Source organism: Armatimonadota bacterium (genome assembly GCA_031460175.1).
Classification (GTDB): Bacteria; Sysuimicrobiota; Sysuimicrobiia; order Sysuimicrobiales; family Sysuimicrobiaceae; genus Sysuimicrobium; species Sysuimicrobium tengchongense.
This window is the reverse complement of sequence record JAVKGW010000012.1, coordinates 1-46951: the sequence shown is the minus strand read 5'-3', so window position 1 is coordinate 46951 and position 46951 is coordinate 1. Positions and strand designations below refer to the sequence as shown.

The window sequence follows — 46951 nt, the reverse complement described above, 5'->3', positions numbered from 1 at the left end:
GGGGGACACGCAGCCGCTGTTGCGGTACCGGTCTGGGGACATCGGGCGGCTGGAGCCGGAGCCGGTGTGCAGGTGCGGGTCGAGTTGGCCGCGGATCGCGCGGGGGATTGAAGGGCGGGCGGACGAGATGATCTGGTACCGGGGGGTGAACGTGTATCCCGCGGCGGTGGAGCAGGTGGTACGGGGCTTCCGGGAGTTGTCGGACGAGTTCCAGGTGGTGCTGCGGGGAACCGTGGAGCGCCCGGAGCTCGTGATCCGGGTGGAGAAGGTCAGTCCTGTGATTCCGGATGGGTTTGAGCGGGCGGTGGCCTCTCGGTTGCGGGAGGCCCTGGGGGTGGGGGCTCAGGTGGAGCTGTTGGAACCCGGGACGCTTCCGAGGACGGAGTACAAGGCGCGGCGCGTGGTGGACCTGAGGGAGGGGAGGGAGCATGCGGGAAGCAGCCCGCGTTGAGCGGGAACCCACTGCCCTGACCTCCGCGGAGGCCGGGGAGGGGATCTCCGTGCGGGTTCGGGAGGTGCGCAAGCGCTTCGGGCCCCGCACGGGAGCGGGAGGAGTCGTGGCCCTGGACGGGGTTTCCCTTGAGGTGCACAGGGGGGAGTTCCTGGTGATGCTGGGGCCCAGCGGATGTGGGAAGACGACCCTGTTGCGGAGCCTCGCGGGCCTGGAGCGACCGGAGGGGGGAGAGATCGAGATCGAGGGGCAGACGGTGTTCTCCGCGGCGCGGGGGATCCATGAACCGCCGCACCGGCGGCCCGTGAGCATGATGTTCCAGTCGTACGCGCTGTGGCCGCACATGACGGTGTACGAGAACGTGGCGTTCCCCCTGCGGATGAAGCGGCGCGGGGGAGGTGAGGAGCGGACCCGGGTGCGGGAGGTTCTGGAGATGGTGGGATGCGGGGGGCTGGAGCGGCGGTATCCGGGGGAGTTGAGCGGGGGACAACAGCAGCGGGTGGCCCTGGCGCGGGCCATCGTGGCGGGGGACCGGGTGATCCTGTTTGACGAGCCGCTCTCGAACGTGGACGCGCGGGTGCGGGAGGAGTTGCGGGGCGAGATCGTGCAGATGCAGCGGCGGCTGGGCTTCACGGCCATCTACGTGACGCACGATCAGAAAGAGGCCATGGCCATCGCGGACCGGCTGGTGGTGATGGAGGGGGGCAGGATCCTGCAGGTGGGCAGCCCGCAGGAGGTGTATCTGCAGCCTCGGTCGGAGCGGGTGGCGTACATCGTGGGTCGGGGGAACCTCCTGTCCGGCCAGGTGGTGGGGCAGGAGGGAGGGCGTTACCTGGTAGAGACCCCCGCGGGGCGGCTGATGGGGACCGGGGAGGACCGGTTGAAGCCCGGGGAGCGGGTGCGGGTGTTCTTCCGGCCGGAGGTGTGCCGGGTGGTCCACGGTGCGGAGACGGGATGGACGGGGGCCGTGCGGGGCATCGTGCGCCAGAGGGCCTTCCTCGGCAACATCCAGGAGCTGCGGGTCCAGGTGGGTCAGGCGGAGATCCTGGTGGAGGTCCCGGAGGGGGTAGAGGTTCCGGGGGGAGAGGTGACCTTGGAGATTCCGGAGGATCGGGTGCGGGTGTTCCGAGAGACGGCACCAACCCATTCCTGAAAGGGGGGAGCGGCATGCGCGGGAAAAAGGTTTTCGGGATCCTGCTGGGCGTGTGGTTCGTTGCAGCGGTGTTGGGGCCGTACGGCCTGGCGGCGCCGCAGGCGTCCTTGCGGGAGCAGCTGTGCGAGCAGGCCAGACGGGAGGGGCAGCTCAACCTCCTCACCAACGTGGCCCTGGTGGCGGATCCGCTCGTGGAGCTCTTCCAGGAGCAGTTTCCGGGCCTGCGGGTCCGGGCGGTGACGGACGTGGCGGCGCCCACCCGGGCCATCACGGAGGCCCAGGCGGGCCGGCACGAGCACGACATCCTGGTGTGGACCATCCCGGGAGTCCTGCCCCTGTTTGAACGGAACCTCCTCGCGTCCTTCAAGCCCGAGGAGCTCGCCGCCTTCCGGATCCCCCCGGGGACGGCCATCCTGAACAACACGACCCTGAAGTTCTACAACTTCGTGCACACCCTGAGTTACGATTCGCGCCGCCTCCGACCAGAGGACGTTCCCCGGGACTGGAACGGGATCCTACAGCCCCGCTGGCGGGAGCGGTTCGTGGGCGACATCCCCACGGTAACGAACGGGATCGCGGCCCTGGGGCTCCTGCTGGGTGAAGCCTGGGCCACGAACTTCGCCCGGCGGCTGCGGGACGAGATCCGCATCACCATTGTCCCGAACCCCACCATCGGCCGGGAGATGGTCCTGCGGGGCGAGAAGGACCTCATGTGGGGCGGCATCGGGGAGACCATTGACCGGCGGGAGCGGTTCCGGGAGCCCCTGGCGTGGAACCCGGTAACCCCCACCTACGCCTCCCAGTTCGTGGTCGTGGCCTTCCAACGGGCGCCGCACCCCAACGCCGCCCGATGCGTGGCGTTGTGGGCGGCCACCCAGGAGGCGAAGCCCATCATGGAGCGCAAGGCATACTTCCTGGCGGATGCCACACCCGGTGCCAAGACCCAGCTGCGCCGGGAGATCGAGCGCCACCGCATGCGGATCTTCTTCGAGAACGTGGAGTCCGCCAAGCGGAGACTGGAGCTGTACGGACGGCTCGTCCCCATCCTGCAGGGGCAGGTGCCGTAGTTGGGCTCTCGCTGGGGGAGAGCATGCGAAGGAGGCGTTGGCAGTTGTTGTGGGTGAGCTTTCTCCTCACTGCCCTCCTGCCGATGGATGGGCGGGCAGGACCTTCACCGGGGGAGCGGATCTGTGAGGCAGCCCGGCAAGAGGGGACGGTCCACATCCTCACGCACGTGCGGGAGGTGGCGGAGCCCCTGGAAAAGGCCCTGAAGGAGAAGTTTCCATGGCTTCGGGTGCGCACTGTCCTAGACGTGGCCGCACCCACCCGGGCCGTGGTGGAGGCCCAAGCAGGCCGGCACGAACACGACGTATTCGCCTACAGCCTCCCTGGTGTTCTGCCCTTATACGAGCGCGGATTGCTGGCTTCCCTTTCGAATCCAGAGATCCAGGCATTCGGGATCCATCCGGGTGCCCGATTACTCGGTGGAGCTGCCCTAAGCGGTTGGACGTTCGTGCATACAATCGCATATGACGTACGGCGGGTGCGGACCGAGGAGATCCCTAAACGTTGGGAGGATCTGCTGAACCCCAGGTGGCGAGGACGGTTGGTGGGGAGCATTTCTGCGCTCACCAACGGGGTGGCAGCCGTGGGGCTACTCCTCGGAGAAGCGTGGGCCTTTGACTTCGTTCGGAAGCTGCGGGACGAAATCAAAGTTACCTTGACTCCCAGCCCCACGCTGGCTTTGCAGCTCCTTCTTCAGGGGGAGAAGGATCTCTTGTGGAGTGGGATCGAGACCACCCTCGAACGTAGGGAGAGGGCGAGGGAACCCATCAGTTGGGCCCCTGTATCTCCGACGTACGCCGCCCGCTTTGTCCTTACAGTATTCCGGAACGCTCCCCATCCCAACGCGGCCCGATGCGCGGCCCTCTGGCTGGTCTCCCGCGAGGGCAAGACGGCCTTGGAGGAAGCGAGCTACAGCACATCCGACGCATCCCCCGGAAGCCCCACCCGGGTGCGGAAGGAGGTGGAGCGGTATCGGATCCGGGTGTTCTTCGAGAACGTGGAGTCCGGCCGCCGGCGTCTGGAGCTCTACGGGCGCTTGCTGCCCGTACTCCAGGGATAGGTCCGCTGAGGAAGCGCTTGACACGGGGGCGATCGCGGACGTATTGGATAACGCGGTGAGCGGGGGAGATGGACAAGTGCGTCCCGACGTGTGACGAGGCCGTTGCGGACATCCCCGACGGGGCCACCATCATGATGGGGGGATTTGGCCCTCCGGGCTTTCCCGCGCAGCTCGTGGAGGCCCTCCGGCGCAGGCGTCTGCGGGATCTCGTGATCATCCAATGCGGAGGCGGCACGGAGGACTATGCCCTGGGAGGCCTCATCCTCGACGGGGCGGTGCGGAAGCTCATCACCTCCTACCCCACCCATCCGGGGGCATGGGCCCTTCGGGACCGGTATCTCCGCGGGGAGATCGAGCTGGAGGTCCTGCCCCAGGGCACGTTCGTGGAGCGAATCCGGGCGGCAGGAGCGGGATTGGGCGGGTTCTACACGCCCACCGGGGTAGGGACGGAGCTCGCGGAGGGAAAGGAGGTGCGGGTGATCAACGGCCGCCCCTATGTCTTCGAGCTTCCCCTCTCCGCGGACTTCGCTCTCATCAAGGCGCACCGGGCAGACCGTTGGGGGAATCTCACATACCGTCGGACCATGCGGAACTTCAACCCCATCATGGCCATGGCCGCGAAGGTCGTGATCGCGGAGGTGGACGAGATCGTGCCGGTGGGTGCGCTCTCCCCGGAAGAGGTCGAGACCCCCGGGATCTTCGTGGATCGGGTGGTGGCCACAGAGCGCCATCCCCGGCTCCTGCGCCGCAGCTAACCGGTCCCCGCCGGGGACCGCAGGGCACCACTCGTGGGCGAGGTGGTCCAGCATGGCCCTAACGCGGGAAGGTGTGGCATACCGGATCGCTCAGGATCTTCCGGACGGCAGCTACGTGAACCTGGGCGTGGGAATCCCCTCCTTGGTGTTGCAGTTCCTCCCGGAGGGAAGGGACGTCCTCATCCACAGCGAGAACGGGATCCTGGGGGTGGGGCCGAAAGCGGTGCCGGGGGAGGAGGACCCGGATCTGGTGAACGCCAACGGGGACTACGTGACCCTGCTTCCGGGCGCAAGCCTGTTCGACCACGCCCTCTCCTTCGCCATCATCCGCGGGGGACACCTCACCCACGCGATCCTGGGAGCCCTGCAGGTCTCCCGGAGGGGAGATCTCGCCAACTGGAAGGTTCCGGGACAACGGGTGCCCGGCGTGGGCGGGGCCATGGATCTGGCGGTGGGCGCCCAGCGGGTGTGGGTGGCCATGACGCACGTGACGGAGCGGGGGGAGCCGAAGATCGTGGAAGCGTGCACCTATCCCCTGACCGCTCCCCGGTGCGTGAAGCGGATCTACACGGACCTGGCCGTAATCCGGGTGGAGGGAGAGGAGCTGGTTCTGGAGGAGGTGGCGCCCGGGGTAAGCCCCCAGGAGGTGCAGGCGCGCACGGGAGCCCCTCTCCGCTTCACGGAGGACCTGCGGATCATGCCGGTCCCCCCGGAGGTCCGGGGAATTCCCCTCCGTGCGCCGTAGGGGAGGAAGGAGATGGTACGCGGGATTGACGTGCACGTGCACATCGCCACCGGGGACAAGGTCCGGTTGGGCCGGCGACCTATGTTCCCCACGGGGGTGGACCCCCGCTGGGACAATCCGGATGCCATCGCGGAACTGTACGCTTCCCTGGAACTGATGGCGGTGATCTTCGACGTGGACAACGAGACCCAGAGCGGCCTGCGGATCTCCAACCAGGAGGTGGCGCAGTGGGTCCAGAAGTACCCGGAGGTGTTCATCGGGTTCGGGAGCGTGGATCCGTGGAAGGGGAAGAGGGCGGTGGAGGAGGTGCGGCGGTGCGCGGAGCTGGGACTGCGGGGGATGAAGTTCCAGCAGATCGCCCAGGCCTTCCGACCGGACGATCCCCGCTTCTTTCCGATCTATGAGGCGTGTGTGGACCAGGGGTTGGCGGTGCTCTTCCACACGGGCACCACGGCCATCGGGGTGGGGAGACCGGGCGGCATGGGCCTTCGGCTGGACTACGGCCGGCCCATCTACGTGGACGAGGTGGCGGCCCGCTACCCGGAACTGCGCATCATCCTGGCGCACCCCGCGTGGCCCTGGCACGAGGAGCAGCTGGCCATCGTCCGGCACAAGGGCAACGTGTACATGGATCTGTCCGGCTGGGCTCCCAAGTACTTTCCCCCTTCCGTGGTGCACTATGCGAACACCCTGATCCAGGACAAGGTGTTCTTCGGATCGGACTATCCCATGATCACGCCCCAGCGGTGGCTGGAAGAGTTCGCCGACCTGCCCCTCAAGGAGGAGGTGCGGCGCAAGATCCTCCTCCTGAACGCCGCGCGGTTTTTCGGACTGCACCTTCCCGAAATCCAGGAGGCGGCCGCAGAGGCCGGAAAGGAGGCTTGAACGCATGGGAGAAGCGCAGACGGTCCTGGAGCGCATTGACCGGGCGCTCGACGAGGTTCGGGTGGGGCTTGCCGCGGACGGGTTCGAGCTCCGGGTCCAGCAGGTGACGGAAGACGGATGGGTGGACCTGGTCCTGGAGGCGACCCCGGAGGCCTGCCTGGAATGCCTGGTGGGGGATGAGGTGCTGCAGGCCATGCTCCAACAGTGCATCGCGCCCGTGTACCCCGCCCTGCGGGGCGTGCGGTTGGAAAAACGCATTCCGGAGGAGGGATGAGCCATGCCGGTGCTCGTGGATCCCACGGGAGAGGTCACGCAGGCCACGAAGCCCCTGGCCCCGCGGACGCGGCGGACGTTGCAGGGAGCCCGGGTGGGCCTTGTGGACAACGGGAAGCGGAACGCGGACGCCTTCCTGCGGGCCCTGGGGGAGCTGCTGCAGGCGCGATTCGGGGCGCAGGAGGTGCATCTGCGCCGCAAGCCCAACGCATCCCTTCCCGCCCCGCCGGAACTGGTGGAGGACCTATTGGCGCGGTGCGACGTGGTGATCGCGGGAGTAGGGGACTGAGGATCCTGCAGCGCGGCCAGTGTGGCCGACGGCATTCTGTTCGAGGAGCGGGGAGTGCCCGCAGCGGTGGTGATCACGGAGGCGTTCCTGCGGACGGCGGACGCCATGGCCCAGACCCGGGGGATGCCGGGCTACCCCTACGCGGTGATCCCGCATCCGCTCAGCAGCCTCGGCCCGGAGGAGGTGCGGGCGCGGGCGGAGCAGGCGCTGCCGGAGGTGGCGCGGCTGCTGGGAATCCAGGCCCCGTGAGGGAACTGGCCAGGAGGGGGAGGAGGGGACCATGAGGACCTGGCAGGAAGTGGAGCCCACCCGGGAGGCGGTTCGGGAAGCCCGCGCGGGGATCGAGTACTGCTACGAGCGGGGCTGGACGGACGGCTTACCCGTGGTTCCCCCGGCGGAGGAGTTCGTGGAGGAATTCCTGGCCCAGGTGGATCGGGATCCGGAGGAGGTGCTCATCGCTCAGCCGCACCTGGGCCGGAAGTGCACGGTGCGGTTGGCCGCGGCAAACGCGGTCATGGCGGGATGCCGGCCGGAGTACTTCCCCGTGGTCTTGGCGGCCCTGGAGGGTTTGGAGCGGACCGCGGGGAGCCGGGGCTTGCTGCAGAGCACCAGCGGGCAGGCGGTGCTGGTGGTGGTCAACGGGCCGGTTCGGCAGGAGCTGGGATTCAACGGTGCGGACAACGTCTTCAGTCCCGGGGACCGGGCCAACGCCACCGTGGGGCGTGCGATTCGCTTGGTGATCCTGAACGCTCTGGGGATCCGACCCCACGTCTTCGATCAGAGCACCCAGGGGACGCCGGCCAAGTACAGTTTCTGCATCGCGGAGAACGAGGAGGAGAGCCCCTGGGAGCCGCTGCACGTGGAGCGGGGGTTCGGCAGGGAGGAGAGCACGGTGACCGTGGTCCTGGCCCGAGGAACCATGCCCGTGGAGCAGCGGGACTCCAAGCAGCCCGAGCACATCCTCCTCAACATCGCGGACTCCATGTCCTACGCGGGGGCGTACTTCCCCTGGCCCCGGGGCCACGGATCCATCGTGGTGATGGGGCCGGAGCACGCGCAGATGATCGCCCAGGCGGGGTGGAGCAAGCATCAGGTGCGGGCGTTTTTGTGGGAGCACTTCGGGCGTCGGGCGGGGGAGTTGCGGCGGCTCGCGAAGGAGGGAGGCCTGGATCCCCAGCTGCCGGACGAGGCGTTCGTGCGGTTCGCGCCCACCCCGGAAGCCATCACCCTGGTGATTGCGGGAGCCCGGAACGCGGGGGTATCCACCGTCTGCCCCACCTTTGCCTGGCAGAGCGTCACGATCCCGATCCGGAGGCGAAGCTGAACCCTGGAGGGAGGGGATGGAAGAGGAACGGTGGCTGGTCGGGATGGTGGCCCTGGTGACGGGAGCTGGCCGGGGAGAGGACGGCGGAGGGGGGGCTGGCATCTCCCGGTACCTGGCCCACCAGGGCGCCAAAGTGGCCGTCAACGACCTCACGGAGGAGTTCACGGAGGCCACCGTGGACCAGATCCGTTCCCGAGGCGGAGAGGCATGGGGCATCGTGGGGGACGTCTCGGATCCCGCGGATGCGAACCGCATGGTGGACGCGGTGGTCCGCCACTTCGGCCGCATCGACATTCTGGTCAACAATGCAGCCATCGGTGGCCTCATCCCCGCGGTGGAACGGCTTCCGGATGAGATCTGGCATCGCCAGGTGGCGGTGGACCTGAGCGGCCCCTTCTACATGAGCCGGGCCGCCCTGCGGTACATGATCCCCCAGGGGTTTGGTCGCATCGTAAACATCGCTTCCCTCGCCGCGGTCCGCACGGGATTCGTGAGCGGCTCCACGTACACCACCGCGAAGACGGGGCTTTTGGGCCTGACCCGGCAGATGGCCTTCGAGGTTGCCCAATTCGGGATCACGGTGAATGCCCTGATGCCCACCGGCATCCGGAATCCCCGGATCCTGCGGATGAGACCGGAATGGTTGCAGGCGGAAGGGAGATTGGGCCCCCTGGATCCAGAGGAGGAGATCGGGAAGCTCGTGGCCTTTTTGTCCCGGCGCGACGTGACCTTCATCTCTGGAGCGGCCATCCCGCTGGATCGGGGGCTCGGAAGCGCACTGGGGGACTTCGAGGCCTATAAACAGCGGAGCGGAAAGGACGCGGGCTAGACGAGGAGGCAGGAGGGAAAGATGCAGACCACGCGGCTGTGTGACCTCAGCGGGATGGTGGCCCTGGTCACGGGTGCCGGGGGCGGCTCGAAGGGGGGAGTCGGACCGGTGATCGCCCGATCCCTGGCCCAGGCGGGAGCCCGGGTGGCGGTGAACGACAAGACCGCGGAGCGGGCGGAGGCCACGGTCCGGGAGATGCGGGATGCGGGGCTGGAGGCGGAGGCATTCCCCGCGGACGTGTCGGATGTCCGGCAGGCGGATGCGCTGGTGGAACGTGTGATCGAGCGGTTCGGGCAGCTGGATGTTCTCGTGAACAAGGCAGAGTACCACGCAAGCGGCCGACGGGCAGATGAGGTGTCGGACGAGGAGTGGGAGACGAGCCTCGCGGTGAACGTGCATGCCCCGTTTTACCTGAGCCGTGCCGCGGTGCGGCACATGCGGCCCCGGAAGTTCGGCCGGATCATCAACGTCTCGAACATCTCCGCCATCCGCACGAGCCTGCTGCACGGCGTGCCGTACGTGGCCACGAAGGAGGCGCTGTACGGACTCACCCGGCACCTGGCCATCGAGGTGGCTCAGCACGGCATCACGGTGAACGCCATCCTGCCGGGGTTCATCCTCACGCCGAGGCTGGTGGAGGACTGGGCGGAGGAGCGGCGGAACGCGGCAGCGGCCACCGTTCCCGCCCTGCGGGCCGGCACCCCGGAGGAGGTGGCGGCCCTGGTGGTGTTCCTGGCGAGCCGGGAGGCGGGGTACATCACGGGGGCGGCCATCCCCATCGACGGGGCGGTATCCGTGGTGCCCGGTGGGGGGCGCCGGGAGAACGCGTTCGTGTAGGAGCATGCCCATGGGTCGGCTCGTCGGGATGGTGGCCCTGGTCACGGGCGCTGGTGGGGGAGCCATGGGCGGAGGCGGGGCGGGCATCGCGCGGACTGTCGCGGAGGAAGGCGCGCGGGTGGCCGTGAACGACCTCCAGGAGGAGTACGCACAGGCCACGGTGGATCAGATCCGCAGCGGAGGCGGAGAGGCGTGGCCGGTCGTGGGGGATGTCTCGGACCCTCTCCAGGCCCGGCGGATGGTGGAATCCGTGGTGGACCGCTGCGGGAGGCTGGACATCCTGGTGAACAACGCGGCGCGCCTGGGACGTTCACCCGCGGTGGAGCGGATGCCGGACGAGGAGTGGTGGAGCTACCTCCGGGTGAACCTGTCGGGTCCCTTCTACATGAGCCGGGCCGCCCTCCCCCACATGGTGCGTCAGGGATTCGGCCGCATCATCAATCTCTCCTCCCTGGCGGCCCTCCGGGCGAGCCTGAACGGAGGGGCCTGTTACACTTCCTCCAAGCGGGGCCTCCTGGGCCTCACCCGGCAGCTGGCGGCGGAGTTCTACCCGTACGGGATCACGGTGAACGCGGTCCTCCCCGCCGGGATCCTCACGGGTCGCATGCGGGCCCAGATGCGGGAGGAGGAGGTCCAGGCCCGGGTGGCGTCCCGGCGGATTGCCCTCCCCGAGGACATCGGGGCCCTGGTGGCTTTCCTCGCGAGCCGGGAAGCAGGCCTCCTCACCGCCAGCGTCATCGTGATCCCCGGAGTCGCCGTCTGTCCAGTGGGGGACTACGCCCAGTACCGGGCCATGGCCCAGGCCATCGGGAAGGACGTCGGAGCATGAGCAGCATGGATCGAGCAGGAGGTGAAGGGCGGATGCGGGGCATGGCGTGGGTGCTCGTGACGGTGGTGGGAATCGGCCTGGGATTGAGGGCGCAGGCGGACCTGCCCTTCGCGGAGGCGGCCCCCATTCCCAAGCGGGGCGGGATCCTGCGGGTGGTGGATGAAGCTCCTGGAAGTCCCTTCGGCATCCCGTGGGAGATCGTGGGCGTCTCCGTCTGTGCGGCCATCCCCGCCTTCGAGAGCCTTCTCTGGGTGGATCGGCAGGGTCGGATTCTCCCGAGGCTCGCGGAGCGGTGGGAGGTGGCCCCGGACCGCCGGTCCATCACCCTCACCCTGCGGCGGGGGATCCGCTTCCACGATGGGACGCCCCTCAACGCTGAAGCGGTGGTCTACAACCTCCAGCGTCAGATCGAGGCCCGCCGGGTCCCCTTCCGGTCCGTGGAAGCAGCGGATGAGCGCCGGGTGCGGATCCGCCTCCAGGAGTGGGACAACCGGGTCTGGTTAAACCTCATGGGCACTTCCGCCCTCATGGCGTCTCCCTCCTTCCTGGAGCGGCAGGGGGTGGACCGGGCCCGGTGGGAGCCGGTCGGGACAGGACCCTTCCGGTTCGTCCGCTACCAGCGGGACGCCGCGGTGACCTACCGAAGGTTTGCGAACTACTGGCAGCCGGGCAAGCCCTACCTGGACGGGGTGGAGATGCGGTTCATCCGCGATCCTCAGACGCTGCGGGCCGCGTTCCTAGCGGGGCAGGTGGACGTGGCAGGGCTCGGCCCTTATCCGGTCGCTGCGGAGCTGATCCGAGAGGGTTATCCGGCGGAATCCTTCTTCGGCGGGGTGGTGGTCCTGGTCCCGGACAGCGCGAACCCCGATTCCCCCTTGGCGGACCGGCGGGTGCGGGAGGCCATCGGGTACGCCGTGGACCGCGAGGCGTTGGCGCAGGCCACCCTCTTCGGCCTCTCCCAGGGGTGGACGCAGCTCACGGTTCCGGAATCCAGGGCGTACCTCCAGGACTATCGGGGTCCCACGTACAACCCGGCTCGGGCCCGGGAGCTCCTGGCGCAGGCGGGATACCCGAACGGGTTCGAGACCACCCTGATCCCGGCCCCGTACCTGGACCGCAACATCGCGGTCGCCCTCCAGCAGTACCTGAACGCGGTGGGGATCCGCGCCCAGCTGGAGCTCCCCGAGATCGGCCGCTACACGGAGTATCAGCGACGGGGCTGGCGGGGAATGCTCATCCACGTGTTCGGGTACTTCCCGAACTTCAACTCCCATGTGGCCTTCTACTACACCCAGGCGCCCGAAGGGTATGCGAGCATGAGACGTCCGGCTCAGCTGGAGGCCCTGTTCCGGGACTCCGTGCGGACCCTGCGGGAGGAGCGGCACAAGGTCCAGGCCCTCCACCGCTTGCTGCTCAGCGACCTGACGGTGATCCCTCTCATGCGCTACGGGAGGATCTACGTGATGCAGAAGTACGTGCGGGACACCAAGCACCTGCGATGGGCCACTTGGCCCTTCTGGGCTCCGGAGGACGCGTGGCTCGATCGGTGAACCACAACCCTCAGAAGGGGAGGTGAGAAGCATGGGGACCGGCGGCACGACGTGGGGACGACGACTCACCATCGGGATCGTACTCCTCCTTCTCCTGGCCTCGGTGGGAGGCGCGACCGCAGGGCCCTCCATCGTTCGGGACGGGGTCCTGCGGGTGGTGGATGAAGCGCCTGGAAGTCCCTTCGGCATCCCGTGGGAGATCGTGGGCGTCTCCATCTGTGCGGCCGTGCCGGCCCTGGAGCCTTTGTTGTGGATGGACCGGGCGGGTCGGGTGATGCCGAAGCTGGCGGAGCGATGGGAGATCAGCCAGGACCGGCGGATCATCACCTTACACCTGCGGCGGGGGGTGAAGTTCCACGACGGGACCGACCTCACCGCGCAGGCGGTGCAGTTCAACCTGCAGAAGCAGATGGAACGGGGCCTCATTCCCTACTTCGAGGCGGTAGAGGCGGTGGACCGGAACACGGTGCGGATCCGCCTCAAGGGGTGGGACAACCGGGTGCTGGTGACCCTGGCGGGAACCCCGGCCACGGTCATCTCACCCGCGGCCCTGGAGCGGTTGGGGGTGGAGCGGGCCCGGTGGCATCCCGTGGGGACAGGCCCGTTCCAGCTGGAGCGATACGAGCGGGACGCGTACGTGCGGTATCGGCGGTTCGGTCAGTACTGGGACCGGGGGAAGCCGTATCTGGACGGCGTGGAGATCCGGTTCATCCGGGATCCCCAGACCCTGAAGGCGGCCCTGCTGGCGGGGCAGATCGACGTGGCCGGGCTGCAGGACCTGGCGCTGATCGCGGAGCTGCGGGGAGCAGGGTTTGAACTCATGGCGGCGGACAATGCGATCCTGACCCTGATTCCGGACAGCGCGAACGCGGATTCGCCGTTTGCCGACCGCCGGGTCCGGGAGGCCTTAAGCTACGCCATCGACCGGGAGGCCATCGTTCGGGGGTTGGGATTTGGGCTCCTGCAGCCCACCAACCAGCTGGCGTTCCCGGAGCAGTCCGCGTACCTGCGGGACTATCGGGGTCCCACGTACAACCCGGCTCGGGCCCGGGAGCTCCTGGCGCAGGCGGGATACCCGAACGGGTTCAGCACCCGCCTCATCCCCGCGCCCTTCATCCCCCGGGACCATGTGGTGGCCATCCAGCGGTACCTGCGGGAGGTCGGGATCCACGCGGAGCTGGAGTTCCCCGAAGCCCCCCGATACCGGGAGTACTCCACCCGGGGCTGGCGGGGGATCCTGGTCCACTTCCTTGGGTTCTTCGCGAACTACAACAGCTTCGTGGGCTTCTACTTCGTGAACCCGCCGGAGGTGTGGGCGAGCATGGCGCGGCCCGCGGCCCTGAATCAGGTGTTTGCGGAATCCGTCTCCACCCTGCGGCCGGAAGGGTACAAGACGCAGCAGCTGCATCGGATCCTGTTGCAGGAGTCCTTGCACGTGACGGTGTGGCGCTCGCCGCGGGCGTACGCGAAACGTCCTCAGGTCCAGGGAACCAACCACATGAAGTGGGTCACTTGGCCGTGGTGGACCCCCGGGGAGGCCTGGATCCGACGGTAGGGAGGTGATCGGCATGCAGAACGGGCGATGGGAGATCGTGGACCCCACGGGAGGGAGGCTGTGGGGGAAGGGAGATCAGACGGCCGCTCCCCTTCCCCAGACGCGGCTGGAACCGGAGCGGCTGCGGGGGCTCCGGTGTGGAATGCTGGACAACTCCAAGCCAGGCTCGGAACGCCTGCTGAAGGAGCTCGCTGGACAGCTCGCGGACCGGTACGGAATCTCCGTGGGACCCTTCGTGGTGAAGGGATTCCCCTCCGTTCCCGCCACGGAGGAGGAGCTGCGGCGGGTGACGGAGGGGGTGGACTTGGTCCTCACGGGTGTTGGGGACTGAGGGTCCTGCAGCGCGTGCAGTGTGCACGACGCCATCACCTTGGTTGAGCGGGGAATCCCGGCGGTGGCCGTGATCACGGAGCCCTTCGTGCCCACGGTGCGGGCCATCCAGGCCACCCGGAAGGCGCAGGAGCCGTGGTTCGTGGTGATGCCCCATCCTCTCGCGAATCTGACCCCGCAGGAGGTCAGGGAGCGGGCCACACGGCTCGTAGAGCCCGTGGTGGCGCGCCTGCTTCGGGCCATGGATCAGATCCGGGCGGTGCCTGGCGGGTAAGGAGGGGAGATGCGGGGGGCGCCGGAGTTCGTGGAACTGGTGGAGTACTTGATGGATCAGGGATGCACGGACGGGCTGCCCGTCCTTCCGCCCCTGCGGTCGCTCGTGGACCGGATGGTGGAGGCCTCAGGGCGACGGGCGGACGAGGTCCTCGGAATCGTGCCGCCCCGGAACACGCCCGCTACCGTGGAGCTCGTGGCCGCAAACGCGGTCATGGCGGGATGCCGGCCGGAGTACATGCCCGTGGTGCTGGCGGCGGTGGAGGCGATCCTGGACCCCGCGTTCAACCTGCAGGCGGTGGCCTGCACCACCGCGGGCCCCGGCCTGCTCGTCATCGTGAACGGCCCAGTCCGGAAGTGGATCGGGATCAACTGCCGGGAGCGGCTGTTCGGTCCCGGGAATCGGGCCAATGCCACCATCGGACGGGTGCTGCGACTCCTGCTCATCAACTTGGGCGGTTCCCTGGAGACGGACCGGTCCACCTTCGGGCACCCCGGGCAGTACACGTACTGCATCGGGGAGGACGAAGAAGGCAGCCCCTGGGCCCCCTTCCACGTGGATCAGGGGTACGCGGCCCAGGACAGCGTGGTCACCGTGATGGCCTGCCGGGGTCCCAGCACCGTGGGATACTTCGACCCGGACGGGAACGGAGAACGGCTCCTGCGGGCCATCGCGGACGCCATGTCCCCCGTCCCCGCCTTCGGCCCCGTGGGCTACACGGAGTACCTGCTTCTCATCGGGCCCGAGCACCGGGCCCTCCTCGCCCGGGAGGGCTGGACGAAGGCGGAGATCCGGAGATTCCTGCGGGAGCACGCCCGGCGCCGGGCCGGGGATTTCCGGACCATCGGGGACAACCGCAAGGGCGGGTACGTGTTGGGGGAGCCCCGGCGGTGGGTGGAGGAAGGAGATCCGGACGATCGCTGGGTACACCTGATCCGGGATCCCTCGGATGTGCACGTCCTCAGCGCGGGCGGTGCCGCCGGTGCCTTTTCCGTGCTGATCGGGGTCATGCCCCGGCGGCTCAGCACCTGGCAGAGCCGCCGGGTGCGGGAAGCAGGGATTGCCGTCCCGGGGACGAATACTGCCAGGGAGACCATGAGGGAGACGGGAGCATGACGGGAGAATGGACGTGGCTGGGGCGCCAGGTACGCCGCATTGAGGATCCCAAGCTTCTGCAGGGAAAGGGAGCCTACCTCGACGACCTCAACCCCAGCGGGGTCCTCCACGTGGCCCTGGTCCGCAGCCCCCACGCGCACGCGCGGATCGTGGAGGTGGACCCTTCCGAGGCCCTCCGCCAGCCCGGGGTCGTACAGGTCCTCCTGGCCCAGGATCTCGAGATCCAGGATGTCCCGGTGATGGGGCCTCCCGGGACCCAACCCGTACCGCATCCCGTGCTGGCCCGGGAGGTGGTGCGGTACGTGGGACAGCCCGTGGCCGCGGTGCTCGCGGAGAGCCCGGCGGCCGCGGAGGACGGGGCCGCGATGGTGCGGGTCACCTACGAGCCCCTCGAGGCGGTGGCGGATCCCCTGGAGGCCCTCGAGGGACGCCGGCTGGTCCACGAGCACCTGGGGAACAACGTGGGCCTTCGGCTGAACATCCGACAGGGAGAGGTGGAGGAGGCGTTCCGGAGTGCCGCGCGCGTGATCCGCCAGCGGATGTGGAACCAGCGGCTCGCGGCAGCCCCCATGGAACCCCGGGGGGTACTCGCGGAGTGGGACGGGGTTCGGGAGCAGCTCACCGTGTGGGCCTCCACGCAGCTCCCTCACAGCCTGCGGGACACCCTGGCGCGGGCCTTGAAGCTCGATGCGAACCAGGTCCGGGTCATCACCCCCGACGTGGGCGGCGGCTTCGGCCTCAAGCTCAACGCCTTCCCGGAAGACGTCCTGGTCGCGTACCTCGCGCAGCGGCGGGGGCGTCCGGTGAAGTGGGTGGAGCGCCGCAGCGAGAGCATGGTGGCGAGCGCCCACGGTCGGAGCCAACTGTGCGACCTGGAGCTGGCGTGCGACGGGCGGGCCCGGGTGATCGGGCTACGGGCCCGCATTGTGGGAGATCTCGGAGCCTACGCGGTCACCACCACCCTGGTCATCGCGGGCATGACGGCCCGGATGCTCACGGGTCCCTACCGCATCCCCGCGGTGGACATCGAGGTGGTGGGGGTGTACACGAACAAAACCCCTTCCGGTGCGTACCGGGGCGCAGGCCGTCCGGAGGCCACCTACTATCTGGAGCGGGGGATGGATCTCGTGGCCCGGGAATTCGGGCTGGATCCCGCGGAGGTGCGGCGCCGCAACCTCCTCCCCAGGGGGGCGTTCCCGTACCGCACGCCCACGGGATTGCGGTACGACAGCGGTGACTACCACCGGGCCCTCCGGGTCCTCCTCGAGAAGGCGGACTATCCGAAGCTGCGGAAGGAACAGGAGCAGGCCCGAAAGGAAGGGCGGCTGGTGGGGATCGGCCTCTCCACGTACGTGGAGATCTGCGCCTTCGGGTGGGAGTGGGCGAAGGTCCGGATGAACGCGGACGGGACCGCGGTGGTGTTCACGGGGACTTCTCCCCATGGTCAGGGGGACGCGACGGGGTTCGCCCAGATCGCGGCCGAGAAGCTGGGGATCGATCCTTACAAGGTGCGGGTGGTCCACGGGGACACCTTGGCCATCCCCATGGGCGGGGGGACGGGGGGGAGCCGCACCCTGGTGGTGGGAGGCTCCGCCATCCTGCGGGCCGCGGAGAAGGTGCGGCGCAAGCTCCTCCGAATCGCCGCGCATCTCCTGGAGGCCCCCGTGGCGGATCTGGAGCTGCGGGAAGGGCGGGTATCCGTGCGGGGCGTGCCGGATCGATCCTTATCGGTGGCGGAGGTCGCGGCCGCCGCGTATCAGCCCATGCGCCTCCCGAAAGGGATGGAACCCGGACTGGAGGAGTCTGCCACCTTCGCCATCCCCTCCAACACCTTCCCCTTCGGAGCCCACCTCTGCCTGGTGGAGGTGGATCGGGAGACGGGGGAGGTGTCCGTCCTCCGGTACGTAGCGGTGGACGACGTGGGCGTGATGGTCAACCCCCTGCTGGTGGCCGGTCAGATCCAGGGAGGGATCGTGCAGGCCCTCGGCCAGGCCCTCCTGGAAGAGGTGGCGTACGGCCAGGACGGGCAACCCCTCGTCTCAAGCCTGGCGGACTACTCCATCCCCCGGGCCACGCACGTCCCTCCGCTTGAGCTGTACCACACCGTTACCCCTTCGCCCACGAATCCCCTGGGGGCGAAGGGCGTCGGGGAGTCGGGGACCATCGGGGGGACACCGGCCTTCGTGAACGCGGTGGTGGACGCCCTCGCTCCGCTCGGGGTGCGACATCTGGACATGCCCCTGAGGGCGGAGAAGGTGTGGCGGATCCTCCGGCAGGCTCCTCTGGAGGGCCGGGTTCCGGCCTCCGTGGGCTCTCCGGAGGGAAGGTGAACCGAGGGGGGAGCGGCGATCCGGAGATGGGAGGTGGGGAACGTGGATGCCCGTGGACGGACCCTGGGGATCTCCCTCGCTCTGGTGGCGGCTCTTGTAGTCACGCTGGGAGGAGGCGAGTTCGGCCTTGCAGGACCCGCGGAGCAGAAACCGCGGGGTGGCGTGCTGCGGATCGCGGAGGGGGCTTCGCCCGGAGGGCCATTTGGCGTGCCCTGGGTCATGCCGGTGTTCGGGATCCTTCCTGCGGTTCCGGTGTACGAGACGTTGGTCTGGGTGGACGCGTACGGCCGAGTATTCCCCAAACTGGCGGAGCGGTGGGAGATCGCCCCGGACCGGAAAGCGCTGACCTTCCGGTTGCGCCGGGGCGTCCTGTTCCACGATGGGACAGAGCTCAGTGCGGAGGCAGTGAAATTCAGCTTGGAGAACTTCCTCCGGGTGGGACGACTCCCGAAGTACATCCGTTCCGTGGACGTCCTGGACCGGTACGTGGTGCGGGTGAACCTGGAGAAGTGGGACAACGGCGTGTTCCTCTCCCTCGGGGGGAGCGCCGCCCTGATCGCGTCTCCCAGCACCATACAGAGGCTCGGGCAGGAGCGGGCCCAGTGGCAGCCGGTGGGCACCGGACCCTTCCGGATCACCCGCTATGACCCAAGCGCGTACGCACACTACGTGCGGTTCGACCGGTACTGGGATCGGCCCAAGCCCTACCTGGATCGCATCGAGCTGCGCTTCTTCCCTCAGGCGGAGCCCCTCACCATTCAGGCGGCCCTCCTCGCGGGCGAGGTGGACATGGCCCGGTTCGCGGACCCTCAGATCATCAATCAGCTTCGGGCCACGGGCCGGTTCCAGGTGATCACCGGTCCTCCCTCGCGGGGCATCCTGATGCTGATTCCCGATAGCGCTCTTCCGGACTCCCCCTTTGCGGATCGCCGGGTGCGGGAAGCCCTGGGCTATGCCTTGGACCGGGTCTCCTTGGCCCGGGTTCTGGGGGCAGGGCTGGGAGAACCCTGGTCTCAGATCGCGCCGCCGGAAAGCCCCGCGGTCTTACCGGACTACCGGGGCCCGACGTATAACCCTGAGCGGGCAAGAGAGCTCCTCGCCCAGGCCGGGTACCCGAACGGCTTCGGTACGCGCTTGATCCCTGCCTTCTACCTGCAAAGGGACGTGGGGGTTGCCCTCCAGGGGGCTCTGCAGGCGGTGGGGATCCGGGCGGATTTGGAGATCCCCCCCGTGGGCCGCTACTATGAGTATCAGCAGAAGGGATGGCGGGGACTTCTGGCGCACATCTACGGGTACTTCCCGAATTTTAACACGTACATCCAGTTCTACCTCGGCCCTACGGCCCGGGAGGTCTGGGCGAGCCTGAAACGCCCGGAGGGTCTAGAGAAGGTGCTGGAGGAGTCCACGGGCACCCTGACCCCGCAACGTCACAAGCTCCAGCAGCTCCACCGGATGCTGCTGCAGGACCACACCGTGATCCCCGTGTACACCTCTCCCGGAGCCGCGGTGGTGGCCCGGAGGGAGGTGCGGGATACCGGTCACCTCCAGGGTCAGACGTGGCCTTGGTGGAAACCCGCAGAGGCGTGGTGGGCGAGACGATGAACGGACAAAATCCCCAGGAGGCGAACCGATGAAGGCGGCGGTACTCCAGGAGGCCAAAAAGCCCCTGGTGATCCAGGAGGTGGAGATCGACGAGCCCGGTCCCCGGGAGGTGGTGGTGCGCACCGTGGCCGCGGGGGTGTGCCACAGCGACCTGCACATCGCGGACGGCGATCTGCCCGCCCCCCTTCCCATGGTGCTCGGACACGAGGCGGCGGGCGTGGTGGAGAAGGTGGGGGGCCTCGTGACCCGGGTCAGGCCGGGGGACCACGTGGTGGTGTGCGTGACCGCCTTCTGCGGGCAGTGCGACAAGTGCCTCACGGGCCACCTGAACCTCTGCCGCAGCCCGTACACGCGACGGGATCCCTCCGAACCCCCGCGCCTACGGCGGAACGGGCAGCCCGTGAACCAGTTCGCGAACGTGGGGGCCTTTGCGGAGAAGATGCTGATCCACGAGAACGCGGTGGTGAAGATTCCGGAGGATGTGCCGCTCGAGGCCGCCGCGTTGTTGAGCTGCGGAGTCCTTACGGGAGTGGGCGCGGTGTTCAACACCGCCAAGGTGCAGCCGGGGAGCACCGTAGCGGTGTTCGGATTGGGGGGAGTGGGGATCTCCGTGGTGCAGGGAGCCTATCTCGCGGGGGCACGCCGGATCATCGCGGTGGACATCCTGCCGCAGAAGCTCGAGATCGCGAAACGGTTTGGAGCCACGGACGTGGTGAACGCCTCGGAGGTGGACCCGGTGGAGGCCATCCTGCGGTTGACCGGTGAAGGGGTGGACTACTCCTTTGCCGTCGTCGGGTCTCCCAAGGTGTACCGGCAGTGCGTGGACTGCCTGGCCCCCCTGGGAACCGCCACCATCATCGGGGTGCCCTCCGTCACGGACACCCTGGAGCTGGAGCCGCGGCAGATCCTGCGGGAACGGCGCCTGCAGGGATCCGTCATGGGGTCCAACCGGTTCCCCGTGGACATCCCGCGGTACCTGGACCTGTACCGGCAGGGGCGGTTGAAGCTGGACGAGATGGTGAGCCGGAAGGCGGGGCTGGAGCACGTGAACGAGAGCTTCGAGTGGATGCGCAAGGGGGAGGTGATCCGCACCGTCCTCACCTTCCCGTAAGCTCGCGGGATCGAGACGGAGGTGGTGAACCAGGTGAGCACTTACATTCTGCGGAGGTTCCTGCAGTCCCTGTTGGTCGTTTGGCTGCTGAGCGTGGTGGTGTTCCTGCTCATGCGGCTCCTTCCGGGGGATCCCGTGCTCATGTTGATCACCGCGGAGGAGTTCGAGGCGGCCTCGGAGGAACGCCTCGCTCTCCTCCGGAAGGAATTCGGCCTGGACCAGCCCCTCCCCGTCCAGTACGTGCGGTGGTTGTGGGGCCTGGTGACCCGGGGAGATCTGGGAATCTCCATCATCCAGCGGGTGGACGTGCGGTCGGAGATCGCCAAGAGGCTCCCCATCTCCCTCCACATCGGGGTCACCGCCCTGGTGGTGGGGGGAGTGGTGGGGGTGTTCCTAGGGATCGTCAGCGCCCTGCGCCGGGGGACGTGGCTGGATACCCTGGTCACCTTCATCGCGAACATCGGCATCACCGCCCCCAGCTTCTGGCTGGCGATCCTGTTCATCTACATCTTCGGGTTGCGCCTGCGGTGGCTGCCCATTTTCGGGTACACGAGTCCGTTCGAGGACTTCTGGATGAGCTTTCGGCAGAGCGTAATGCCCGTGATCGTGCTGGCCACCCTCCCCATGGCCGCCCTGGCCCGGCAGGCCCGGTCCAGCATGCTGGAGGTCCTGCGGCAGGACTACATCCGTACCGCACGGGCCAAGGGCGTGGTTGAGCGGCAGGTGATCTCCAAGCACGCCCTGAAGAACGCCCTCATCCCCGTGGTCACCATCGCGGGATTGCTGTTGAATTTCGTCATCGGTGGAACCGTGGTGATCGAGACGGTGTTCAACATCCCGGGGTTGGGGCGGCTGGCGGTGGACAGCGTGGTGGCCAAGGACTATCCCGTGGTCCAGGGCTTTGCCCTGCTCACGGGGATCACCACGACCATGATCACGCTGATGGTAGATTTGATGTACGGATTCCTGGACCCGAGGATTCGATATGGCTAGGGTGGCGGAGTGGACGGCGGTCGCACGGCCGGCGCGGGGGGTGGTCAGTGCCAGGGTCCGGCGGGTCCTCTTCTCGCGCCCTCTGGTGGTGTTCGGACTCGTGGTGGTCGGGATGTTCCTCATTTCGGCCCTCTTCGCTCCCCTGCTGGCCCCCTACGATCCGTATGCGCAGGACCTCCGGAACGTCCTCCAGAGGCCCAGCGCGGAGCACTGGCTGGGCACGGACGCCCTGGGACGGGACGTCCTGAGCCGCCTCATCTACGGGGCCAGGACCTCCCTGATCGTGGCCGTGGGGGCGGTCCTCATGGGAGGGGCGACGGGCGTGATCCTGGGGCTCATCGCGGGGTTCGTGGGAGGAAGAGTCGGGGTGTTCATCATGCGGTGCATGGACGCCCTCATGGCCATGCCCCCTCTGGTGTTCACCCTGGTCATCACCTCCCTCCTGGGAGCAGGGGTCCGGAACGTGATGGTGGCGCTCGCGGTGGCCTTCATCCCCGGGTACACCCGGCTGACCTTCGGTCAGACCCTCTCCGTGAAGGAGAACGAGTACGTGATCGCGGCCCAGGCCCTAGGGGCCAGCACGAGCCGCATCATGTTCCGCCACATCCTCCCCAACTGCCTCTCGCCCCTCATCGTGCAGGCAAGCCTGAGCCTGGGCGGGGCCATGCTCATCGAGGGGAGCCTGAGCTTCCTGGGGGTCGGCATCAAGCCGCCTACCCCCGCCTGGGGATCCATGGTGCTGGAGGGATATCGGTTCCTCACCAGCTTCCCCATCCTGTCCCTCGCGCCGGGCCTGGCGTTGATGATCGTGGTGTTCGCCTTCAACATGGTGGGGGACGGCATCCGGGACGCCCTGGATCCGAGACTCCGCGGGGTCGTGTGAGGAGGATGCGGATGCGGGCGGTGGTGATCCGAGAGCACGGGGGACCGGAGGTGCTGCGGCTGGAGGAGGTTCCGGTCCCCGAAGTTCCTCCTGGGCATGTTCGGGTGCGGATCCGGGCCGCGGCCATGAACCACCTCGACCTGTGGGTGCGCCGCGGGCCCGCGGGTCGGTGGCCCCTTCCCCTCATCCTCGGCTCCGACGGCGCGGGCGTGGTGGAGGCGGTGGGGGAGGGGGTGACCGGGGTGCGGGTGGGAGACGAGGTGGCCCTGAGCCCCGGGATCTCCTGCGGGCAGTGTCCCGCGTGCATCCGGGGGACCGACAACCTCTGCCCCCAGTACGGGCTCCTGGGGGCCAGACGGAACGGGACCAACGCGGAGTTCGTGGTGGTCCCCGCGGTGAACGTGCTCCCCAAGCCCGCAAACCTCACCTTCGAGGAAGCCGCGGCCTTCCCCCTCGTGTTCCTCACCGCATGGAACATGCTGGTGACCCAGGCCCGCGTGCGTCCGGGAGAGGATGTGGTGATCTGGGGCGCAGGGAGCGGGGTTGGGAGCGCGGGCATTCAGATCGCCAAGGCCCACCACGCCCGGGTGATCGCCATCGCGGGGGACGACTGGAAGCTGGAGCGGGCCCGAGCCCTGGGCGCGGACGAGGGGATCAACTACAAGCGGGAGGACGTGGCGGAGCGGGTGCGGGAGCTCACCGGCGGCAAGGGCGCGGACGTGGTCTTCGACCACGTAGGTGCGGCCACGTGGGAGGTGAGCCTCCGGAGCCTCCGGCGGGGCGGGCGGCTCGTGTTGTGCGGGGCCACCACGGGATCGGTGGTGCAGACGGACATCCGGTACATCTTCGGCAAGGCAGTGACCGTGTACGGGACGTACATGGGCGGGAAGTGGGAGCTGTGGGAGCTGTTGCCCCTCATCGAGCGGGGCGTTCTCAAGCCCGTGGTGGACCGGGTGTTCCCCCTGTCCGAGGTCCGGGAGGCGCATGCCTTCCTGGAGGCCGGGCAGCAGTTCGGGAAGGTCGTTCTGGTGCCGTGAGGCTTGTTGTGCGGCACAGGGAGGTGGGGTGGTGCGGGCGGCGGTGATGGTGGGGTTTCGGGAGCCGCTGGTGATCCAGGAGCTCCCGGATCCGGAACCGGGTCCCACGGACGCGGTGGTCCGGGTGCACGCGTGCGGGATCTGCCGCACGGACTGGCACGTCTGGCAGGGAGACTGGGGATGGCTGGGCAGGGCCCCGACCCTTCCCGTGGTGCCCGGACACGAGCTGGCGGGCGTGGTGGAGGCGGTGGGGGAAGGGGTGCGGTCCGTTCGGGTGGGGGACCGGGTAACGGTGCCCTTCCACGTGGCCTGCGGCAGGTGCGAGTACTGCTCCGCCGGCCGTTCCAACCTGTGTCTGACGGGGGGCGGGCTTGGCGTGCGCCGCAACGGGGGGTACGCGGAGAAGGTTCTGATCCCGGAGGCGGACGTGAATCTGCTGCGGCTCCCGGAGAACATCGGGTTCATCAGCGCCGCCGCCTTGGGCTGCCGGTATATGACCGCCTACCACGGAATCGTGGACCGGGCCCAGCTGCGGCCCGGGGAGTGGGTGGCGATCTTCGGGGTGGGCGGGGTGGGGCTCAGCGCGGTGCAGATCAGCAGCGCCCTCGGAGCACGGCCCATCGCGGTGGACATCCGGGAGGACAAGCTGGAGAAGGCACGGGCAGAAGGCGCGGTGGCCACGGTGAACGCCGCGCGCGGGGATCCCGTGGAGGCCATCCGGGCCCTCACGGGGGAAGGGGCGGACATCACCGTGGAGGCCCTGGGGAGCGAGGAGACCACGGTGCCCGCAGTCCTGGCCCTGCGACGAGGGGGACGGCACGTGCAGATCGGCCTCACCAGTCAGAAGGAGCAGGGAAGGGTCTCCATCCCCGTGGACTACCTGGTGCGACACGAGATCTCCTTTCTCGGAAGTTTCGGCTGCCCCGTGGCGAGCCACCGGGGTCTGTTGAACCTGGTGGCCATGGGCAAGGTGGATCCCGGACGGCTCGTGACCCAGACCGTGTCCTTGGAGGAGTCCACGGAGGTCCTGCAGGCCATGAGCGAGTTCGGCACCTTGGGGTTCCACGTGATCGTGCCCGGAGGGAATCCATGAAGCTGGAAGAGAAGGTCCGACCCCAACACACCGCGCTCCTGGTGATCGACATGCAGAACGACTTCTGCCATCCGGAAGGTGCTTGGGGGAAGCTCGGCATGCCCCTGGAGGCCACCCACCGGATGCTCCCCCGCCTGGAAGCCCTCCTCCGGCATGCCCGAACCGCAGGGGTGCAGGTGGTGTTCGTGGGGACGCACTACCTCCCGGAGGTGCTCACCCCGGTGTGGACGGAGCGCCGCGCGCACCGGCGGCGGGTCAGCATGCTGCGGCCCGGAACGTGGGGCGCGGAGTTCGTGCTCCCGCCTCAGCCGCAGGACCTCGTGCTCTACAAGCACCGGTACAGCGCGTTCTTCGGAACCTCCCTGGACCTCGTGCTGCGGGGCCGGGGGATCCGGACGGTGGTGCTCACGGGGACCGTGACCAACGTATGCGTGGAGACCACGGCCCGGGATGCCTGTCAGCGGGAGTACTACGTGGTGGTGGTGGAGGACTGCTGCTCCGCCCTCTCCGAGGAGGATCACCGGGCGTCCCTCCGGAACCTGGACCGCTACTTCGGGGAAGTGGTCTCCTCGGACGCCCTGCTCCGGGTGTGGAGCACGGTCGCCGTGGCTTCTCCGGGAGCGTGAACTTTCCCGTCCTGATCCGGCCCCGTTCCTCCGCCCGAGGGCGTTTCCGTGACCCGAGACGAGCCGTTGATCCGGATCCCGGGATTCGAGGGGACGGTCTCGGAGGCCGTGCGCCGGGCTCAGGTAGGGGAGCTGGACCTGAGGGAGGTCTCGGTCGCGGAGGCCATCCGCTCGGTCCTGGACGCCCTGCCGGAAGAGGACCTCGAGGCCCGGACCCACTTCCTCCAGCAGGCGGCGATGCTGGTGGCCCTCAAGAGCCTGCAGCTCCTCCCCGCCCGACCCGCCCCCGGGGTGAACGTGGAGGAAGCCGACGCGGAGGCGGAATCCCCCATGGAGGTGAACCTGGAAGCGTACCGGGCATTCCGGGACGTGGCAAGCGCCCTGGCGGCCTTGGAAGCCGTGCAGAGCCGGGTGTTCACCCGGCCTCCCGTGGAGGTGGATCCCTCGGAGCTTCCCCTGGTGGGGGTCTCCGTGGAAGACCTGCTCGCGGCGTTCCGTCGCGTGCTCGAGCGCAGCCGCGAGGTGGTGGAGGAGATTCCCGCCGCGGGCGTGAGCGTGGAGGAGCGGGCGGCCTTCATCCTGCGGACCCTGGCGGCCTCTCCCACGGGCGTGGTGTTCGAGGCCCTGTTCCAGCCGGAGGATTCGAGGCTCGTGGTGATCGTCACCTTCCTGGCCCTTCTAGAGCTCGTGCGGCAGGGCCGGATCCGGATCGAGCAGTCCCGGCCGTTCACGCCGATTCGCCTCCGGCTGGCAGAATCCCGTTCGGGTCCACGGTTGGAGGAGGCGGGTTGAGGGAGCGGGTTGAATTCGCCCCCGGGGATCGCCGCACGTTGCTGGGGGCTCTGGAATGCCTGCTCCTCGTGAGCGGCGGCCCCGTACCCCCCGAGCGGTTGGCGAGGGTGGTGGGGTGCTCCGTGGAGGAGATGCGGGCCCTGCTCCAGGAGCTCCAGCGGGCGTACGAGGGGCGAGGCCTCATGATCCAGGAGGTGGGGGGCGGGTATCAACTGTGCACGCGGCCCGAGTACGGGGAGTTCGTCCGGCGGTTTTTGGATCTGCAGCCAGAGCCCCTCTCCCGGGCTGTCCTGGAAACCCTGGCCATCGTGGCCTACCGCCAGCCCGTAACCCGGTCGGAGATCGAGGCCATCCGGGGAGCCCGCAGCGACGCCCACCTCCGACGCCTCCTCGATCGGGGCCTGATCCGGGAGGTGGGGCGTAGGCCCGGTCCCGGGCACCCCGTGGAGTACGGCACCACCGAGCTGTTCCTCCGGCGGTTCGGACTGCGGGACCTCTCGGACCTCCCCCCTCTGGGGGAGGTCCAGGTAAAGGACGCCCTCCGGGGAAGGGAGCGGTCATGAGGGCCCGGGCAGTAGGGTTGCTGCTGACCGTCGGGCTCCTGGCGTCCCCGGCCCGCGGAAGCGCGCCGCCGCAGGTGGAGGCGACGGCCTTCGTGCTCCTCGAGGAGCGTACGGGCCAGGTCCTCCTGGCCCGCAACCCGGACCTCCCGCGTCCGCCTGCCAGCACCACGAAGATCCTCACGGCCCTCCTGGTCCTGGAGAACCTCCCCTTGGACCGCGTGGTCAGGATCTCGGCCAGGGCTGCCGCGCAGCGTGAGGGATCCTCCGTGGGGCTCGAGGTGGGGGAGCGGCGGACCGTGCGGGAGCTGCTCTACGCGCTCCTCGTGAAGTCCGCAAACGACGCCGCGGTGGCCTTGGCGGAGGCGGTGGACGGGTCCGTGGAGGGGTTCGTCCGGCGGATGAACGCCCGGGCCTGGGCCCTGGGGGCCCGGAACACGCACTTCGTGAACCCGCACGGCCTCCATCAACCCGGCCACTACACCACCGCTTCCGATCTTGCCCGCCTCGCCCGGGCCGCGCTCCGGAATCCCGTCTTCCGGGAGATCGTCCGCACGCGGGAGTACGAGTATCCGGGTCTCCAAGGGCCTCTTCGCCTGCTCAACGGCAACCGGCTCCTGGGCCACTACCCGGGGGCAGACGGGGTCAAAACGGGATGGACGGCCGAGTCCGGACGGTGCCTGGTGGCCTCCGCCACCCGGAACGGTCGCCGTCTCCTCGTGGTGCTCCTGAACGCTCCCCAGGTGTTCCGAGACGCCGCCCGGCTGCTGGACTACGGCTTTGAGGAGTTCGAGCTCCGGGTCTTCGCGCAGCGGGGAGCGGTGGTGGGGTCGTTCCAGATCGCAGGAGGCCTGACCGTGCCGGTGGTGGCCGCCCGCGACCTCGTGGTCTCCCTCCCCCGGGGCACCCGGGCGGTCCTCCGGGTCTGGTCCCATCCGGACCTGCACCCCCCCATCGGGGCGGGGGAGGTCGTGGGAGGGGCGGAGGTGGTGGTGGCCGGCCGGGCGGTCGCCCGGGCCCCGCTCGTGGCCGGAGAGCCGGTTCGGGCGCCCTCCCGGCTTGGGGATCTGTGGCGCCGGCTGTTCCGACGATAAACCTTTGCCGTATACTGCCATGGGTCTGCGTGATGAGGACGCTCACAACCGCGGTGACCGGGTGGCGGTTCCTCGCGACTCTCCTCGCCGGGCTCCTCGCGGGGACGGCGTGGGGATCCGGACCCGTACGGGTACTGGATGCCCTAGGACAGACCCTGACGTTCTCCGCACCGCCCCGTCGCATCGTCTCCCTGGCCCCCAGCATGACGGAGATCCTCTACGCCATCGGCGCGCGGGATCTCGTGGTGGGGGTGTCCTCCGCGGACGACTACCCTCCGGAGGTACGGCGCAAGCCCCAGGTGGGTGGGGTCCACCTGGATTACGAGCGGCTCGCGGCCCTGCGGCCCGATCTCGTGGTGGGCCTTGTGAGCCTCCAGCGGGCGAACCTGGAACGGCTGCGCGGCCTCGGGTACCGGGTCCTGGCTCTGGATCCTCGATCCCTGCAGGACACCTATCGGGCCATCCTCCTCCTGGGCCAGGTGACGGGAAGGACGGAGGGGGCCCGCGGAGTCGTGGAGGGAATGCGGGAGCGGGTGAACAGGATCCGGACCCAGCTGCCCCGCTCCCGGCCGCGGCCCAGGGTCTTCGTGGAGGTCTGGGATCAGCCGTTTCTCACCGCCGCCCGGGGGACCTTCCTGCACGACCTCCTCGGGCTCGCGGGGGGCGAGAACGTCTTCCGGGAACTGGCGGGCTGGCCCCAGGTCTCCGAGGAGCAGATCCTCCGCCGGAACCCGGAGGTCATCCTGGTCCTCCACCCCGGCCGAGACCGGGTGATGCGGCGTCCCGCCTGGCGCCTCCTGGACGCGGTGCGGGCAGGGCGGGTTTACGCGCTCAATCCCTCCTGGGTGACGCGGCCGGGTCCCCGGCTCGTCCTAGGCCTCGAGCAGATCGCGCGCGTCCTCCATCCAGAAGTCACCTGGCAGGAGGAGCGGTAAACCGATGCGGCTTGTGGCGCGCTCGGTCCAGGCGGGGTACGGAGGCGTTCCGGTCCTCCGGGAGGTGACGGTGGAGGTGGGGCCAGGGGAGGTGGTGGCCCTGTGCGGTCCCAACGGTGCGGGCAAGACCACCCTCCTGCGCTGTCTTGCAGGCCTGCTGCGGCCCACCGCGGGCACCGTGCTCCTCGGGGACCGTCCGGTCTCGGACATCCCACCGCGGGAGCGGGCCCGCTGGATCGCGTACCTGCCCCAGGATCCCCTCTGTCCCCCGGGGTTTACGTGCGAGGAAGTGGTCCGCATGGGACGCTACGCGCACGGGGATCTGGAAGCCGACGAGCGGGCGGTACGGGAAGCCATGGACCGCACGAATACCCGACACCTGGCCCGCCGCCCCTTCGGGGCCACGAGCGGGGGGGAACGTCAGCGGGTGCTGCTCGCCCGGGCCCTGGCCCAGAAGGCGCGGGTATTCCTCCTGGATGAGCCCACCGCGCACCTGGACCTCGCGCACCAGGGGGAGACCCTGGAACTCCTGAGGGATCTAGGGGACTCCGGTGCCGCGGTGGTGTGCACCCTGCACGACCTGAACCTGGCCAGTTTGGTGTGTGACCGCATGGTCCTGCTGCGCGAGGGCCGGGTGTACGCCCAGGGCCTCCCGGAGGAGGTGCTCACCGCGGACTCCCTCCGGGCCGTGTACGGGGTGGAGCCCCTGGTGCTCCCGCACCCCCGCTCGGCCCGGCCCGTGATCTTGCCCCCGGCTCTGCGGGGAGGCGCATGCGCCGGCGTCCCGTGATCGCCATCGATGGCCCCATGGGCGCGGGGAAGGGAACGGTGGCGCGCCTGCTGGCGAAGAGGCTGGGATACCGGTACGTGGACACGGGTGCCATGTACCGGGCGGTAGCCTGGCGGGTTCTGCGGGAAGGAATTCCCCCGGAGGACGGGGGACGGGTGGCGGAGCTCGCGCGTGCCCTGGAGCTCCGGATCCAGCCCTCTCCGGAGGGTTTCCGGATCTGGTGCGATGGGGAGGACGTGACGGAGGCCATCCGATCCGTGGAGGTGAACGCGGTGGTGGCCCGGGTGGCTGCGCACCCGGAGGTGCGGGCCTTCCTCACCGCCCGGCAGCGGACGCTTGCGGAGGGGGGAGGAGTGGTGATGGAGGGCCGGGACATCGGCACCGTGGTGGTTCCGGAGGCGGAGCTGAAGATTTACCTGGACGCCTCCCTGGAGGAACGGGCCCGCCGGCGGTGGGCGGAGTTCCAGGCCGCGGGGCTGGAGATCCCATACGAGCGGGTTCTGGAGATCGTGCGCCGCGACGACGAGCTCGCACGGAACCGGGCCGTCGCACCCCTGCGCCGGGCGCCCGATGCCCGGGTGGTGGACACCACGGGCCGAACCCCGGAAGAGGTGGTGGAGGAGATCGCGGCCCTGGCCCGGGCCCTGGAGGGGGAACGGTGAACCATCTGGTGTACCAGGTGAGCAAGGTCTTCCTCCGCGCGGCGTTGCGGTCCCTGTTCCGGATGCGGGTTGTCGGACAGGAACACGAACCCCTCTGTGGCCCTCTCCTCGTGGTCTCCAACCACTGGAGCGCCTTGGATCCCCCGGTGCTGGGGTGCGCGCTCCGCCGGACCGTGCACTTCATGGCGAAGGAGGAGCTGTTCCGGATCCCTCTCCTGCGCGCGTGGATGCGGGCCGTGGGGACGTTCCCCGTGCGACGGGGAGAACCGGACCGGGCCGCCATCCGTACGGCCCTGGACCTCATCCGGCGAGGCGAGGCGGTGGTGATCTTCCCGGAGGGCACCCGAAACCCCCGGGGGTACCTGCTCCCCGCGGAGCCCGGGGCCGCGTTCCTGGCTCTGCGGGCCGGGGCCCCCATCCTCCCCGTGGGGATCCTGGGGACCCTGGAGGCCATGCCCAAGGGAGCCTGGATTCCCAGGCCCCGCAGGATCGAGGTCCGCATCGGACCTCCCTTTCGGCTGGACGGTCTTCCCGGCACCCGGGAGGGGCTGGAGGTGGCCAGCGACCGGATCATGGGGGCCATCGCGGAACTCCTGGGCGTGAAGCCCCCCGTCCGCTCCCGGGAGACCTCCGCGCCGCGGAGGTCGTGAGGGGCTCCCCCGTGGTATGCTGACGGGGGCAGGAGCGGAGGCAGAGGATGCGGGTCATCGTGGCTCGGCACATGGGGTTTTGCGGGGGTGTGCGACGGGCGGTGGAGATCGCCCTCCGCACCGCGGAAAAGCACGGCGCCACGTACACCTGGGGACCGCTCATCCACAACCCGCAGGAGGTGGCCCGCCTAGAAGGGGCGGGCGTGCGGGTGGCCCGGCGGTTGGAGGATCTGGACGGGGAGGCCTTCGTGGTCTCCGCGTACGGGGTGGAGGAGGCGGTCCTGGAGGCGGTCCGTCGCCGGGGGATGGAGATCGTGGACGCCACCTGTCCCGTGGTCACCCGGGCCCACCTCATCGCGGAGCAGCTCGCGGAGGAGGGGTACTTCGTGGTGGCGGTGGGCGATCACGGGCACCCGGAGATGGTCACCCTGAAGGAGAAGCTCGGGGATCGGGTAGCCGTGGTGCACACTCCGGAGGAGGCGGCCCGGCTGCCGCTGCGGGGCAAGGTGGCCGTCGTCTCGCAGACCACCCAGTCCGTGGAGAACTTCCGCCGCATCGTGGGAGACATCGTGCTTCGGGTGCGGGAGACCAAGGTGATCAACACCCTCTGTCCTGCCATCGCCATCCGACAGGAGGAGGCGGAGCGCCTGGTGGCGGAGGTGGATGTCCTCCTCGTACTCGGGGGCCGCCACAGCGCGAACACCACCCGCCTCGCGGAGATCGGGCGACGGCACGGCCGCCCCACCTACCACATTGAGACCCCGGAGGAACTGGATCCAGGCTGGTTCTGGTCGGGCTGCACCGTGGGCGTGATGTCGGGCGCCAGCACGCCCGACTGGATCATCCAGCAGGTGCTCCGCCGTCTCGAGGAGATCCGCGCAGCCCTGGGCGCCTGAACCGCTCCCGTCATGCATCGGGTTCCCGTGGTGGCCATCGTGGGCCGGCCCAACGTGGGGAAGTCCGCCCTCTTCAACCGCCTGGTGGGGAGACGCATCGCCATCGTGGAGGACATCCCGGGAGTCACCCGGGATCGCCTCTCCGCCCTCGTGGAGTGGGGGGGCCGGCGGTTTGAGGTGGTGGACACCGGAGGATGGGTGAGCGCTCCAGAGGACCGGATCGCGGAGCGGGTGCGCGCGGCCGCCCAGGCCGCGGCCCAGGAGGCGGATGTGGTGCTGTTCGTGGTGGACGGCCGGGCCGGGCTGGTCCCGGAGGATGCGCAGATCGCGCGATCCCTCCGCGGGGCCCAACGCCCCGTGATCCTCGTGGTGAACAAGGTGGATCAGCCCGACCGGGAAGATGTCCTCACCGCGGAGTTCCACGCCCTGGGATTCCCTGAGGTGGTGGGTGTTTCCGCCCTCCACGGGTACGGGATCGGGGAGCTCCTCGACCGGGTCGTGGCGCGCCTCCCGGAGGGCAGAGAGCACACACCCTTGGAGGAAGGGATTCCCGTGGCCTTCGTGGGGCGCCCCAACGTCGGCAAGTCCTCCCTGGTGAACGCCCTGGTGGGGATGGATCGGGTGCTGGTGGACGAAGCCCCCGGGACCACCCGGGACGCGGTGGACGTGGTGCTGCGGACGGACGGCCGCACCTTCGTGCTCGTGGACACCGCGGGCCTGCGCCGTCGGGCCCGCATCCGGGACGTTCTCGAGTTCTACGGCACCACCCGTACCCGTCGAGCCCTGGAGCGGGCGCACGTGGCGGTGCTGGTGCTGGACGCCACGGAAGGTCCTGTGGATCAGGACCAGCGGATCGCACAGGAGGTGGTGGAAGCGGGGCGGGCCCTGGTGGTGGCGGTGAACAAGTGGGATCTCGTTCCCCCGGAGAACGCCACGAACCTCGCGCGGCAGGTACACGAGGCCCTCCGACACGTGCATTTCGCGCCCGTGGTGTTCACCTCCGCGAAGACGGGGAGGAACGTGCGCCGGATCCTGGATCTGGTCGTCCGGGCGGATGCCAGCCACGCCCTCCGCATCCCCACGGGCCCTCTCAACCGGGCCATCGCGCGGGCGGTGCGGGAGGCCCACCCACCCACGGATGCCTCCGGCCGTCCCCTCAAGATCTACTACGCCACCCAAGTAGCGGTCCGGCCGCCCACCCTCGTCCTCTTCGTGAACGACCCCGGACTCGGCGATGAGCCCTACCTCCGATACCTGGAAGGCCGCCTGCGGGCTTCCTTTGACCTGGTGGGTACGCCTCTCCGGATCCACCTGCGTTCCCGCAGGTAAGCGGCCGCCCTCTGACGAATTCCCTCCACCGTCATGGGGATCCTGATGGTGGTGTTGAGCTACTTCCTGGGGGCGGTGCCCACGGGACTCCTCCTGGTTCGGTGGCTCGTGGGGGTGAATCTCCGGGAGTACGGGAGCGGGCAGCTCGGCCCCACGAACGTCTACCGGATCGCCGGGCCCTACGGGGGCGCGGTCGTCTTTCTCGCAGACCTCCTCAAGGGAGCCCTGCCGGTGATCGCCGCGCAGCGGCTGGGGCTTGCTCCCGGTTGGGCGGTGGCGGCGGGCCTGGCTGCCATGGCGGGCCACAGCTGGTCCGTCTTCCTGCGGTTCGGGGGCGGGCGGGGAGTCGTCACGAGCTTCGGGGTGCTCCTCGCCCTCTCGCCATGGGCCGCGGGGGTGGCCGGCATCGTGTGGGGCATCGTGGCGGCGCTTACCCGGATGGTCACCGTGGCCTCCGTGCTCGCCCTCCTTTCCGTCCCCTTCACCATGCTGGTCCTCCGGGAGCCCTGGGAGTACGTGGGGTTCGGGGTACTCGCCGCGGCCCTGGGGGTGTACCGGCACCGTCTGCCCCTCCGGCGGCTGTTGGAAGACGGCGGAGTCCAGACTCCGGGTCAGACCCGGTAGGAGGATAGGGATGGCGCGCCGCAGGGTTCCCGCAAACCGGCCCTGGGAGGCCGTGGTGGGATACTCCCGGGCGGTGCGGGTGGGCTCCCTCATCGAGGTGAGCGGCACCGCCCCTGCGGACGAGCGGGGCAACATCCTGGGCGGGGAGGACTACTACGCCCAGACCAGGGCCGCCCTGGAGATCATCGGGCAGGCCCTGCGGGCACTCGGGGCTTCCCTCGAGCACGTGGTACGCACCCGGATCTATCTCCGTGACCCCTCCCGGTGGGAGGAGGCCGGCCGGGCCCACGGGGAGGTGTTCGGGGAAATCCGGCCGGCCACCACCATCGTCGGAGCCAGCGGATTCGTGGATCCCCGCATCCTGGTGGAGATCGAGGCCACGGCGGTGGTGGAGGATCCGTAAACATGCATCTCGACGCCACGTCCGCGGGGTCGGGCGGGGAATCCGGATCCGGGTCGTGCCGTAACCTTGTCCCGGGACGCCCACGGTTGAGCGGGGGTGCGACCTCCGGGTAAGATGGCCTCGTGAAGATCCGGATTCGCCACCAGCGTCGGGAAGTGGAACTCCACGGGCCGCGGCGTGTCCGGGAGGTGCTGGATCAACTGGGCCTCAACCCGGAGACCGTGCTTGTGATCCGGAAAACCGAGCTGCTGACCCTGGATGCGCCCGTGGCGGAGGAGGACGAGCTGGAGATCCGGCCCGTGGTTTCCGGAGGCGGACGTGCGGTGCGTGAAGTGTAGAAGCACCGCCGCGGTGGAGGTGCGGCGGCACAACGCGGCTTACTGCGGCCCGCACTTTCTGGAGTGGTTCGAGCACCAGGTCCAGCGGGCCATTGACCGGGAGCGGATGTTCACCCGATCCGACCGGGTCCTCGTGGCGGTTTCCGGGGGGAAGGACAGCCTGGTCCTCTGGGACGTGTTGCTGCGCCTGGGGTACCGGGCGACGGGCCTGCACCTGAACCTGGGGATCGGGGAATACTCGCGGCTTTCCCAGGAGAAGTGCGAGAACTTCGCCCGGGAACGCGGGGCGGAGCTCCTGGTGGTGGATCTCCCCGCGACCTACGGGGCAGGGGTGGAGGACCTGGCCCGGCTCACGGGACGGGTGGCCTGCTCCGCCTGCGGCCTCAGCAAGCGGTATCTGTTCAACCAGGTGGCCCTGGAGCATGGGTTCGACGTGGTGGCCACCGCCCACAATCTGGACGACGAGGCCGCGGTTCTGCTCGGGAACCTCATCTCCGGCAACGTGGAGGCCCTGGTGCGCCAGACCCCGGTGCTGGAGCGCACCCATCCGGCCCTGGTGAGGAAGGTGAAGCCGCTCTATCGGATCGCGGAGCGCGAGACCGCGGCCTACGCGGTGCTGCGGGGAATCGACTACATCCTCGACGAGTGTCCCAACAGTGTGGGGGCCCGCACGCTCCTGCTCAAGGAAGCCCTCAACCTTCTGGAGCGCGGCGCACCCGGTACCAAGCAGAGCCTGTACTGGAACTTCCTCGAGAAGCTGCGGCCGTTGCTGCAGTCCCACCAGCCTCCCGCAGAGGTGCACAGCTGCCTGCGCTGCGGTCAGCCCACCACCACGGAGGTCTGCGCCTTCTGCCGGATGACGGAGCGGGCCGCGGCCCGGCTCCGGATCCGGACCTTGGACGCCCCGCGTCCCGTGGCCCCTTGATGCGCACGGGTCCGCTGGAGGCCGGGGAGCTCGTCCTCCTCATCGACCGCCACGGCCGTCGCTACCTCACCACCCTCCAGGCGGGCCGGGTCCAGGACCTCCGGGGCAAGATCGCCCACGACGAGCTCATCGGGCAGGAAGAGGGGGTGGTGGTGCGCAACAGCCGGGGAGAGGACTTCATGGCCGTGCGCCCCACCCTCGCGGACTACGTGCTCCTCATGCCCCGGGTCGCCACCCCCGTCTACCCCAAGGATCTCGGTCAGATCCTCATCGCCGCGGACATCTTTCCGGGGGCCCGGGTGGTGGAGGCGGGAACCGGAACGGGGGCCCTCACCATGGCCCTCCTGCGGGCGGTGGGTCCCGCGGGCCGGGTCTACACCTATGAGGTGCGGGAGGAGTTCCAGCGCCATGCCCTCCGCCGCATCGAGGCTTACCTGGGGCCTCAGGATCACCTGGTGGCCCGGGTGCACGACATCTATGAGGGCATTCCGGATGCCCCCGTGGATCGGGTGGTGCTGGACCTGCCGGAGCCCTGGCGGGTGGTACCGCACGCGGCGGAGGCCATGCCGCCAGGCGGCATCTTCCTCTCCTACGTCCCCACGGTCCTCCAGGCCCACCAGACCGAGGAAGCCCTGCGGGCCTCGGGTGCCTTCGCCCTCATCGAGACCACGGAGACCCTGGTGCGGCCGTGGAACCTCCGGGGACAGAGCGTGCGGCCCGCCCACCGCATGGTGGCCCATACAGGCTTTGTGACCGTGGCCCGTCGGGTGAGGGGAGGCCGGCGGACGCCGTTCCCCCCGGGTTGAGGAGGGGTTCCGGCGGACCTCTCAGAGGGAGGTTGCCGTCCGGGCGTACTCCACGTATCGCCCGCTCGTGTGACGGCCGACGTAGTTCTCCGCCAGGAACCGGAGCAGGTGCGGGCTCTCCAGGACGTGGCGGAGGTAAGCCACCCGCAGCCCTTCATCGAAGGGGTTTGAGGAGCGGTGGAGGAGGGTGGTCATCCAGTAGGAGAAAAACTCCCCCTGCCACACGTGGCGGAGACAGGTGTCCGTGTACCGCGCGAGGCCGGTTTCGTCCTTCTCCCGGTAGTACCGAAGGAATCCCTGATAGAGCACCATCACGTCCGCCACGGCCAGGTTCATGCCCTTCGCCCCCGTGGGCGGGACCACGTGGGCGGCGTCGCCCGCGAGGAAAAGGCGGCCGTACTGCATGGGCTCCACCACCAGGCTTCGATGCGGGGTGAGGCTCTTTTCCAGCAGGCGACCGGGCCGGAGAGGCCGCAGGCCGTCCAGCCGGCGCTCCATCTCCGCCCAGATCCGGTCCTCGGGCCAGGCCGCGAGATCCTCGTCCGGCCGGACCTGGAGGTAGTTCCGGGACAGGGTGGGACTGCGCATGCTGAAGAGGGCGAACCCCCGGGGATGGCTGACATAGATCAGCTCCTCCGCGGCGGGTTCAGCCTCGGCCAGGATGCCCAGCCATCCGAAGGGGTACACCTTCTCGTGGACCTGCGCCCCCCGGATGTACGCACGGGCCATGCTGTGGGACCCATCCGCGCCCACCACGAACTCCGCGGCCAGCCGCCGGAGGTGTCCATCCGGGAGCCGGTACACCACCTCCGGCCTCTCCTCCACGTGCTCGAGGCCCACCGCCTCGGCCTCGAAGAGGATCCGACCCCCCGCCCGGAGGTGCGTGGCGATCATGTCCCGCACCTCGTACTGCTGGCCGTACACCCAGATCCGCCATCCGCCCGCGAGTTCCGGGAAGTCCACCCGGTGCAGCTTGCCCTCGAAGGCGATGTAGATCCCCCGGTGCTCAAGCCCTTCCCGGAGGAGTCGATCCCCCAGGCCCACCCCCACCAGGATCTCCTTCGTCCCCCACTCCAGCACCCCGGCCCGGATGCGGTGGGGACTCGTCTCCAGGTACTCCCGGCTCTTCGCCTCGAGCACCACCGTCTCGATCTCCGCCCTGTGGAGGAGGTGCGCGAGCAGCAGCCCTGCGGGGCCCGCGCCGATGATGGCCACCTGGGTTCGCTCCATCCGGGTCACCTCTCCATGTACCCCATCGGGCCCATTGTACCGCGGGCGCTCCCGGCGGTCTCCGGGAAATGCGGGCAGGAACCCCGCGGGAGGGGATCGAAGCATCCCGTGGACAGGCGGAAGGGCCACGCCTTGCTCCGATCGCGGGCGGGGTGGTACCTAAGGAAGGCGGTGGGAGATGCAGGAAACCCTGCGGGTACCCCGGCCGGAGGAGGGGTTGACTCCGGCACCTCCGAAGGTGGTGGTGCGGAACCTCCAGGTGACCTACCTGGCGGGACGCCGCCAGGTCACCGCCCTCCAGGACTTCTCCCTGGAGGTCCGGGCGGGGGAGTTCTGCTGCATCGTAGGACCCAGCGGGTGCGGGAAGTCCACCTTCCTGCGGGTCCTTGCGGGACTCGTGCCCTACCAGGCGGGGCAGGTGGAGATCCGGAGGGAGGACACGGCCCGTCCCCTCACGGCCATGGTCTTCCAGGAGCATGCCCTGCTGCCGTGGCGCACGGTCCTCGACAACGTGGCCTTCGGCCCGGAGAACCGGGGCATCCCCAGGGTGGAGCGGTACCGACACGCCCGGGAGATCCTCACCAAGATGGGACTCAGCGGGTTCGAGCATGCCTACCCGCACCAGCTCTCCGGGGGCATGAAGCAGCGGGTGGGGATCGCCCGGGCTCTGGCGAACGATCCCGAGGTCCTCCTCATGGACGAACCGTTCGCGGCCCTGGACGCCCAGACCCGGAACCTCATGCAGGAGGAGCTGCTCCGGGTGTGGGCCCAGTTCAGCAAGACCGTGATCTACGTGACCCATGCCATTGACGAGGCGGTGCTGCTCGGGGACCGGGTGGTGGTGATGACGGCCCGTCCCGGCCGCGTGAAGGCCGTGGTCCCCGTCCGCCTGGAACGGCCGAGGACGTTGGAGCAGAAGGGCTCGGCCCAGTTCGCGGAGCTTTACAACGAGATCTGGCACCTGCTGCGGGAGGAGGTGGATGCCGCTCTCCGGGAGGCCGCGTATGGCTGAACGGGGTGCGCGGCGGGGGCTGCGGGACGGGGGACTCCTGCTCTCCCTGCTCTCCGTGGTGGCTCTCCTCGGCCTGTGGGAGGGAGCGGCCCGGGCGGGGTGGATCCACGAGGCGTTCTTCCCCCGGCCCACCGTGGTGGGGGCCCAGTTCACCGCCCTGGTTCGGGAGGGGGTCATCGGCCAGCACCTCTCCGTCACCTTGCGCCGGCTCTTCTGGAGCTTCCTGGTGGCGGCCCTCCCGGGCGTGGCCTTGGGCCTGGTGCTGGGGGTGTGGCGGACGGCCCGGGAGGTGGTGGATCCCCTCGTGGCCTTCGTCTATCCCATTCCCAGCGTGCTGTTCTTGCCGCTCGCGGCCATCGTGCTGGGGCGGGGAGAGGCCGCCCGGGTGGCCACGGCCGCGGTGACCTCCTTTCTGCTGGTGGTGATCAACACCACCGCGGGGGTACGGCAGCTGGATCGGAGTCTCCTGGAGGCCGCCACGCACTACGGTGCCGTGGGCTGGCGCCTGTTCATGAAGGTGCTCCTGCCGGGATCCCTTCCCTGGATCTTCACGGGGCTCCGGCTGGCGTTGGGACTCACCCTCATCGTGGTGATCGCGGTGGAGATGGTGGGGGCGGAGGCGGGCTTGGGAGCCTGGCTGTGGCTCAGCTGGCAGACCCTGCGGGTGCGGGATATGTACGCGGGGTTGCTGGTGATCGCGGCCCTGGGGCTGGCGGTGACCTACGGGCTCGAGGCAGTCCGGCAGAGGCTGGTGCCGTGGCAGCGGGGTCTGGAGAGAGGGCTGTGAGCGGATGGGCGGCCGCGGCCCGGGGAGGGCTGCTTCCCCGGGAACTGCGGGCCACGGTCGGGGTGGTGGCCGCGGCGCTGCTGTGGGAGGGGCTTTCCCGGGGCGGCCTGCTGAACCCCGCGTACTTTCCCCCCACCTCCCGGATCCTGCAGGTACTGTGGCAGGACTTCCGGGGCGGGGATCTTGCCCTCCATACCCTCGCCACCCTGGGGAGGCTGGGAAGTGCCTTCCTGCTGGCCTCGCTCCCGGGTCTGGGGATCGGGATCCTGATGGGCCTGTTCACCGCCGCGCGTCGGGCCCTGGATCCCTACGTGATGTTCCTCTATCCCCTTCCGAAGGTCGCCCTGCTTCCCCTCTTCCTCATCCTCCTCGGGGTGGGAGATCCCGCCTTCGTGGTGACGGCCTCCCTCACCGCCTTCTTCCAGATCGTGGTGAACACCATGGACGCGGTGCGGCACGTGGACCCCCTCCTGGTGGAGGTGGGGCGGAACTACGGGGCCCGGGGATTTGGCCTGTTCTGGAAGGTGATCCTGCCCGCGGCCCTCCCCGGGATCCTCACGGGGCTGCGGCTGGGCCTGGGATTAAGCCTGGTGACCCTGATCGCGGTGGAGTTCGCCATCGCGAAATCCGGGCTCGGCCACCTGGTGTGGCGGAGTTGGCAGATGCTGGCCACCCCGCAGATGTTCGCGGCCCTCGTGGTGGTGGGAGGGATCGGCATCCTGCTCACCCGGGGGCTCAGGCGGGTGCAGGATCGGCTTCTGCGCTGGCAACCCACGGTGGACGTTTGGGCTTAAAACACAAGAGAAGGGGGGAGAAAAATGGGTCGTCGCGGGTGGATCTTCGGAAGCCTCGTGGTGGTGCTGGCCCTCGCGGTGGGGCTGGCCGCCGCGCCTGCCCAGCGGACGCGGATCCGGATCGGTTACATCCCCACGGACTCCATGGCCGCGGTTTTCATCGCGGCGGAACGGTATCTCCCGCAGGAGGGGTTTGAGGTGGAGCTGGTGCGGTTGCCCAGTGGGGCGGAGATCCTCTCTCAGGTGGCCATCGGGCAGCTGCAGGTGGGCGGCGGAGCCCTTGGCGCGGCCGCCTTCAACGCCATCCACGAAGGCCTCCCGGTGAAGTTCGTGGCCTCCCTGCACAACGGTTTCCTGGAGGACTACTTCACCGTGCGGAGAGCGGTGTGGGGGAGCGAGATCAACCGCATCGCGCAGCTCAAAGGCAAACCCGTGGCCATCAACGCCCGGGGCGTGGTCACGGAGTACCTGATGGATCGGGCGCTGCGGCTGGATGGGATCTCCATCGAGGACGTGGACCTGAAAACCATGCCGTTCCCCGACATGGTCCCGGCCCTGGAGACCGGCGCCATCTGGGCGGGGATCATCTCGGAGCCTTTCCCCACCATCGCGGAGGAGCGAGGCGTGGGCATCCGGCCACTCCGAAAGCCCCCGGGGGCCAAGCCCATCCCCTTCACCTTCATCTTCTGGAACGCCACCTGGGCGGAGCGGAACCGCCAACTCGCGCAGCGGTTCATGGTGGCGTATCTCCGGGCCGGGCGGGACCTTGCACTCGACAACGGGTGGCGGCGCGAGGACAACATGCAGCTGATGGCCAAGTACACCGGGGCCTCCCTGGAGATCATCCGGAAGGCCCGGCCGCATCACCTGGACCCCAACCTGGCGGTGGACGTCCGACAGCTCGAGGACCAGCAGCGGTTCTATATGCGCCGGGGCCTGCTGCGGTACCGGGAGCCCATCCCCATCGAGCGGGTGTTTGACTTCACGTACCTGCGGCAGGCCATCCGGGAGCTGGGGAGGAAGTAGGGCATGGCCCGGTCCCTGGAGGAACTGCGCCTGGAGGACCGCTACACCCTGGAGGAAGGGGAGGTGTACCTCACGGGGATTCAGGCGCTGGTACGCCTGCCCCTGGACCAGGTCCGGCGAGATCGTCGGGCGGGGCTGCGCACGGGGGTGTTCATCAGCGGGTACCCGGGCTCGCCGCTCGGCGTTTACGATGTGGCCCTGCAGCGGGTCCGGAACCTCCTGGAGGCCCACCACGTGGTGCACCGGCCTGCCCCGAACGAGGAGTCCGCGGCCACGGCTCTCATGGGGACCCAGATGCTGGATTCCTATCCCCACTCCCGTTACGACGGGGTGGTGGGGATCTGGTATGGGAAGGGGCCCGGCGTGGACCGGAGCGGCGACGCCCTCAAGCACGGGAACTTCGCGGGCACGAGCCGGTACGGGGCCGTGGTGGTGCTGGCCGGGGAAGACCACGAGGGCAAGTCCAGCACCATGCCCTTCCAGGACGACTACGCCTTCCTCACCCACGGCATCCCCGTGATCTATCCCGCCTCCGTGGCGGAGTTTCTGGAACTGGGTCTCCACGCCATCGCCCTCTCCCGGTTCAGCGGGTGCTGGGTGGCCATGAAGCTGGTGGCGCCCCTGTGCGACGGGGGGGAGGTGGTCTGTGTCCACCCGGACCGGCCGGAGATCGTGATCCCGGAGCTGGAGATCGACGGCAAGCCCTTCCGGAAACGTACGGACTTCACGTTCTTTCCCGGCACCAACGTGGAGACGGAGCGCCACCTCTATCGGGAGCGCCACGCGGCGGTACGGGCCTACGCGGCCGTCAACGGGCTCAACCGGATCGTGATCGACCCTCCTCGGGCGCGGGTGGGCATCGTCACCGCGGGGAAGAGTTACACGGACGTGCGTCAGGCCCTCGCGGATCTGGGCCTGGATGAGGAGACCCTGCGGGGGCTGGGCATCCGGCTGCTGAAGCTTGGCCTCATCTACCCTTTGGAGCTCCGGGTCCTCCGGGAATTCGCCCGGGATCTGGAAGAGGTCATCGTGGTGGAGGAGAAGCGGGGGTTCGTTGAAGCACAGGTCAAGGAGGCCCTGCTGGACCTCGGACGTCCCATCAAGGTGGTGGGGAAGAACGACGAGCACGGAGCCCCCCTCTTTCCCCTTCAGGGAGCCATGGATGCGGACCTGGTGGCCGAGATTCTCGCCGAGCGTCTGAAGCCGTACCTGGGAGACCACCCGGGGGTCCGGGCGCGGACGGAGCGCCTCCGGGCCATCCGGGAGCGGCGGTACCCGCCCGCCCGATCGCGGATGCCCAACTACTGCTCCGGCTGTCCTCACAACACCTCCACCGTCCTGCTTCCGGGGCAGGTGGCGTGGGGAAGCCCCGGATGCCACTCCTTTGCCTCCATCATCGAGCAGCCGCACCGTCACATCGTGGCCATGACCCAGTACGGGGGGGAAGGGCTCCCGTGGTTGGGGTTGCAGCCGTTTGTGGACCAGCCCCACATGGTGCAAAACGTGGGGGACGGATCGCTATTTCACTCCAGCTATCCCAACATCCGGTTCAGTGCCAGCGTGGGTGCCAACATCACCTTCAAGATCCTCTACAACGGGTACATTGCGAATACGGGCGCGCAGCAGCCCGTGGGGCAGGTGGGGATCCCGGAGCTTACCCGGATGCTGGAGGCGGACGGGGTCCGGAGGATCGCGATTGTCACGAAGGACCCGAACCGCTACCGGAACGCGGGACTGGCCCGCAATGTGACGGTCTATCCCGCCCACGAACACGAGCGGGCCCTCCGGGATCTCCGGCAGGTTCAGGGCACCACCGTCTACATCTATGACGAGATGTGTGCGAACGAGCGCCGTCGGCAGCAGAAGCGGGGGAAACTCCCCCGGCCTGAGCGGTACGTGATGATCCACGAGCGGGTGTGCGAGGGATGCGGTGACTGTGGGCAGGTGAGCAACTGCATGTCCCTGCAGCGGGTGGAGACGGAGTTCGGGCCGAAGACCCAGGTCCACCTCTCCAGCTGCAACCAGGACTACTCCTGTCTACGGGGGGACTGCCCCTCCTTCGTGACCGTGGAAGCCCCGGGAGGGTTTGCCCGCCCCCACCCGCCCGTGCTGGGACCGGACGCGATCCCGGAGCCTCCGGGAAAGGTGCGCCCGGAGGGCCCCTACCACATCTACATGCCCGGAGTAGGCGGGACCGGGGTCCTCACCGTAAGCGCCATCCTGAGCTTCGCCGCGTGGCGGGATGGGCTGCGGGTACTCAGCTACGACCAGACGGGAGCCGCGCAGAAGTGGGGGGCGGTGATCAGCAGCCTCGTTCTTACACCCGGGGGGGGCCAGGCGTGGTCGAACAAGGTGGGTCTGGGGAAGGCGGACCTGTACCTGGTGTTGGACCTCATCGGCGGGGTGGCGCCTCAGAACCTGGACCGGTGCGACCCCCTGCGCTCCGTGGCCGTGGTGAACACCACGGTCCTCCCCACGGGCGAGATGATCCGGGACCCGTTCGCCACCGTGTCCCCCGAGGTGCTTGAGCGCACCATTGCCCAGTACACCCGGGCCTCGGAGAACGTGTACGTGGAGGGGCGGCGGGTGGCGGAGGCGTTGTTCGGCGACTACATGATGACGAATCTCCTCATGTTGGGCGTGGCGTACCAGGCGGGGCGGCTTCCCCTCCGGGCGGAGAGCATCGAGTGGGCCATCCGGCTCAACGGGGTGCAGGTGGAGGAGAACCTCCAGGCCTTCCGGTACGGCCGGCTCCTCGTGCACGCGCCCGAGCGCGTACGAGCGCTGGTGGAGCCTCCAAGCCTTCCGTACGAGGAGGAACAGATCCGGTTGGAACGGCGGCTGGGATGGACAGGGCGGAGGGCCTACCGGGCGCTCCTGGCACGGTGCCGGGATCTCGATGAGGAGTCGAGGCGGATGTTGGTCATCCGGGTGGGGGATCTCATGGAATACCAGGACGCCCGGTACGCCAGGCGGTACGTGGATTTCGTGCTCCGGGTGGCTGCCCGGGAGCGGCAGATCATGGGGCACACGGGCCCCCTCACCCACGCGGTGATCCGATCCCTCCACAAGCTCATGGCCTACAAGGACGAGTACGAGGTGGCCCGCCTGTACCTGCGGGAGGAGTTCTGGGAGCAGCTCCGCCGGGTCTTCCCGAGCGCCCGGAATATCCGGCTGCACCTGCACCCGCCCGTCCTTCGGGCCCTGGGCCTGAGGCGCAAGATCCAGGTGGGGACGTGGATCCTGCCCGTCTTCCGACTCCTTCGGGCCCTGCGGCGCCTGCGGGGGACGCCTCTCGACCCCTTCGGACACACCCGGGTGCGGCGGGAGGAACGGCGGCTCATCGGTTGGTACCGGGAAGTGGTCCAACGGGCGGTTCAGCACCTGCGGCCCGAGACGTACGCGCAGGTCCTGGAACTCCTGCAGCTCCCGGATCGGATCCGGGGGTACGAGCACGTGAAGCTGCGGAATGCGGAGGCGGTTCGCGCGCATGCCACAGAACTCCTCCGGCGGCTGGTGACGCCGGCAGAGAGGGTCCCCGTCTCTGCGGACAGGGAAGCGCGGGGCCTGTCCTAGCGGCGGGCGGCGGAGGGGTGCTCCCGGGCGAGGGGACTGATGGGCGCAGGAGCGACCGTGGCCCGGATCCGGACCTGCCGGTGGGGCTCCAGCCAGGGCCGGCTCTTTGCTCCCTCTTCAGGCTCCCCCCAGATCACGGTTACCCGCTTCCCGGGTTCCGCGAACTCGGCTGAGACCACGGCCAGGGAGAGGAGGGCCCGCTCGTTCCAGCTGTACGCCACATACGTGGAGATCCCCACCAGGCTCTCGTGCTCGTCGAGCACCGCGTCGTACTGCCAGACCGCGTACGTGGGGAGGGGAAGATCCAGATAGCGGGCGGGAAGTCCGGGTCGGAGGAAGCTGGTGAAGACCTCCGCCACGTCCTCTGCCTCCCACACGAGGGTGACCTTGCGGCGGCGGGGCTGAGAGGCCATGCGGGCCAAAGCTTCCCGGCCCACGAACTCGTGGTCCAGGTGGACGAGATGTCCGTAGCCGAGTTCCCAGGGGGTGAGATAGTAATCCTCGACGTTCGGAGAGTAGAAGCTTCCGCCCAGGGACCACGTGGCTTCCCCGCTGGTTACCGGGAGCCACTCCCGGAACGGCCGCAGCTCCTCGCCCGTGTAGATGGCGGGGAGCACGCGGGGGATCCATCCGAGGTCCACCCCCGTGGTGAAGTACGCGAGGGTCCCCACCTGTCGCAGGCCAAAGGCCTTTCCGGCTTCCAGGATGGCCTCCCGCACACTTGGCCCCTCCTCCCAGGGGCCGAAGAGCTCGAAGCCGGGGCCGCCGGCCATGGTGTGGCGCAGGGCCCAGACCGTGTGTCCCGCGATGCGGATGGGCGCGATCTGAAACGGCCGGAGATGGGGAAGCGGACCTCGGTTCAGATGCTCCATCAGCGCGGGCGCCCTGGGACCCTCCACCTGGTACCGGTAGACGGTGCGCCTGCCGGTGGGGTTCCGCGCGTAACTCTCATCCCGCTCCACCGTCACCTTCCAACTTCCCGTTTGCGCGTGGAACTCCACCCAGTGATGGGGCGCGGCTCCGCCCACGAGGACCACCTCCTCCGGACGGAGGCAGTACAGCACCCCATCCCCGATGACGTACCCACTCGGGGCGCAGGCCACGAAGTGGCGGGCCCGGCCGGGGCCGAAGGTGGTGAAGCGGTTCACGCCGAGAGCACAGAACAGGGGGATGGCATCCGGGCCCCGAACGTACGTCATGGTCATGTGGTAGGACTGGTCGTACAGGGCCACGGTCTCGCGCCAGGCCTGCTGCTCCTCCCTCCAATTGGTGAACTCCGGAGGGACGAGGTGCGGCGGGTGACGTCGGGCCAGCCATTGGCCTTTGGGATTGCTGTAGAGGTGGTCCACGATGCTCGGGACCGAATCCAAGAGTTCCTGAAGGGTCCGTGGGCCCCTCGCCTCCCCCATGTCGCAGGCCTCCCCGGGATGGTTGCGGTTCCTAGCATAACACGTGGCCCGGAAGAGTTCCAATTTGGTTGACACAAATGTTTACACCATGCTAGGGTTCTAGGCGGGTGAGGATGGGGCACGGATCTCCGCTGGTCTCCCGGCCATGGGCGCTGTCTCCTCCGCGGCCGGGGCTCCCGTACCTTTCGAGGATCACAGCTGGCTTTGGACGGTTCCGGAGAAATCCAAGGGATGGGGGGAAGCATGCGACTGGGTCGCTTCATCATTGACACCCACGTGCACGCGCAGCGGTTCGCCGCAGGCCCGCAGCTCGGGGGGAGCACGAGATACGAGAACCTCGCCTCCGTCATGCGGGGGATGGAGGCGTACGACAACTCCGCGCGGTTGCTGTACGACATGGAGCGGTACGGGGTGGACATGTGCGTGCTGCTGCCGGGGTTCGGGATGAGCAACGAGTTGAACGCGCAGCTCGTGGAGCGGCATCCGGACAAGTTCGTGGCGTGCTGCACGGCGGTGGAGACGGCGAAGGCGGCGTTGCGGGGGGAGATGGAGTGGAGTGCGGAGGCGGCGGCGCAGGAGCTGGATCGGCTTTTGAGCACGGGGAAGTTCGTGGGCATCGGGGAGGGGATCCCCTACGACCCCCGGCGGCGGACCTCCCTGAGCCTGACGGAGCGGCTGGACCAGATCCGGGTGATCCTGCAGGTGGCGCGCAAGCACCGGGTGCCGGCCCGGATCCACACGGGGGTGGTGCAGGGGTATCCGCTGACCCATCACATCTTTCCGGAGTCCCTCCAGGTGTTGTGGTTGACGGACATTGCGGCGGAGTTTCCGGATGTGCCGTTGATTCTGGACCATGGGGGGATGCAGGCGGGGTATTTGGAGCGGTGGGTGGAGGAGGCGCTGCACGTGGCGGGCAGCCACGACAATGTGTTTTTGGAGACGGGGCTGTGGTGGGCGGAGTTGTATGAGAAGGCGTTGGCGGATCCGAATGTAGGACCGGAGAAGTTGCTGTGGGGGACGGACTGGGGGGCGAGCATGCCGGTTTACTGGCGGCCGGGGCCGCCTCCGCGGAGTTTTGCGCAGCAGGTACGGAGGTGGGGGATTCCGCGGCATCAGGTGGATTTTTGGGGGTGGAGTTTTCGGCAGTTGTTGCGGTTGGACATCTCTCAGGACGACATGAATTTGATTTTGGGGGGGAATGCGGTGCGGGTGTTTCGGTTGGAGGATCGGGTGCCGCTGCGGCGGTTGTTCCGGCCGGTGGAGGGGCCGTGGCGGGAGGAGGGGTGAGGGATGGGGTTGCCGGTGCAGTTGCCGTGGT

49 protein-coding genes are annotated in these 46951 nt (G+C 68.9%); 47 read left to right on the top strand and 2 right to left on the bottom strand.

Annotated elements, in window-relative coordinates; translation table 11 throughout:
* The 41 genes from QN206_12125 to QN206_11925 all read left to right on the top strand — a co-directional run.
* On the top strand, positions 1-451 hold a 451-nt coding region (locus tag QN206_12125), incomplete at its 5' end, for a phenylacetate--CoA ligase family protein (protein MDR7615552.1).
* Positions 429-1604: an ABC transporter ATP-binding protein gene (locus QN206_12120; protein ID MDR7615551.1), complete on the top strand. Its 1176-nt coding sequence runs from the start codon at positions 429-431 to the stop codon at positions 1602-1604. The genes QN206_12125 and QN206_12120, both read left to right, overlap by 23 nt.
* Before the next feature lie 14 nt (positions 1605-1618).
* The gene (locus tag QN206_12115; protein ID MDR7615550.1) at positions 1619-2671 is read left to right on the top strand and encodes a hypothetical protein; all 1053 of its coding nucleotides are present in this window, start codon (positions 1619-1621) and stop codon (positions 2669-2671) included.
* A gap of 23 nt (positions 2672-2694) precedes the next feature.
* On the top strand, positions 2695-3729 hold the full coding sequence (locus tag QN206_12110; GenBank protein MDR7615549.1) for an ABC transporter substrate-binding protein: 1035 nt from the start codon (positions 2695-2697) through the stop codon (positions 3727-3729).
* A 68-nt stretch (positions 3730-3797) separates the two neighbouring features.
* Positions 3798-4484, top strand: coding sequence for a 3-oxoacid CoA-transferase subunit A (locus QN206_12105; protein ID MDR7615548.1), 687 nt, complete (start codon positions 3798-3800; stop codon positions 4482-4484).
* Between the two features lie 52 nt (positions 4485-4536).
* Positions 4537-5229: a 3-oxoacid CoA-transferase subunit B gene (locus QN206_12100; GenBank protein ID MDR7615547.1), complete on the top strand. Its 693-nt coding sequence runs from the start codon at positions 4537-4539 to the stop codon at positions 5227-5229.
* A 12-nt stretch (positions 5230-5241) separates the two neighbouring features.
* Positions 5242-6114, top strand: coding sequence for an amidohydrolase family protein (locus QN206_12095; GenBank protein ID MDR7615546.1), 873 nt, complete (start codon positions 5242-5244; stop codon positions 6112-6114).
* A gap of 4 nt (positions 6115-6118) precedes the next feature.
* Positions 6119-6388: a hypothetical protein gene (locus QN206_12090; GenBank protein MDR7615545.1), complete on the top strand. Its 270-nt coding sequence runs from the start codon at positions 6119-6121 to the stop codon at positions 6386-6388.
* 3 nt (positions 6389-6391) lie between these two features.
* Complete coding sequence (locus QN206_12085; GenBank protein MDR7615544.1) at positions 6392-6676, top strand: hypothetical protein; 285 nt, start codon at positions 6392-6394, stop codon at positions 6674-6676.
* A 21-nt stretch (positions 6677-6697) separates the two neighbouring features.
* Positions 6698-6925 (top strand): hypothetical protein, encoded by a 228-nt coding sequence (locus QN206_12080; GenBank protein MDR7615543.1) that lies wholly within the window; start codon positions 6698-6700, stop codon positions 6923-6925.
* Positions 6926-6956: 31 nt separating this feature from the next.
* Positions 6957-8000 carry a hypothetical protein gene (locus QN206_12075; GenBank protein MDR7615542.1) on the top strand — a complete coding sequence of 348 codons (1044 nt, stop codon included), beginning with the start codon at positions 6957-6959 and terminating at the stop codon, positions 7998-8000.
* A gap of 16 nt (positions 8001-8016) precedes the next feature.
* Positions 8017-8829 (top strand): SDR family oxidoreductase, encoded by an 813-nt coding sequence (locus QN206_12070; GenBank protein ID MDR7615541.1) that lies wholly within the window; start codon positions 8017-8019, stop codon positions 8827-8829.
* 21 nt (positions 8830-8850) lie between these two features.
* The gene (locus tag QN206_12065; GenBank protein ID MDR7615540.1) at positions 8851-9666 is read left to right on the top strand and encodes an SDR family NAD(P)-dependent oxidoreductase; all 816 of its coding nucleotides are present in this window, start codon (positions 8851-8853) and stop codon (positions 9664-9666) included.
* Positions 9667-9676: 10 nt separating this feature from the next.
* On the top strand, positions 9677-10495 hold the full coding sequence (locus tag QN206_12060; GenBank protein MDR7615539.1) for an SDR family oxidoreductase: 819 nt from the start codon (positions 9677-9679) through the stop codon (positions 10493-10495).
* Between the two features lie 32 nt (positions 10496-10527).
* Positions 10528-12045, top strand: a complete 1518-nt coding sequence (locus QN206_12055; GenBank protein ID MDR7615538.1) for an ABC transporter substrate-binding protein — start codon at positions 10528-10530, stop codon at positions 12043-12045.
* 31 nt (positions 12046-12076) lie between these two features.
* Positions 12077-13600 (top strand): ABC transporter substrate-binding protein, encoded by a 1524-nt coding sequence (locus tag QN206_12050; GenBank protein ID MDR7615537.1) that lies wholly within the window; start codon positions 12077-12079, stop codon positions 13598-13600.
* Positions 13601-13613: 13 nt separating this feature from the next.
* Positions 13614-13931, top strand: coding sequence for a hypothetical protein (locus tag QN206_12045; protein MDR7615536.1), 318 nt, complete (start codon positions 13614-13616; stop codon positions 13929-13931).
* Between the two features lie 63 nt (positions 13932-13994).
* Positions 13995-14204 (top strand): hypothetical protein, encoded by a 210-nt coding sequence (locus QN206_12040; protein MDR7615535.1) that lies wholly within the window; start codon positions 13995-13997, stop codon positions 14202-14204.
* Between the two features lie 9 nt (positions 14205-14213).
* A complete protein-coding gene (locus QN206_12035) occupies positions 14214-15320 on the top strand; it encodes a hypothetical protein (protein MDR7615534.1) in 1107 nt (368 codons plus the stop codon).
* Positions 15317-17650 carry a xanthine dehydrogenase family protein molybdopterin-binding subunit gene (locus tag QN206_12030; GenBank protein MDR7615533.1) on the top strand — a complete coding sequence of 778 codons (2334 nt, stop codon included), beginning with the start codon at positions 15317-15319 and terminating at the stop codon, positions 17648-17650. Before QN206_12035 ends, QN206_12030 begins: the two co-directional genes overlap by 4 nt.
* A 33-nt stretch (positions 17651-17683) precedes the next feature.
* The gene (locus QN206_12025) at positions 17684-19252 is read left to right on the top strand and encodes an ABC transporter substrate-binding protein (protein ID MDR7615532.1); all 1569 of its coding nucleotides are present in this window, start codon (positions 17684-17686) and stop codon (positions 19250-19252) included.
* Between the two features lie 28 nt (positions 19253-19280).
* The gene (locus QN206_12020; protein MDR7615531.1) at positions 19281-20363 is read left to right on the top strand and encodes a Zn-dependent alcohol dehydrogenase; all 1083 of its coding nucleotides are present in this window, start codon (positions 19281-19283) and stop codon (positions 20361-20363) included.
* A gap of 33 nt (positions 20364-20396) precedes the next feature.
* Positions 20397-21356 (top strand): ABC transporter permease, encoded by a 960-nt coding sequence (locus QN206_12015; GenBank protein ID MDR7615530.1) that lies wholly within the window; start codon positions 20397-20399, stop codon positions 21354-21356.
* Positions 21349-22239 (top strand): ABC transporter permease, encoded by an 891-nt coding sequence (locus tag QN206_12010; GenBank protein MDR7615529.1) that lies wholly within the window; start codon positions 21349-21351, stop codon positions 22237-22239. Before QN206_12015 ends, QN206_12010 begins: the two co-directional genes overlap by 8 nt.
* Positions 22240-22250: 11 nt before the next feature.
* Entirely contained in the window at positions 22251-23276 is a 1026-nt protein-coding gene (locus QN206_12005; protein ID MDR7615528.1) for a zinc-binding dehydrogenase, read from the top strand.
* A gap of 31 nt (positions 23277-23307) precedes the next feature.
* On the top strand, positions 23308-24369 hold the full coding sequence (locus tag QN206_12000) for an alcohol dehydrogenase catalytic domain-containing protein (protein ID MDR7615527.1): 1062 nt from the start codon (positions 23308-23310) through the stop codon (positions 24367-24369).
* The gene (locus tag QN206_11995; GenBank protein MDR7615526.1) at positions 24366-24995 is read left to right on the top strand and encodes an isochorismatase family cysteine hydrolase; all 630 of its coding nucleotides are present in this window, start codon (positions 24366-24368) and stop codon (positions 24993-24995) included. Before QN206_12000 ends, QN206_11995 begins: the two co-directional genes overlap by 4 nt.
* A gap of 48 nt (positions 24996-25043) precedes the next feature.
* On the top strand, positions 25044-25787 hold the full coding sequence (locus QN206_11990; protein MDR7615525.1) for a ScpA family protein: 744 nt from the start codon (positions 25044-25046) through the stop codon (positions 25785-25787).
* Positions 25784-26350, top strand: coding sequence for an SMC-Scp complex subunit ScpB (scpB, locus tag QN206_11985; protein ID MDR7615524.1), 567 nt, complete (start codon positions 25784-25786; stop codon positions 26348-26350). Before QN206_11990 ends, scpB begins: the two co-directional genes overlap by 4 nt.
* Positions 26347-27441: a D-alanyl-D-alanine carboxypeptidase family protein gene (locus QN206_11980; protein ID MDR7615523.1), complete on the top strand. Its 1095-nt coding sequence runs from the start codon at positions 26347-26349 to the stop codon at positions 27439-27441. The genes scpB and QN206_11980 overlap by 4 nt, the downstream gene beginning before the upstream one ends.
* Before the next feature lie 32 nt (positions 27442-27473).
* Positions 27474-28376, top strand: a complete 903-nt coding sequence (locus QN206_11975; GenBank protein ID MDR7615522.1) for a cobalamin-binding protein — start codon at positions 27474-27476, stop codon at positions 28374-28376.
* A 4-nt stretch (positions 28377-28380) separates the two neighbouring features.
* Complete coding sequence (locus QN206_11970) at positions 28381-29166, top strand: heme ABC transporter ATP-binding protein (protein MDR7615521.1); 786 nt, start codon at positions 28381-28383, stop codon at positions 29164-29166.
* Entirely contained in the window at positions 29148-29828 is a 681-nt protein-coding gene (gene cmk / locus QN206_11965) for a (d)CMP kinase (GenBank protein ID MDR7615520.1), read from the top strand. Before QN206_11970 ends, cmk begins: the two co-directional genes overlap by 19 nt.
* Positions 29825-30478 carry a lysophospholipid acyltransferase family protein gene (locus QN206_11960; GenBank protein MDR7615519.1) on the top strand — a complete coding sequence of 218 codons (654 nt, stop codon included), beginning with the start codon at positions 29825-29827 and terminating at the stop codon, positions 30476-30478. Before cmk ends, QN206_11960 begins: the two co-directional genes overlap by 4 nt.
* Positions 30479-30525: 47 nt before the next feature.
* A complete protein-coding gene (ispH, locus tag QN206_11955) occupies positions 30526-31374 on the top strand; it encodes a 4-hydroxy-3-methylbut-2-enyl diphosphate reductase (GenBank protein ID MDR7615518.1) in 849 nt (282 codons plus the stop codon).
* Between the two features lie 12 nt (positions 31375-31386).
* Positions 31387-32703 (top strand): ribosome biogenesis GTPase Der, encoded by a 1317-nt coding sequence (gene der, locus QN206_11950; GenBank protein ID MDR7615517.1) that lies wholly within the window; start codon positions 31387-31389, stop codon positions 32701-32703.
* 33 nt (positions 32704-32736) lie between these two features.
* The gene (plsY, locus tag QN206_11945) at positions 32737-33327 is read left to right on the top strand and encodes a glycerol-3-phosphate 1-O-acyltransferase PlsY (protein MDR7615516.1); all 591 of its coding nucleotides are present in this window, start codon (positions 32737-32739) and stop codon (positions 33325-33327) included.
* Between the two features lie 10 nt (positions 33328-33337).
* Complete coding sequence (locus QN206_11940) at positions 33338-33730, top strand: RidA family protein (protein MDR7615515.1); 393 nt, start codon at positions 33338-33340, stop codon at positions 33728-33730.
* A gap of 122 nt (positions 33731-33852) precedes the next feature.
* Positions 33853-34068: a MoaD/ThiS family protein gene (locus QN206_11935; protein MDR7615514.1), complete on the top strand. Its 216-nt coding sequence runs from the start codon at positions 33853-33855 to the stop codon at positions 34066-34068.
* Positions 34058-34993, top strand: coding sequence for a TIGR00269 family protein (locus QN206_11930; protein ID MDR7615513.1), 936 nt, complete (start codon positions 34058-34060; stop codon positions 34991-34993). The genes QN206_11935 and QN206_11930 overlap by 11 nt, the downstream gene beginning before the upstream one ends.
* Complete coding sequence (locus QN206_11925) at positions 34993-35799, top strand: tRNA (adenine-N1)-methyltransferase (GenBank protein MDR7615512.1); 807 nt, start codon at positions 34993-34995, stop codon at positions 35797-35799. The genes QN206_11930 and QN206_11925 overlap by 1 nt, the downstream gene beginning before the upstream one ends.
* Positions 35800-35820: 21 nt before the next feature.
* Here QN206_11925 and QN206_11920 read toward each other — a convergent pair whose 3' ends face one another.
* On the bottom strand, positions 35821-37029 hold the full coding sequence (locus QN206_11920) for a 4-hydroxybenzoate 3-monooxygenase (protein MDR7615511.1): 1209 nt from the start codon (positions 37027-37029) through the stop codon (positions 35821-35823).
* Between the two features lie 178 nt (positions 37030-37207).
* On the opposite strand from QN206_11920, the gene QN206_11915 reads away from it, so the two are divergent.
* Genes QN206_11915 through QN206_11895 form a run of 5 tightly spaced genes read left to right on the top strand, consistent with a single transcriptional unit; the run spans position 37208 to position 44224 of the window.
* Entirely contained in the window at positions 37208-38041 is an 834-nt protein-coding gene (locus QN206_11915) for an ABC transporter ATP-binding protein (GenBank protein MDR7615510.1), read from the top strand.
* Positions 38034-38828 carry an ABC transporter permease gene (locus QN206_11910; GenBank protein MDR7615509.1) on the top strand — a complete coding sequence of 265 codons (795 nt, stop codon included), beginning with the start codon at positions 38034-38036 and terminating at the stop codon, positions 38826-38828. Before QN206_11915 ends, QN206_11910 begins: the two co-directional genes overlap by 8 nt.
* Complete coding sequence (locus QN206_11905; protein MDR7615508.1) at positions 38825-39622, top strand: ABC transporter permease; 798 nt, start codon at positions 38825-38827, stop codon at positions 39620-39622. The genes QN206_11910 and QN206_11905 overlap by 4 nt, the downstream gene beginning before the upstream one ends.
* Before the next feature lie 24 nt (positions 39623-39646).
* A complete protein-coding gene (locus QN206_11900; protein ID MDR7615507.1) occupies positions 39647-40648 on the top strand; it encodes an ABC transporter substrate-binding protein in 1002 nt (333 codons plus the stop codon).
* Positions 40649-40651: 3 nt separating this feature from the next.
* On the top strand, positions 40652-44224 hold the full coding sequence (locus QN206_11895) for an indolepyruvate ferredoxin oxidoreductase family protein (protein ID MDR7615506.1): 3573 nt from the start codon (positions 40652-40654) through the stop codon (positions 44222-44224).
* Here the strand turns inward: QN206_11895 and QN206_11890 are convergent.
* A complete protein-coding gene (locus tag QN206_11890) occupies positions 44221-45633 on the bottom strand; it encodes an aminomethyl transferase family protein (protein MDR7615505.1) in 1413 nt (470 codons plus the stop codon). The genes QN206_11895 and QN206_11890 overlap by 4 nt on opposite strands.
* Before the next feature lie 243 nt (positions 45634-45876).
* Between QN206_11890 and QN206_11885 the strand changes: the two genes are divergently transcribed.
* Positions 45877-46920 carry an amidohydrolase family protein gene (locus QN206_11885; GenBank protein ID MDR7615504.1) on the top strand — a complete coding sequence of 348 codons (1044 nt, stop codon included), beginning with the start codon at positions 45877-45879 and terminating at the stop codon, positions 46918-46920.
* Positions 46921-46951 lie beyond the last annotated feature (31 nt).

Bases quoted from the DNA above. Each gene is read 5' to 3' on its own strand.
- QN206_12120 (MDR7615551.1), top strand. From the start codon at position 429: ATGCGGGAAGCAGCCCGCGTTGAGCGGGAACCCACTGCCCTGACCTCC.
- QN206_12115 (MDR7615550.1), top strand. From the start codon at position 1,619: ATGCGCGGGAAAAAGGTTTTCGGGATCCTGCTGGGCGTGTGGTTCGTT.
- QN206_12110 (MDR7615549.1), top strand. From the start codon at position 2,695: ATGCGAAGGAGGCGTTGGCAGTTGTTGTGGGTGAGCTTTCTCCTCACT.
- QN206_12105 (MDR7615548.1), top strand. From the start codon at position 3,798: ATGGACAAGTGCGTCCCGACGTGTGACGAGGCCGTTGCGGACATCCCC.
- QN206_12100 (MDR7615547.1), top strand. From the start codon at position 4,537: ATGGCCCTAACGCGGGAAGGTGTGGCATACCGGATCGCTCAGGATCTT.
- QN206_12095 (MDR7615546.1), top strand. From the start codon at position 5,242: ATGGTACGCGGGATTGACGTGCACGTGCACATCGCCACCGGGGACAAG.
- QN206_12090 (MDR7615545.1), top strand. From the start codon at position 6,119: ATGGGAGAAGCGCAGACGGTCCTGGAGCGCATTGACCGGGCGCTCGAC.
- QN206_12085 (MDR7615544.1), top strand. From the start codon at position 6,392: ATGCCGGTGCTCGTGGATCCCACGGGAGAGGTCACGCAGGCCACGAAG.
- QN206_12075 (MDR7615542.1), top strand. From the start codon at position 6,957: ATGAGGACCTGGCAGGAAGTGGAGCCCACCCGGGAGGCGGTTCGGGAA.
- QN206_12070 (MDR7615541.1), top strand. From the start codon at position 8,017: ATGGAAGAGGAACGGTGGCTGGTCGGGATGGTGGCCCTGGTGACGGGA.
- QN206_12065 (MDR7615540.1), top strand. From the start codon at position 8,851: ATGCAGACCACGCGGCTGTGTGACCTCAGCGGGATGGTGGCCCTGGTC.
- QN206_12060 (MDR7615539.1), top strand. From the start codon at position 9,677: ATGGGTCGGCTCGTCGGGATGGTGGCCCTGGTCACGGGCGCTGGTGGG.
- QN206_12055 (MDR7615538.1), top strand. From the start codon at position 10,528: ATGCGGGGCATGGCGTGGGTGCTCGTGACGGTGGTGGGAATCGGCCTG.
- QN206_12050 (MDR7615537.1), top strand. From the start codon at position 12,077: ATGGGGACCGGCGGCACGACGTGGGGACGACGACTCACCATCGGGATC.
- QN206_12045 (MDR7615536.1), top strand. From the start codon at position 13,614: ATGCAGAACGGGCGATGGGAGATCGTGGACCCCACGGGAGGGAGGCTG.
- QN206_12035 (MDR7615534.1), top strand. From the start codon at position 14,214: ATGCGGGGGGCGCCGGAGTTCGTGGAACTGGTGGAGTACTTGATGGAT.
- QN206_12030 (MDR7615533.1), top strand. From the start codon at position 15,317: ATGACGGGAGAATGGACGTGGCTGGGGCGCCAGGTACGCCGCATTGAG.
- QN206_12020 (MDR7615531.1), top strand. From the start codon at position 19,281: ATGAAGGCGGCGGTACTCCAGGAGGCCAAAAAGCCCCTGGTGATCCAG.
- QN206_12010 (MDR7615529.1), top strand. From the start codon at position 21,349: ATGGCTAGGGTGGCGGAGTGGACGGCGGTCGCACGGCCGGCGCGGGGG.
- QN206_12005 (MDR7615528.1), top strand. From the start codon at position 22,251: ATGCGGGCGGTGGTGATCCGAGAGCACGGGGGACCGGAGGTGCTGCGG.
- QN206_11995 (MDR7615526.1), top strand. From the start codon at position 24,366: ATGAAGCTGGAAGAGAAGGTCCGACCCCAACACACCGCGCTCCTGGTG.
- QN206_11980 (MDR7615523.1), top strand. From the start codon at position 26,347: ATGAGGGCCCGGGCAGTAGGGTTGCTGCTGACCGTCGGGCTCCTGGCG.
- QN206_11975 (MDR7615522.1), top strand. From the start codon at position 27,474: ATGAGGACGCTCACAACCGCGGTGACCGGGTGGCGGTTCCTCGCGACT.
- QN206_11970 (MDR7615521.1), top strand. From the start codon at position 28,381: ATGCGGCTTGTGGCGCGCTCGGTCCAGGCGGGGTACGGAGGCGTTCCG.
- cmk (MDR7615520.1), top strand. From the start codon at position 29,148: ATGCGCCGGCGTCCCGTGATCGCCATCGATGGCCCCATGGGCGCGGGG.
- ispH (MDR7615518.1), top strand. From the start codon at position 30,526: ATGCGGGTCATCGTGGCTCGGCACATGGGGTTTTGCGGGGGTGTGCGA.
- der (MDR7615517.1), top strand. From the start codon at position 31,387: ATGCATCGGGTTCCCGTGGTGGCCATCGTGGGCCGGCCCAACGTGGGG.
- plsY (MDR7615516.1), top strand. From the start codon at position 32,737: ATGGGGATCCTGATGGTGGTGTTGAGCTACTTCCTGGGGGCGGTGCCC.
- QN206_11940 (MDR7615515.1), top strand. From the start codon at position 33,338: ATGGCGCGCCGCAGGGTTCCCGCAAACCGGCCCTGGGAGGCCGTGGTG.
- QN206_11925 (MDR7615512.1), top strand. From the start codon at position 34,993: ATGCGCACGGGTCCGCTGGAGGCCGGGGAGCTCGTCCTCCTCATCGAC.
- QN206_11920 (MDR7615511.1), bottom strand. From the start codon at position 37,029: ATGGAGCGAACCCAGGTGGCCATCATCGGCGCGGGCCCCGCAGGGCTG.
- QN206_11915 (MDR7615510.1), top strand. From the start codon at position 37,208: ATGCAGGAAACCCTGCGGGTACCCCGGCCGGAGGAGGGGTTGACTCCG.
- QN206_11910 (MDR7615509.1), top strand. From the start codon at position 38,034: ATGGCTGAACGGGGTGCGCGGCGGGGGCTGCGGGACGGGGGACTCCTG.
- QN206_11900 (MDR7615507.1), top strand. From the start codon at position 39,647: ATGGGTCGTCGCGGGTGGATCTTCGGAAGCCTCGTGGTGGTGCTGGCC.
- QN206_11895 (MDR7615506.1), top strand. From the start codon at position 40,652: ATGGCCCGGTCCCTGGAGGAACTGCGCCTGGAGGACCGCTACACCCTG.
- QN206_11890 (MDR7615505.1), bottom strand. From the start codon at position 45,633: ATGGGGGAGGCGAGGGGCCCACGGACCCTTCAGGAACTCTTGGATTCG.
- QN206_11885 (MDR7615504.1), top strand. From the start codon at position 45,877: ATGCGACTGGGTCGCTTCATCATTGACACCCACGTGCACGCGCAGCGG.